Here is a 57,671-nt window from a genome sequence, read left to right as displayed (position 1 = left end):
CGTTCTAAATCCAGAGTGATAAACAAATAACATATTTCAAAAAAGCAGCATTATGATCAAAAGCATACTAGTCCCTACAGATTTTTCTAAACAAGCCGAAAATGCATTAAAAGTGGCGGCTCAAATAGCAAAAAAAAATAACGCTAAAATCTATCTGCTACATATTTTAGAGCTCCCCATGCATCTTACAGATCTAATGTCTTCTGGAGCACCAGGGCCTGCGCCCGAAGCCATTTTTTTCATGAAGCAGACCCATAAAAAGTTTGAAGAAGTATTAAACCAGGATTATTTAAAAGATATTGATGTCATTGAGACTGTAAATTTCGAAGATGTACTACATGGGATTATCAATTCGAGTACCAAAAATAATATAGATATTATTATCATGGGATCTCATGGTTCTTCTGGTTTTGAAGAATTATTTATAGGCTCTAATGCAGAAAAAGTGGTTAGAACATCAAAAAAACCGGTATTAGTAATTAAAGAAGATTGTGATATTTTTGGAATTAATGATTTTGTATATGCTACAAATTTTGATGATGAAGATAAACCATGCCTTTTAGCAGCGCACGATTTTTCTAAATCAATTCAAGCAAAGCTTCATTTAGTATGGGTAAACACAGCTAATGGATTTAAAACTACTTATGAAACCGAAGAGAAAATGAATAATATGGTCTCTAACCTGGCAATAGAGGGTTATAGTCTAAACATCTATAATGACAATACGGTAGAAAAAGGAATACTTAATTTTGCCGATTCTATCAATGCAGGTATGATTGGAATTAGCACTCATGGCAGAAAAGGAATATCACATTTTATTAACGGAAGCTTAGGTGAAGATGTTGTAAATCACGCAAAAAGACCAGTGTTGACTTTTAAAATTTAATGTCTTCACAACATAAAATAAAAAAGGAGCAAATAAATTTGCTCCTTTTTTGTTGGCCTACTAGGGCTCGAACCTAGACTCTTCTGGACCAAAACCAGACGTGTTGCCAGTTACACCATAGGCCAATATGTGTTTGCGGGTGCAAATTTAAAATTTTCTTTTGGCTCTGCAAACATTTTTTAAAATTTATTCTACTAAATCACTAATCTATCCATAAAACAGTTGTTATAAGTGTAAAATATAAACTTCTGTTAAGCGTTTCCTAAAAAAACTAAGGTTAAAGTATTTTTATTACTAAATTCGCCACACGTTATATAACTGAACAAATCTTATGAGTACATTCAACTTCACCAAGTGGAATAAAATATTAGGGTGGATCGTTTTTGTCATCGCTTTATGCGTTTATACAATGACGGTAGAACCTACTGCTAGTTTTTGGGATGCAGGAGAATACATTGCTACTTCCTCAAAATTACAAGTTGGTCATCCACCAGGAGCACCATTATTTCAAATGATTGGAGCATTCGCCTCTGCTTTTGCATCAGACCCTACACAAGTTGCATTAATGGTAAATATGACTTCTGCTTTTGCAAGTGCTCTTACTATTCTCTTTATGTTTTGGTCTATAACCATTCTTGTTAAAAAAGTGATTGTAAAAGATGAAGAATTAACAGATGGAAAAGCAATGGCTATTCTAGGAAGTGGTTTGGTTGGAGCCCTTGCATTTGCATTTACTGATAGTTTTTGGTTTAATGCTGTAGAAGCCGAAGTATATGCAATGGCAACCTGTATTTTATCTGTTCTTTTCTATCTCGGATTATTATGGGAACGAGATATGCACACCACTAGAGGTAATAAATGGCTAATCTTAATTTCTTTTATTGTTGGACTATCTTTCGGTGTTCATTTTATGGGGTTGCTCTCTATCCCAGCAATAGGATTATTATATTATTTCAAAAACTATAAAGAAATTACAATAAAAAATTTCATTATTGCCAATATCGTAGTTGTAGCAATACTACTGTTTATTTTTAAACTCCTATTACCTTCAACACTTAAATTCTTTGGTGCAGCTGAAGTATTTTTTGTTAATTCTATTGGTATGCCTTTTAATTCGGGGACTATTATTGCTGGATTAATAATCGCTGCAGCTTTCTATTTTGGAATAAAATACACTCGTAAAAAGAATTATGTACAATTAAACACATTATTACTATGTGTTATGTTTATTCTATTAGGATTTTCTAGCTGGGTTATGTTGCCTATAAGAGCAAACGCCGGAACTGTAATTAATGAAAACAATCCTAATAACGCAAGAGAACTTCTGGCGTATTATAACTTAGAACAATATCCAGAAACTCATCTTTTTTACGGACCTCAATTTACAGAAATCTATGCAGGCTTGGATGAGAACAACCCTTATGAAGATGGCAAACCGAAATATGAAAAAGATCTTAAAACCGGGAAATACATTATAGTTAACGATTGGAAAAATGCAAAACAGAATCTTGATGATGCTCATAAAGCTATTTTACCAAGAATGTGGAGTACAGAACATATCGCTAATTATATGGAATTTACCGGGCCAATTAAATTTACAATTAAACCCGAGTATCAAGGTGAAGAAGAATTACTTAATGCCGTTACTCAATTTAAAAGGGAATACGCCACCGGAAAATTAGATAATGATGATTATAATAAATTTCTACAATCGTTTGGCAACTATATCGATGTAGAGAAACCTTCTTTTTGGGATAATGTGGTATACCTATTTGATTACCAAATGGGATATATGTACTGGCGTTATTTTATGTGGAATTTTGTTGGACGACAAGATGACAATCAAGGTAAACTTACAGATCTAGAAGGCAACTGGCTTAGCGGTATCCAATTTATCGATGAAGCTCGCTTAGGGTCTCAAGACAACTTGCCTAGTGACGTTCTTAAAAACAAAGCTCGTAACACCTACTATTTCTTACCACTATTACTAGGACTAATTGGGTTTGTATTTATGTTACAAAGAGATAAGAAAAAATTCTGGGCTTTGCTCATTTTTTTCTTGTTTACAGGTTTAGCACTAAAAATTTATCTTAACGAAAGACCTTTTGAACCAAGAGAGCGTGATTATGCACTGGTAGGATCATTTTATGTATTTGCCATTTGGATAGGATTTGGTGTATATGCTTTGTTTGATTTACTTAAAAAATATCTACAACCCAAAATACTTGCTCCTATAGTTACCGTAGTTTGCTTATTGGCCGTACCTATACTATTAGCAGCACAAAACTGGGATGATCACGATCGTTCAAATCGATATACTGCACAATCCATGGCAAAAATGTACTTACAATCTTGCCAGAAAGATGCTATATTATTTACGATAGGAGATAATGATACATTTGCACTATGGTATGCACAAGAAATTGAAGGCTATCGTACAGATGTTAGAACAGTAAACACAAGCCTTTTTGCAACAGATTGGTATATAGATCAAATGAAAAAGGCTGCATATGAAGGAAAACCTATTCCTTCGCAATTAACTCATGAATTCTATCGATTCGGAAATAATGATGCTATTTATCACAAACCCGTAACTTCTGATACCATGCTTATCAAAAATTGGATGAGATGGATAGAAACGGATGACCCAAGAACTAAAGGGGATTTACAAAGTGGTAAAAAAGTAAATACATTTCCCACAAAGCATATACGAATTCCTGTAGACAAAGAAGCTGTGCTTAGAAATGGCATTGTAGCTCAAAAAGATGCGGATCTTATTGTGCCCTATATTGATATTCATCTTAATGGAGATTTATTATTTAAAAATCGTCTTTTAATGTTGGATATTATTGCCAACAATAACTGGGAAAGACCCATCTATTTTACTGGGGGAAGTTATGGTGATGATGATTTCTTATGGATGAAAGATTACCTGCAATTAGATGGAGTAACCTTCAAATTAGTTCCGATTCGAACTAAGGTAAACCCACGAAATCCTTTTGAAATGGGTAGAATAGATACAGACCTCATGTATAAAAATGTAACCAGCTGGGACTGGGGTAATAGTAATGATCCAAATATATATCATGATCCAGAAACCAGAAAAAATGCAATTACATATCGTAGTAATTTAGCAAGACTTGTAGAGGTTTTAATCCAAGAGGATAAAAAAGATAAAGCCAAAGAAATTCTAGATCTAGCAATGGACAAGATGCCGATTGAATATTACGAATATTACACTCTGGTAGAACCATACATCTCTGGTTATTATGAAGTAGGAGAAAAGCAAAAAGCGCGAGATCTTTGGACAAAACTAGCTAAAAAATACCAAGAGCAACTTACTTATTTTGGCAGCCTAGAGCTTAAAGACCAATACCGCCATGCAGAAGAGATTGTTACCAATGTAGAACGCTATCGTAGTGTAGTTGATCTATTGCTAATCAATCAGGATCGGGAAATGATAGAAGAAAAAGCAGATGAGTTTAACAGATATCTAAGATTGTTTACCAGACTCTACTCTGAAGATGAAGAATACAACGATGAAGAAGCCATAAGAAAACAAGAAGAAGATCTAATTAAAGAGTTTCAAAATCAGGAAAAACCTTTAGATTCTTTAGACAGCATACCAAACTAATTATTAAAAGTGAGTCTTTTTGAGGCTCACTTTTTTAGTATACTCATGGTGCAAATAATCCCAAATAAAACTCCTAAAGTTATCAAACAGCTTTTCTCAAATTATACTTGGGATCTTTATGCAAATAATGAAAAGAAGCTATATTTAACTTTTGATGATGGTCCTATACCAGGTGTTACAGAATTTGTTTTGACACAATTAAATCAATATAATGCCAAAGCAACTTTTTTTTGTATTGGTGATAATATTAGAAAACATCCCGAGGTTTTTCGACAGATTCTATCAGAAGGTCATACTATAGGCAATCACACTATGAATCACTTAAAGGCCTGGAAAACCAGCCTGGATATGTATATTGATAACACTATAGATTGCCAAAATCTAATCCAGAAATATTCCCCCAACAAAGACATACAACAGATATTTAGACCTCCATATGGGCAAATAAGCCATGCTAAATTTAAAGCACTAGAAGAGTTAGGATATAAAATTATACTTTGGGATGTATTATCAAAAGATTGGGAACAAACAATATCTCCAGAAGAATGTTTACAAAATGTGCTTCAAAATGCACAACAGGGAAGCATTATTGTTTTTCATGACAGTATAAAAGCTTCAAAAAACCTTACTGTAGCACTACCAGAAGTTTTAGACTATTTTACCAAAAGAGGATATGTTTTTGATACCATTAGGTTCTAAACATATTCTTTCATGAGACCTATTAGTGTATTAGCATCTTGCTCACCACTTTGTCTCCAAACCATCTCACCTTCTTTATAAATCATTAATGTAGGAAGCCCTTTAATACGCAAAGCTGTAGCCAACTCTTCATTCTTATCTACATCGATCTTTATAACTTTCCCTTTATCTCCAAGTGCTGCTGCTACATCCCTCAATACAGGATGCATTGCCAGAGAGGGCTCATTCCATTCGGTAAAAAAGTCTAATAAAACAGGAACTTCAATACCTATTATATCTCCAAACTTTGACATGTTCAAAAACTTTTATGTTTGGGCCTTTTATAATCGGCCATTAAACAGTTGTAAATATAACACTTTCTGTGAATTAAGCATCTTTAGATCCTTTTCTCAATTCAATAACTGTAATTTCAGGCCATATACCAACCCGTCCCGGGAAAGCATGAAACCCAAAACCTCGATTTACATTCAGGTATCTCCCCATTTCGTCATACATACCTGCCCATTGCTTATATACATACTGCACTGGACTCCATCGTACAAATCCGGGAATTTCAATCCCAAATTGAAATCCGTGTGTATGTCCACTTAGCGTAAGGTGGTAATGATCCGAATGCTTCTTTACTTCATATTCCCAATGTGAAGGGTCATGACTTAACAAAACTTTAAAATCTTCTTTGGTCACCTTTTCAGATGCTTTTGTTAAATCACCAGCTTTCTTAAAATTATGCCCCCAATTCTCCACTCCTATTACAGCAATACGTTCACCATCTTTTTCTACAAAAGTGCTATCATTAAGTAACAGATTAAAATCGATTTTAGTATGAACTTCCTTTATTGCTTCAAAATTTGCATCTTTTTCCTCCTGACTGTCCCAGGTAACATATTCTCCATAATCGTGATTTCCTAAAACAGAATATTTACCATACTTAGGTGTCTTAATACGCTTAAATGTATCTATCCAGTCATCCATTTCTTCTGCGACAGTATTTACAATATCCCCGGTAAACAATAATAAATCTGTTTCTTGTTCATTAATTAAATCCACTGCATATTCAATTTTAGTAGCATCATCAAAACTTCCAGAATGTATATCTGAAATTTGTGTAATCCTAAACCCATCAAATGCAGCAGGAAGATCTTCAAAATGCAATACATGACGTATTACTTTAAAATTATATTTCCCCCTAAAAATACCATGTAACAATCCGCCAAGAGGTATTGCAGCAACACCCAATGCCAATTGACTTATAAATTTTCTTCGGTCTGGAAAATATTGAGTGGCTGTGCCTTCAAAAAAAGTATTTGTAAGATAATTGTATCCCGCCACACAAACTCTAATGATATCTTCACCAAATAAAAACAAAACCATAATTAATTTAGGCACTAATGTGAGTAACAAAAGAGCACTAGCTCGTAATGTGTACTTAGTTGGACCAACACTACGGTCATAATTAGCAAAAACATAAATCACATAACTTAAAATAAGTAATGACAATGCCAAATATCCTATTTGCACCCATTGATTTTTGGTTATAGTTCGAATGGCTTGATATGCATAAGTTTCAATAAGTATGTATAGAATTATAGGAATTAACCAACGCATAATTTGTTTTACAGTTTTATTATTGAACAAAGCTATTCCTCCTTTTTAATTTGCAGCTATTTTTTAAGTAAAAATTAACGATAAATAAATTTTGTGACCAAAAAGCGTTAAAATCATGTCTTTATCCGGCATAAATCTTAACAATTTCTTTTAGAACTAAGATTTTTATTTGTAACTTCGTTTCATATTCCTTTTTAGGGCTTAATTACAATTTAAAAAAATCATATACTATATATAAAATTTACTATCGTATTTATAGCAGTTGATACATTGTTATCAATTTTATTTTGGGGCGAAATGCCGTCAGTTTTTGACGGCATTTCTTTTTATATTTATTATAGTTTTTGACACTAATTTGATTAATCTTCTTTTTATATTGCATTTCTAAAAATTTAACTTACATCATGTCACAAAAACGTCTTTTTCTTCTGGATGCTTTCGCTCTTATTTTTCGAGGGTACTATGCACTTATTAAAAACCCAAGAATTAACTCAAAGGGGCAGGATACATCTGCAGTTTTAGGTTTTGTAAATTCTTTATTTGATGTTATAAAAAGAGAAAAGCCTGATCATTTGGCTGTTGCATTTGACAAACAAGGAAGTAAAGATCGATTAGAAATTTTTCCTGAGTATAAAGCCAATCGTGATGAAACTCCTGAAGCCATTAAAATAGCTGTACCCATAATTCAGGAAATATTAAAAGCTATGCACATTCCAATTATAGAAAGGGCTGGTGTCGAAGCTGATGATTTAATTGGTACTATCGCCAAACAAGCTGAAAAAGAAGGATATCAAACCTATATGGTTACTCCTGATAAGGATTATGCACAATTAGTTTCTGAGAATATTTTTATGTATCGCCCTGCCAGAATGGGAAATGGAATCGAAATCTGGGGGATACCAGAGGTACAAAAGAGGTTTGAAATAGAACGACCAGAGCAAGTTATTGATTACCTCGGTATGATGGGGGATGCTGTTGATAATATCCCCGGACTACCAGGTGTTGGTGACAAGACTGCTAAAAAATTTCTTGCAGAATACGGTTCTATGGAAGGCTTATTAGCTAATACTGATAAGCTAAAAGGCAAAATGAAAGAAAAAGTAGAAGCAAATGCAGAATTAGGGCTTCTTTCTAAAAAACTTGCAACCATTATTTTAGATTGTGATGTAACCTTTAATGCCGATGATTATGAACTTACAAAACCTGATGCACAAAAAGTACATACGATTTTTGAAGAGTTAGAGTTTAGAAGACTTGCGGATCAATTTGTTAAGATTTTTTCGGGAGAAGCAACAACTACATCTGCCCAAACTGCAAGCAGTTCTGCTACAAAAAAGAAAACAACACAAGCTGGAGCAGGTCAATTTTCATTATTTGGCGAAGCCGAGGAATCTGGTGAAGCCGTTTCTTTCTCCAGTAGAAAAACAATTGCTAATACCGAGCATTTTTATCAAAGTATTGCTCCGGGAATGGCAATGAAATTATTCCTTCAAAATTTATTAAAACAAGAGAATGTTTGTTTTGATACTGAAACCACAGGTCTTAATCCATTAACCGCAGAATTGGTAGGGGTTGCTTTTTCCTGGGAAGCAGGAAAAGGTTTTTATATTCCTTTTCCCGAAGATCGTAACGAGGCACAAGAGCTGATCGAACAACTACGACCTTTTTTTGAAGCCGAACATATTACAAAAATTGGCCAGAATCTAAAATATGATATCAAGGTTCTAGCAAAATATAACATCGAAGTCAAAGGAACACTATTTGATACGATGCTGGCACATTATCTTATTAATCCTGATATGAGGCATAATATGGATGTGCTTGCCGAAACTTATCTTAATTACACCCCGGTTTCTATTACCGAATTAATCGGTAAAAAAGGTAAAAACCAGTTATCCTTCAGACAAGTACCAATTGACAAACAAACCGAATACGCCGTAGAAGATGCAGATATTACTTTTCAGCTAAAAGAACATTTTGCACCAGAACTTACCGAAGCTAAAACGGTTTCTTTGTTTAAGGATATTGAAATTCCGTTACTAAGAGTTCTAGCAGATATGGAAGTCGAAGGGATTAATCTGGATAAAGATTTTTTACAATCTCTTTCTGAAGAACTAGATAGCGATGTTAAAACTTTAGAGCAAAAGATTTATACAGCAGCTGGAGAAGAGTTTAATATTGCTTCACCAAAACAACTGGGTGTTATATTATTTGAAAAAATGAAATTGGTAGATAAACCCAAAAAGACAAAGACAGGGCAATATTCTACTGCAGAGGATGTATTATCTTACTTAGCAAAGGATCATGAGATTATTCAAGATATATTAGATTTTCGTGGTTTGTCTAAATTAAAAAGCACCTATGTTGATGCATTACCAGCACAGGTTGATGAAAATACCGGGCGTGTTCATACAGATTATATGCAGACAGTGGCTGCTACTGGACGTCTAAGTTCTAATAATCCTAATTTACAGAACATCCCTATTCGTACAGAAAGAGGAAGACAAGTAAGAAAAGCATTTGTTCCCAGAAATGAAGAACACACACTACTAGCGGCAGATTATTCTCAGATAGAATTAAGGATCATTGCTGCTTTAAGTAAAGAAGAGACCATGATTGAGGCTTTTAAAAATGGAGAAGATATCCACGCTTCGACAGCTGCAAAAGTGTTCAATGTTCCTATAGAAGATGTTAGCAGAGAGCAACGTGGTAATGCCAAAACGGTAAACTTTGGTATTATTTATGGTGTTTCGGCTTTTGGATTAAGTAATCAAACCAGTCTTTCGAGAAGTGAAGCCAAAGAATTAATCGATACGTATTACAAAACCTATCCAAAGCTACGTAACTATATGAGTGAGCAAGTAGATTTTGCTAGAGAAAATGGTTATGTACAAACAGTTTTAGGAAGACGCCGATATCTAAAAGACATTAACTCTGCTAATGCAATTGTTCGTGGTGCAGCAGAACGAAATGCAGTAAATGCTCCTATTCAAGGAAGTGCAGCTGATATTATCAAGATCGCAATGATCAATATTCATAAAAAACTGAAAGAAGGAAACTACAAGACCAAAATGTTACTTCAGGTTCATGATGAATTGGTATTTGATGTTTTTAAACCTGAATTAGAAACTATCAAAACCTTAATCAAAACCGAAATGGAAAATGCCTATACTTTAGAGGTGCCATTAGATGTGGATCTTGGATTAGGTAACAACTGGCTAGAAGCTCATTAAAAACAGTGTAGAAAATTCAAAATAAAACAAAGAATCCCTACAGGTATTGGCAACCTGTAGGGATTCTTTGTTTTACTTATTTTATTTTTCAAAAATCAATATTAGAGTAGCATCAACAAAAACCAAAGTATTACTATCATCTCTAGTCAATAAATCAATATCCATCTTTTTAGAAGTCATTTGATTATTTACCAATGTTAGCACTAAGGTTTTATCTACTTCGTCAAATGTATATGATAATGTTACAGTTTCATTTTCAAGCACAAAAGTTCCGGTTATACCTTCTGAAAAGCATTCTATATTTTGTGTTTCCATCCCATTGGTATCTGATTTCAACTCAAGAAAAGTAAGCTTTCCTTTAAATGTATTATCATCATTTAAAGTAAGAAAAGAGCTATCATGGCAATCGGTCTCTGATGTTTGATTCTCTGATGCTGTTCCGTCATTATTGATATCCGAAGCGGGATTAGTAGTATATGTAACTAATTTGTAAGTGCCAAATATCGGAAGCTTTACATCCCCAGAATCATCATTAGAAGAGCAGGATGCGAATAAAAGTCCAAATACAGCTAAAAAAAATAAAATTTTTAAGTTCATTTCAGCAAATATTAAAAGTTAAGCCGGTCAAAACTAAAGATCATTTCACCTATTGATTTTGACCTATTTCTTTATAAAAATCATAATAATTTAAAAAAGTAGGGATCACCGGTCCATTAAATGGATTGGGACCATTAAATAACACACAAACACCAATGTTATTATCTGGATCAATTAACAATTGTGTTTTATATTGATTTACATTGCCACCATGATACATTATTCTTCTGCCTCTATAATCCAAAACTCGCCAACCTTTTGCATAGTATGAATCTGTTACTCCATCCCACAGATTAACATAGGTATCTTCATCACTAGTACAAATAATAGGATTAAAAATATCACTCAAACTTTCTTTTGATATAACATCTGGACGATATCCCAACAATACCTTTAAATACTCTCCCATATCAGAGATTGACGCATTAATCCCTCCTGCAGCAGCTACATTATAATAATTTTTATGAATCTCTGTAACCCTGTATTTATTTGAATAATGATTATATTTATGTGGTAAAGCTACATTATCATTCTTTTTTATTGCCGAATATGTACTTGATGCAGTACGCATCCCTGCCGGGTCAAATATTCTCTCCTTAAGAAGAGTTTCAAACGATTTTTCGGTTTGGTTTTCCATTATTTTTTCAATAACCGAAAATATTGCATTTTGATATTCATAATCAACGCCTTCTTTAGATACAACTCCTTTTCTTTTAAAATTTTTGATAATTTGTTCTAAAGACCATCCTTTTTGTATAAGCTTGGTATATGTATAAGGGTAAAGTCCTGTTGTATGTGATAATAAATGATTTACTTTAAGTCGATCTGCCTGTTCACTATTTCTTAAACTAAATGTTTTTACTGATTCTCTAACTTTTTGATCCCATTGTAATTCATCACGATCTACTAAATTTCCTGCCAAAACTGCTGTCACGCCCTTGGATAAGCTTGCGATTCTAAAGACTGTATTTACATCTACAGAATCTTGTGTATGAATTTCTTTTACCCCAAAGCCCTTTTTATAAATAACAGCATCACCCTTAACCACCACAACTGCTGCTCCAGGACATTCTGAAACATTAAAATTAGTAGCAAAAAACTTTTCATAGTGCTCTAAAAAGAAAGATATAGAGTCCTTTTTTGACACTTCTGGTTTCTCATCAAATACAACAACTCTTTCTTTAGGTTTTGAGGTAGTACAAGCCACTAAAAAAACCAGAGTTAATACAACATAAAAATACTTCATATTACGACATTCTATATTGTCGCAAAATACGTTTAATATTATTTATTGTATAAAAACTTTTTCAGAAACTTTACAATACAAAGCGATATGTTGCTTTGATTAAAAATGTGTTCTCTGGCTGCTGATTCAGAATCTGATTATCTAAACTTTTAAATAGGTCATCAGAAGCATTTCCATCTCCGGTAACACCTTGTGACCAAACTAAAAATATTTCAGAACCAGGAATATATTCCCAACGCAACACTAGATTAGAACGAAACTGAACAAATGCAAAATCAGGATTATCAATAGTATAATCTACATTACCATCTCTATCTTCATCTACAGAATACTCATCATCTGCAAACGAAATCTGATCCTGATCATACCATGTTACACGTTGGTTAAGATCTTTTGCAATTGGATTATTAACACTATTGAAATCTGTATACCTTCCTCGAGATATAAACGGTTGCCCATAATATTGAATCGTAAGGTTCGGATTAATACTATAATTTAATCGTATACTCGCACTTAGAGTTTGTTGATCAATGTTAGCGGTTATATATCTCGGCGTATCATTAAAATCGACATCGGTAACATATTGTGTTTTACTACGGCGTCGTACAAATTCTGGATTTATAGACATACTAAACGAATTAAATGGCTGATACCTAAGTCTTAACACGTATCTTTTGAAAGAAAAATTATTCTGCTTCGTCCATGAATTTACATGACCGACGGTAAAATTAAATTTCTTTCTTTGATCTGACCCAAAAAACAACACTCCTATATTTTCTTCAGAGAATCTCCAACGAGGACCACCACGCAGAACTGTATTGGTAAAAATTCGAGGTTTATGAATCATTTCTACCTCGGTCCACCAATTATTTTTATAATCAATATTTCCTCCTAAAACGTATTCAATACGATTATAGTTACCTTCGAAATCAAATGCTGATGATTGGTTAAATCTAAGATTAGCTCTTCTATAAAATTTGGTAGGTTTCAAAAAGAGATAACGAAGGTTTGCAAATTGTCTAATATCATCTGCTTGTCGTAAAAAACCGATATCATTTAATTCTAATTCTGGAGAACGCCAATAAATTCCTCCCCCATATCTCCAATTTCCGCCTCCGGATTTCCCTCCTCTAAGTTTACCACCAGTTCCGGTAAGTGAAGTACGATTAGGGTCTAAGTTTACATGATCTGCATCAATACGTTGAAAAAGATGTGTGAGTGAATTCTGAGTATTTTCGATAGCTTCTTCAGAACCTTCTACATGACTAGCTACGATATTACCTTCTACAAAATACTTTCTATCTTTCCAGTTATGTCTAAAATCTAATCCTGCTGTGTATGCAGATTTCCGAAGAAGATTAAGATTATTTTCTCTTGTTCCTGCTACTTCTGATGTTTCATCTGTATTTGGATCATCCTCATCTATATCAAAAGTGTCTCCAAGATTTCGATTCGTAGCTGTTATAATTCCGCCAATAAATGAGTTACGCTGATTAAAGTCCTTTTGTACCCTACCTACCATATAATTAGTTAATGGCTCTACAATAGCTTCTCTTTTATTTCCATTCTCATCTTCAATTTTGGCAATTTCTCTAGAAGTTACACTCTCCAAAATACCGATAGACCATCCATCTTTGGTTTTTCCGCTAAACTTTGCAGCTCCAAGAATTGTAGTATTAGTGGGCTTATCTATAAACTCATTATCAATTCCTGAAATTGACCCTTGCGGGCTTCTTCCAATTCTACGAGAATAAAATAAATTATCCTGGTTATTGGCAAAACGGTAATCAAAAATATTTTTATTTTCTACAAAAAAAGGTCGTTGTTCTCTAAAGAAAATCTGAAATCCATCTAATGCTATAGCTGCAGGATCAGCTTCGACCTGGCCAAAATCAGGATTTACAGTTAGATCCAAAGTTAGATCATTTGTGATTCCGATTTTTGCATCTAACCCTCCATTCAATTTAAAATCTTCACCATCTCTAAACGGGTTTCCTTTTTCCTCGGGATACGTATCAAATTGTGTTACTGCAAATGGCTGGATTTCTAATTGTTTTTGTGCTTCGATATTAATCAAACCATGTAATTCTCCAAATTCACTTACAAATCCAGAGGCATCTCTAGGGATACGTTGCCATACAGATCGTTCATCTTTTCGAAAAAGTAGTCTGTTTACTTGCAATCCCCATACCTGTTCTTTGCTTTTACCAAATTTCACCTGGCTTAAAGGAATTTTTATTTCTGCTGTCCACCCTTCATCATCTATATTACTTGCAGCATACCATATTGGATTCCAGCTACTATCCCAGTTATCACCATTTCGCGAAACAAACTCATCCCCTTTCACTCCAGCAGCAGTTATAGTAAAAGAAAAAGCAGTTCTTTTATCGTGATACGTATCCAGGATAAGTGTAATACGATCTCCTGCAAAACCATCTCTTCTTGATAGTCGTTTTTCTATTTTATCTGGTTCGGTATCATAACATCGATATGCTACGTATAGATATTTCTGATCATATACAATTTTGAATTTAGTTTCTTGACTTGGAGGTGTATTTTCATCAGGTTGATTTTCAATAAAATCACTAGTCCATTCTACTACATCCCAACCAGGTTCATCAATCAGACCATTAATTGTTGGTGTTTCGCCATTATTAAGTGGTTTTGTAGTATAAATTCGTTTTTTAACAGTACTAGTAGAATCTTGCCCAATGGCAATAATAGGAAACAAAAAGAGTACCAATAAATAGGCATAACATTTCATGATGATTAGAAGTTTGATGATTGATATAACTAAGATGACAGAAATTATTTTAGTTTGTCACACTTTATGCTGTTTTTTAGTAAAAAATTAACAAGAGAAGGTGATTACAGAGCACAAAACAAACAAGACAACTCCTTATTACATTAATATAGCTGAAAACCAATGAATCATACTTTAAAAATAATATCTACTACCTGTTTGCTATATAAATATATAATTGTACATTTGCACCCCTATTTTATATAGGAAAAGGAATGTTTAATTAAGTAAAAATAATTAGTGTGGACACATTAAGTTACAAAACAGTATCTGCCAACAAAGCTACCGTTACAAAAGAATGGTTGCATGTAGATGCTGAAGGACAGACTTTAGGGCGTCTTTCTTCTGTAGTTGCATTACTACTAAGAGGAAAACACAAGCCTAACTTTACCCCACACGTTGATTGCGGTGATAATGTTATCATTACCAATGCCGAGAAAATCAACTTAACAGGAAAAAAGTGGACAGATAAATCGTATATCCGTCACACTGGATACCCTGGAGGGCAAAGAAGTCTTACTGCTCAGGAATTGTATGACAAAAATCCAGAGCGTTTAATTGAAAAAGCGGTAAAAGGAATGTTACCTAAGAACAAATTAGGTGCAGTTTTATTCCGTAATTTAAAGGTATATGCAGGAGCAGACCACAGTCAGGAAGCTCAGCAACCTAAAACTGTTAACTTAAACGAATTTAAGTAATGGAAGTTATTCACAAAATTGGTCGTAGAAAAACGGCTGTAGCCAGAGTATATCTTAAAGAAGGTTCTGGAAAGATCGTGGTAAACAAAAAAGATTTAAATGATTATTTCCCTACTGCTACATTGCAGTACAAAGTAAACCAACCATTGGTTTTAACAGGAAATGATGGAAAATTTGACATCTTAGTAAATGTTTACGGTGGCGGTATCACAGGACAAGCTGAAGCAATACGTTTAGCAATATCAAGAGCAATGTGTACTTTTGATACAGATGAAGCTGAAGAAACAGAAGACGGAAGAGCAACAGGAAACAGAGGTATTCTTAAGCCAGAAGGTTTATTGACCAGAGATCCAAGAATGGTAGAACGTAAGAAATTCGGTCAGAAGAAAGCTCGTAAGAAATTCCAGTTCTCTAAACGTTAATTTATTAAAACAGTATTTGTTGTTACCTCAATTCATGAGGGGTTAGTTTAGCATCTAAATGCACAAGGCCGTACAAAAAGTAGTCACTTGAGCATTGCTAATTCAACAGAACGTAAACTATTACAAAAATGGCAAACAATATCGAAGTAAAAGAATTACTTGATGCAGGTGTACACTTTGGTCACCTTACAAGAAGATGGGACCCAAATATGGCACCATATATTTATATGGAGCGTAATGGTATTCACATCATTAACTTATATAAAACTGCTGCAAAAATCGATGAAGCTGGTGAGGCTTTAAAAAAGATAGCAGCGTCCGGCAGAAAAATCCTTTTTGTTGCGACTAAAAAACAAGCTAAAGAAATCGTAGCCGAAAAAGCAAGTAAAGCTAATCAGCCATATATCACAGAAAGATGGCCTGGTGGTATGCTTACTAACTTCGTTACTATTCGTAAAGCAGTCAAAAAAATGGCTTCTATCGATAGAATGAAGAAAGACGGTACCTTTAACACACTATCTAAAAAAGAACGTTTACAAGTAGATCGTTTAAGAGCAAAATTAGAAAAGAACTTAGGTTCTATTTCTGATATGACTCGTCTACCTGGGGCATTATTTGTTGTAGATATTACTCGCGAACATATCGCAGTAAAAGAAGCTCAGAAATTAAACATTCCAATTTTCGCAATGGTTGATACCAACTCTGATCCACGTCAGGTACAGTATGTAATCCCTGCAAATGATGATGCTTCTAAATCTATAGACAAAGTTATGACTTATGTAAGTGATGCTGTTATAGAAGGCTTAAGCGAAAGAAAAGCAACAAAAGAAGCACCTAAAAAAGATGCTCCTAAAAAAGATGCAAAAGCTGAAGCTCCGGCAAAAGTCGAAACACCTGCAAAGGTTGAAGCTACAGTAGAAGCCCCAACAACTGAAGCTGCAAAGCAAGAAGAAGAATAAACAAATAGATATACAATCTATTAAAATTCGAAGTTAAACTTTTGTCTCTACGATAAAACTTAACTTTAATATAAAATTGATAAGTCGTTTGGTTCTTTACTTTTGCAGTACTAACTAAACGACTTGTTTTTTATACAAACAATACATTTTACACATTAAATATTTAAAGATATGGCAAATATTACAGCAGCCGAAGTAAGTAAATTGCGTAAAGCTACAGGTGCCGGAATGATGGACTGCAAAAAAGCCCTTGTTGAGGCCGAAGGAGATTTTGACAAAGCTATCAAGGTTCTTAGAGAAAAAGGACAAAAAATTGCTGATAAAAGAGCAGATAGAGAATCTGCCGAAGGTGCCGTTATTGCAAAAGTTAATGACGCAAAAAACAAAGGAGTAATCGTTTCTCTTAACTGCGAAACTGATTTCGTAGGAAAAAATGATTCTTTTGTTTCTTTAGCACGAGAATTAGCCGAACTAGCACTTAGTACTTCTTCTAAAGAAGAATTTTTAGCTGCAAATTTTAATGGTATGACTGTTCAGGAAAAACTTACTGAGCAAACTGGTGTTATTGGAGAAAAAATCGAAATAGGAGATTTTAAAGTATTAGAGGCTCCTTTTGTAGGATCTTATATCCACGGTAATAAAATTGGTGCTTTAACCGGTTTATCCACCGAAATAGATAGTGCAGAAACACTTGCAAAAGATATCTCTATGCAAGTAGCTTCTATGGGAGCAACTACATTATCTTACAAAGATTTTGATCCAGAATATGTTGCTTCAGAAACTCAAGCAAGAATTGCTGCAATCGAAAAAGAGAATATTGAACTTGGTCGATTAGGGAAAACGTTGAAAAATATCCCTCAATTTATTTCAAGATCTCAATTGACTGATGATGTAATTGCACAAGCAGAAGAAAAGTTGAAAGAAGAACTTAAAGCAGAAGGTAAACCTGAGCAAATCTGGGATAGAATTCTTCCTGGAAAATTAGAAAGATTTATTTCTGATAATACTACACTAGATCAAGAACAATGTCTTCTTGACCAAAATTTCATTAAAGATGAAAAGAAAAGTGTTGCTGATTATGTAAAAACACTTGGTGATGTATCTGTAGTAGCTTTCGAAAGAGTAGCTTTAGGTTAATCCAAAAATCACATAGTATTCAGACTTATCTGAAAAAATAAAAACCGCTTCTATTACAGAAGCGGTTTTTTATTCATCATTTTCAAAATATTTTCTTTCTGGTTCTTAACGTTTATAAGTTTTGAATTTCTTCAAAAACTTACCCCCAATACAGACTAACTCCCCAATCAGCCTATAATACACTAATACCTATATGGCATTAGTACACTAAAAAACGTTTTATCTCCTTTCTAAAAATATTTATCATCCCCCAACACCTTTTTTGTTTTCCTTGATGCAAACCTATAACATAATTCAACACCAATCAATACCTTGTACAGGGGAAAACCACCCTTTTTTAAATAGTTTTTAAACTCTAATGTTTAACAATTTAACTTAAAAATCCACCTTTATAATCCAAACTATTTTCTAAATTAAGAATATCGCTATATTTGCACCACAGTTAAATCTCATAATGGAATATAAAAGAATATTACTTAAATTATCTGGCGAAGCTTTAATGGGTGATCGTCAATATGGAATTGATCCTAAAAGATTGGCAGAATATGCCTATGAAATCAAACAAATCACAGAAAAAGGTGTACAAGTTGCTATTGTGATCGGAGGAGGTAATATTTTTAGAGGTGTCGCAGGTGCCAGTAAAGGAATGGATAGGGTTCAAGCGGACCACATGGGTATGCTTGCAACCGTTATTAATGGATTAGCCCTGCAGAGTGCTCTTGAAGATGCCGAAATACCTACTCGACTACAGTCTGCAGTAAAGATTAATGAAGTAGCAGAACCGTTTATACGCCGAAGAGCAATGCGTCATCTTGAAAAAGGAAGAGTTGTAATATTTGGTGGAGGAACAGGAAATCCTTATTTCACTACTGATTCTGCTGCAGTACTTAGAGCTATAGAAATTAATGCAGATGTTATTCTAAAGGGCACAAGAGTAGATGGAATATACACCTCTGATCCAGAAAAAAATGCTGATGCAACAAAATTTGATTTCATATCATTTGATGATGTTTTACGTAAAGGTCTGAAAGTTATGGATACAACAGCATTTACATTAAGTCAGGAAAATGAATTACCTATTATAGTCTTTGACATGAATAAAGCTGGAAATTTACTAAGAGTAGTTTCTGGCGAATCCATAGGTACTCAAGTAAACCTTTAATCATATTGGCTTATTTTTTGATTAGTCAGAAGAAAAGAACTAAAACATGAACGAAGAAATAGATTTTATTATAGATTCGACCAAAGAGTCAATGCAAGCAGCAATTACTCATTTAGAAAAAAAATTACTCAATATTAGAGCTGGTAAAGCATCTCCTGCCATGTTAGGTAGTGTTATGGTAGAATACTATGGCTCTCCTACCCCATTAAACCAAGTAGGAAATGTATCCACTCCTGATGCAAGAACTATTACAATTCAACCTTTTGATAAATCTGTAATCCCTGAGATTGAGAAAGGTATTCAGATAGCTAATTTAGGGTTTAATCCAATGAATAATGGCGAAAGCGTTATCATAAGCGTCCCTCCTCTTACAGAAGAACGTCGTAAAGATCTTGCAAAACAAGCAAAAGCTGAGGCAGAAGATTCTAAAGTTGGTATACGTAATGATCGTAAAAATGCCAATAATGAGATTAAAAAATTAGAAAAAGATGGATTGTCAGAAGACTTGGCAAAAAATACAGAAGTAGATATTCAAGCATTAACAGATACATATATTAAAAAGGTTGATGAGATGCTTAGTCATAAAGAAAAAGAAATTATGACAGTTTAACATTTCTAATGTATAGAAATTATAAATAAAGCGTTTTCTAATTAGAAACGCTTTTTTTGTATCTTCGTCATTTTTGAACCTATTTGGTATAATGCAGAACAAATTTTTTTGTTTATTATTTTTTGTACACTTTGTCTTAATTTCTCAAGTTAGTATTAACGGTATTGTCATTGATGAAAGTTCTAATCAACCCTTACCTTTTGCCACTATAAAAACCAGTAGTTCTTCATACGCTTTAACTTCTGTTAAGGGTGATTTTGTCATACGATGTAGTACTTACCCTGTTAGCCTTACTATAAGTTATCTAGGGTACCAAACAAAGACTGTTTTAATTACATCCAGTAATTCAGAAAAAATAGAAATACGACTTACTACTAAAGAAGAAAATCTTGAGACAGTAAAGCTCGATACTCCCGAGAACATTGCAACTCAACTTATTGTAGAGGCAATACGTAGGAAAAACAAAAATAACCCCAAGAAGTTATTACGTAGTTTTAGCTATAAAAGTTACAATAAATTAAAAATCACAGAAGATAATCAGGCTCAATTGAATACCCCAGACACTACTAGTGTCGATATGGAGCATCTATTTAACAAAGCTCATTCTTTCCTTTCAGAGAAGATAAGTTTACATCAATTTAGAAAAAATGCTGGCGAAAAAGAAACAGTTTTAGCGACTCGAATGAGTGGTTTTAAAGAACCTATCTATAATGTGTTAGGGATCAAAATACAATCCAACTCTCTTTACAATGAAGATTATACAATTTTCAACAACAAATACATAGGACCATTATCAAACAGAGCTCTTAGAAATTACTATTATAAAGTCCTGGATACTGTACAGGGCAAAAATCCAGCTTTTGTTATTCTTTTTCAACCTCGTAAGTCTAAAAATTATGCGAGTTTAGAAGGCGTACTATACATAGACACAAAAACATTTGCAATTCAAAAAGCTATTATAGAGCTGCGAGGTGAACTTAATGTGATGGCAACTCATAGTTTTAAATACTTCTCTGAACAAAAAAGCTGGTTTCCAACCAAACAAGACATCGCAATAAGACCAGGAAATGGAAGACAAAAAGTGAGTTTATTTGGAGGGCAAATCTCTGTAGGAAGATTAGGGAATGATAAAAAAAGTTTTTCTGGAAATAATGATTTTTTAGTTTCTACAACAGACTTATTTGATATCAAATTAGATACCACTCAAAACATTAAACAAAATCAAGCAGCGATAAGGATAGATCCCGAAGCCAATAACAGACCCGAGTCATATTGGAATCAATATCGCACCAGTGCAATTACAGAAAAAGACCTAAACTCGTTTCATGTTATAGATAGTATTGTAAAAGCACAAAACATTGAACGTAGAATTGATGTTATCCAAAGTTTTAATATTGGATATTACCCTGTAGGGTTTTTCAATTTTGATCTCACTTATCCTATAAAATATAATAATTATGAAGGATTACGATTAGGAGTTGGTGGCTTAACAAATACAAAATTCTCTAATCAATTTAGACTAGAAGGGTATTTTGTGTATGGTTTTAGAGATTCAAAATCTAAATATGGTATAGGGGGAGGTTTATTGGTCAATAAAAAATCAAACTCATGGTTTAATTTTAATTATACCGATGATATTAGAGAAGTAGGTAGTTTTCTCTATCTTACAGATAGAAGGGTATATTCTTTATTCGAGCCACGTTTAGTAAATATAGATTTCTATTACAAACACAGAACATGGAGTGCTAGTTTACAGCAACAGATATTTCCTAAACTGCTTTCAGAAACTCAATTTTCTATGAGCAATATAAATCAAACAGGAGGGTATCAATATCTAAATGACGGTAATCTATTTTCGGGATATAAAACAGCAGAAGCTACAATTGCATTGAGATGGAGTCCATTTAGTAAATTTCTAAAAACACCTAATAGGTATAAAGAAATTCATGATGGATATCCAAAAATCACAGCACAATATACGCAAGGTTTTAAGGGCGTATTTGATAGTAATTTCTCTTACAGTAAAATAGGACTAAAAGCAGAATATATTATTAGCCGTATTAATCAATCTAAAACGAGTATTTTATTTGAAGCAGATATTGCCACTGGAGATATCCCACTTACACATTTGTACCATGCTTATCCCAATGCGCCAACCAAAGAAACAGTACTTCAACGATTTTCTGTAGCTGGCAGAAGAACCTTTGAAACCATGTATTTTGGTGAGTTTTTTAATGATAGATTGACAACATTACAAATTAAACATAGAATTAAACCCGTAAAAGTGACGAATTGGTTTAAACCAGAACTCGTTTTTATAACTCGTTATGCAATCGGAGATGTAAGTAATCTTGAAAATCATCAAGGGGTAAATTTTTCATCTTTGCAACATGGCTATCAAGAATCCGGATTTGAAATCAACAAATTATTTGCTGGCTTTGGGCTTAGTTTTGCATATCGCTATGGAGCCTATCATCTTCCTCGTTTTGAGGATAATATTTCGGGCAAGTTTACTTTTTACCTAAAACTATAGTCATTATACAATAAATCATTTTCTTTTCAGAAATACATAAATAATAATTCCCCAATCCTTACATTTGCAGCAGGAAAATAAAGGATGGCAAAATTATTCAGTTTCGGGTTTTGGAATGCACTGGCTGGAATTATACTTCGTAATAGAGCGATAATATTTCTAGCAATAATAGGAATTACAATTTTTTTAGGTTTTCAGTGGAAAAACATGAAGTTTTCTCACTCAGAGGCGAATCTACTCCCCGATGATCATGAGGTAAATATATTATATCAAAAATTCCTTCAAAAATTTGGAGAAGAAGGCAATCTAATTGTAATGGCTGTCAAAGACAGTACACTTTTTACTTCTAAAAAACTGAAGGCTTGGAATGATTTTAATAATTCGTTCAAAAAATATGAAGAAATTGATCTGGTTGTTTCTATTGCCGATCTTAAAACTTTAAAAAAAGAAGATAACCCTGCACGATTTGAGTTAGTACCTTTTATTAAAGATTCTAGCTATACCGAAAAACAGGTATCTAAATACGAACACGAGTTATTTAATAAGTTACCATTTTATGAAGGTCTTGTATACAGCAAGAAATCAAAAACTATCCAAAGTGCACTATATCTAAAAAAGGATATTGTAAACACCAAAAAGCGAAAAAAGTTTATTGAAGAAGTGTTACTCCCTTCTGTTCTAGCTTTTGAGAAAGAGTATAACATGGATGTAAAAGTATCTGGTATGCCATATATCAGAACTTTGAATTCTCAAAACATAATGGATGAAATAGAAATCTTCATTCTTGCAGCTTTACTGGTTACTTCATTGATTTTCTTTTTCTTTTTTAGATCCTTAAGGGCCACTTTTATATCCATGACTGCTGTAATTATTGGAGTAATGTGGGCTTTTGGAATTTTAGGGCTTTTAGAATATGAAATAACTGTACTTACGGCCATTATTCCTCCATTAGTGATTGTAATTGGTATTCCTAATTGTATTTTCTTAATCAACAAATACCAACAAGAAATAAAAAAACATGGAAATAAAGCAAAATCCCTTCAACGGGTAATTACCAAAGTAGGTAATGCTACATTAATGACTAATGTAACTACCGCTTCGGGATTTGCAACCTTTGCCTTAACCGAAAGTAAATTACTTAAAGAGTTTGGTATTGTTGCCTCATTAAATATAATTGCTCTATTTATACTTTGTCTTCTGGTCATCACCATCATTTATAGCTATATGCCCCAACCAAAAGAAAGACACTTAAAACATCTGGGCAAAGGATGGATTGAGAAGTTAATGGATTGGATGGAAAAAATGGTAAAAACCAGAAGGGTAACAATTTATTTTTCTTCTGTCATTATTTTAATCGTTAGTATTATTGGTATTTACACCATAAAAGTTTCTGGAAGTCTATTAGAAGATATGCCAAAATCTGCTGGATTTTATAAGGATATTGAATTTTTTGAAGAAGAATTTGATGGTGTTATGCCTTTAGAGATATTAGTAGATACTAAGAGAAAACAAGGAGTATTAAAATTATCTACATTAAAACGGATGGAAAAACTTCAGGAACTTCTCGAAGAAACTCCTGAGTTATCAAAACCTATTTCTATTGTTAACCTTGTTAAATACTCTAAACAAGCTTTCTATAATGGAAATCCAAAATATTATCAAATACCGACAAGCCAGGAACGAAATTTTATTTTACCATACGCCAAAAGTTTTGAGTCTAAAGTTGGAATAATGAATAGCTATGTGGATTCTACCGGCCAATATGCAAGAATCACTACCTTCATGAAAGATGTAGGGACAGAAGAAATGGAGCGTATAGAAGCGACTCTAAAACCACAGTTAGAGAAAATTTTCCCTAAAGACAGATACGATGTTTCTTTTACCGGTAAGGCGCTTATTTTTCAGAAAGGAACCAAATACCTGGTATGGAACTTATCTTTTTCTCTGGGGCTTGCAGTAATCCTGATTGCCCTTTTTATGGCCTGGATGTTTCGATCCTGGAAAATGATTGTCATATCTCTGATTCCAAATTTATTACCATTACTTATGACTGCGGGTCTTATGGGATATCTTGGAGTACCAATAAAACCTTCTACAATATTAGTTTTTAGCATTGCATTTGGTATCTCTGTAGATGACACCATACATTTCCTTGCAAAATACCGACAAGAATTAAAATCAAATCATTGGAGAATTAGAAAATCTGTTCTTGCTTCATTGCGAGAAACAGGTGTGAGTATGTTTTATACCTCAACCGTTTTATTTTTTGGTTTTTCTGTATTCATGATATCTAGCTTTGGAGGAACCAAGGCACTTGGAGGTCTGGTATCAACAACCTTATTATTTGCCATGCTAGCAAATCTTTTATTACTTCCTTCTCTATTACTTTCGTTAGAACGAAGTATTGCAAATAAGAAAACTCTTAAAGAGCCTACCCTGAAAATCATTCCTAATGATGAAGAACTTGAAGAAACTCAAGACGAGGAAGAATAAAGGAAATAAAGCACAAAGAATACGTAATATCTTCATAAAAAAAGCCCCGCTAGAAACTAGCGGGACTTCTGTAAGATAGATTACCCCAAAACCTATCGAACTAAACTTAACGTAAACACAATCGTCATAATTGCATATGCAAGATACTGCCCCTTTTTATATTTTGAAATACCTAATAGGGGGGAAAAATCCCCTTTTTATACAAACAACATAAACTTTAACACTATTTAAACAAGTAAAATTTAACAAAACAGTATTTAAATTACTGATTTGCAGTATGTTAAATATTAATAAAAACTTCCTTCTTTTATGGTATTTTATCAAAAAAACTCTAAAAAACATCTGTTTTTCAATCGAAAACATACCTATTTACGGTTTTTACGTAGAATAATATTTCCGAAAAACGTCAGATTTTGGTATTTTGATTATACCAGGTTGCCGGTCCAAAAAAGAACATCAAAATATATTTTGATTACTATACCTTTTTTGGATTCATAAGATTATGCTTCAATCGGATTAAAAAATTATCTTTGCTACCTCAAAATTCAAACATCTTTGGTTTTACGCCTACCAATTCTATTAGTAGATATAAGATCAAAAACAAATAATATTTAAAAAACAGATGAAACATACTAAAATAATAGAGGTACTACAAAGTGATAAGCTATTACAGCCCGTACTTGTTAAAGGCTGGGTTCGTTCTTTTAGAAATGATCGTTTTATAGCGGTTAATGATGGATCAACTATTAATAATATTCAGTGTGTTTTAGAAGATAATACAATCGACGCTGCTGTCCAAAGCAGGATAAATGTTGGGGCAGCAATTGCGATAACCGGTACTCTTACAGAAAGTCAAGGAAAAGGACAGCGTGTAGAGATCCAGATATCTAATGTAGAAATCGAAGGAGATGCTGATCCGGAAGAATTAAAACTTACTATCTTATCTCCAAAACGACATACACTAGAAAAATTACGTGAGCAAGCTCACCTAAGAGTTCGTACCAATACCTTTGGAGCCATCATGAGAGTGCGCTCAAAATTATCTTTTGCAATACATGAATATTTTCAAAAGAATGATTTTTACTACGTACATACACCAGTAATTACAAAAAGTGATGCCGAGGGTGCTGGAGAAGCATTTAAGGTAACCAATATGGATCTTAATAAGATTCCGAAAAATGAGAATGGCGAGGTTGATTATAAAGAAGATTTTTTTGGTGGTGAAACAAACCTAACCGTTTCTGGCCAATTAGAAGCTGAGACTTATGCTATGGGATTAGGCCAGGTGTATACTTTTGGTCCTACTTTTAGAGCTGAAAACTCAAATACATCCCGGCATCTTGCAGAATTCTGGATGGTAGAACCAGAAGTTGCTTTCTGTGACCTGGATGGCAATATGGATTTGGCAGAAGATTTTATTAAATACGTAATCCAATTTGTTTTGGATAACTGCCAAGATGATCTTGAGTTTTTAGAAAATCGTCTGGTACAAGAAGATAAGCAAAAGCCTCAGGCAGAACGTGCCGAAATGTTATTACGAGATAAGTTAAAGTTTATATTAGAAAACAATTTTAAACGAGTAAGTTATACCGAAGCCATTGACATTCTTAAAAATTCTAAACCCAATAAAAAGAAGAAATTTAAATTTCCTATTGATGGATGGGGTGCTGATTTACAAAGTGAGCACGAAAGATTTCTTGTCGAAAAGCATTTTAAATGCCCTGTGATTTTATTTGATTATCCTGCAGATATTAAATCGTTCTATATGCGACTTAATGAAGATGAAAAAACGGTAAGAGCTATGGATATCTTATTTCCTGGTATTGGAGAAATTGTAGGTGGTTCTCAACGTGAAGAGCGTTTGGATGTTCTTAAAGAAAAAATGGCTGCTCTTAATATTCCTGAAGAAGAATTATGGTGGTACTTAGATACTCGTCGTTTTGGTACGTGTACACATAGTGGTTTTGGACTTGGGTTTGAGCGTCTTGTTCTTTTTGTAACAGGAATGGGTAATATTCGTGATGTAATCCCTTATCCAAGAACTCCTCTTAATGCAGAGTTTTAATCTTCCTGCTATTTATTAAAGATTAAAAATATCAGATTAATTCCTCAACAATGAATATAATTCATTGTTGAGGAATTTTTATATTATCATGTGTTTTAATTCCCTTCAAACCACTGTTTAAAATCTGTAACTTTTTCCCGACTTACAATAACCTCTTTATCTATGTTTTGGCTTAAAGTAAGCTTTAAACGTCTGTTAGAATAGACCAATACATCTTCAATAGCATTGATATTGACGATAAAAGTTCGGTTTACTCTAAAAAAACTTTTGGGTTCTAGTAATTCTTCAAGAGTTTCTAATTTATATTCTATCATGTATTTTTTTCGGTTCTCTGCAACAAGATATGCATCCCGTCCTTCTGCAAAGAAAAAGGAAATATCCTCACTCTTAACAGAATGAATATGATTTCCCAGGCGGACCAAAAATCTATTCTTATATACAGTACTAGTCATACTCTTAACCGCATGACTAACACTAATCCCTCCCAAAAACTGAGATCGTAGAGTTTCCAATTTTTTCAATGCTTTTGAAAGATCTGTAAACAATACTGGTTTTAGAAGATAGTCTATACTATTTACCTTAAAAGCATCAATTGCAAACTCATCAAAAGCTGTAGTAAAGATTACAGGTTTATTTACTTTAACTTTATTAAAAATCTCAAAGCTAAGTCCATCTATAAGCTGAACATCCATAAAAAAAAGATCTACTTCTTCCTGATGTGAATCTATCCAAAGTACAGCTTCTTCTATTGAGGCCAGTTTACCTATCACCTGGATATCAGAATCATACTTCAGCAAGTAACGTTCTAACTTTTCTGCCGCTAAAGGTTCGTCTTCAATTATCGCTACTTTCATCAATAGTAAGTTTTGGTATATAAATTATAATATAAATATCATCTTTGATAACAGTAATTGGTATATCTGTATAGAATCGATACATATCCAGAATATCTTTGATACTATTGCTGTCCATAGTATAACTAATCTTTTCCTGATGCGGGTATTTTAATAAAACATATTTTGAATCCTGAGTCATCGTCACAACAAGTTCTGTTTCTCTCGAAACAATTGTACTTCTTATAATCTGTTCTGCACAGGATAAAAGACTCCCGGGAACCACCAAAGTATGTATCGATTCTTCTTTAATAAATTTCGTTTTTCTGTACGGCAAGTATTCAAACAAAAGTAATAATTGATCCAAGACATCGAGTTCATCATTAATAGGCACTAACTCTTTGGTTGTTTTAGAAAGGATATATCGGTATACCGCCGAAAAATGATCTACTAAAAATTCTGCTTTATTAGTATCCTTTTTCATTACCAGTATCAATGATTCTAAAGTTTCAAACATTAATGTAGGGTTTATTCCTTTTTTAAATTGAATAAAGTCCTGTTCTATCCCCTCTTTCAGGGATAGTTCTTTTGTCATTATTTCAGTATTTATTTTATGTAAAAACTGATGACTTAGATATAATGAAAGATATATTATTGTAATAACCGAAAAGATACTATTGAAAATAACAAGCTCTGAACTGTTTGGTGTAAACCCTAATACCAAATCAAAATATAGAAACATCGATCCAGAAACTAAAAGTATAGAGGTAATTACCGAAATGACAATCTGCAACATAATCTTACCCATCAATGAATTTGGAAATTTTAGTCTTTCAAAAAAGAACAAAGAAATTCTAGAATATTCCTGAATAAGATATGCTAATCCAATACACACATATAACTCCTGTCCAAGAAATTCTTCTTGTAACTGGGTTACATTATTATTAACCAATAAAATAAGCAGATACACTAGAGCACCACTACATAGAGGGCCAATGATTCTAAATATTGGATGATGTATAAACAGCTTATTCACACGCTTTCAATTTATTAATATTTGTTTCATCCATTTTTTATCGTTTTAGAGTTAAGATCTGTATTAATACAAATCAGTATAGCATCGTATCGTAATCACTTTGGGTTGACACTAACATTATCAGGTATATTTTTCATAAAACAATAGGAAGTTTTACGGTAAACTGTTCATCATCTATTACCTCGATAGCCTTATTAAAAATTAGATCATACCTTAATTTAATATTACCTAATCCTATTTTAAAAGAATCCACTCCTTTAGGTTTTACTGTCTTATTATTTGACACACTAATATTATGAGTATCACAGGTAATAACTATTTTTAATACTTCAGAAGAAGTCATTTGATTATGTTTTACAGCATTCTCTATCAACATTTGAAGTGCTAATGGTGGGATTTTGCTTTTTAATACCCAATCTGGCAATCTAATTTCTAAATTAATACGATCATTAAATCGTGTACGCAATAAAAAGTGGTAAGAATTCACAAATCGTAACTCTTCTTCGACAGTTAACCATTTACTTTCGTATTTATTTAAAATATATTGATAGGATTTAGCAAGTTCTCGAATAAATAATTCTGCTTTTTTTACATCACTAAACAACAAAGAAGATATTGTGTTTACACTATTAAACAAAAAGTGAGGGCTTAATTGCGATTTTAGTGCTGTTAATTGTAATTCGGTTTGTTTTCGTTCTAATTGTAATGCTATTATTTGGCCTTTTGCATATTGATAATAAGAATGTATTGCAAAATAGATGATCGTATAGACCAGAGAAGCAAAAAATATTAGAATGACAAGTTTTAATAATATTTCGCTATAATCTTCAATAAAAGAAATTTGTGCATTTTTTATAAAAGTATACCCATATAAAACAACACTTATGAATAGAAAGGAAATGATCGTATTGGATAACACTCCTATTAAAAGGCGAAATCCTGTGTATTTTTTCCAGGAAATAAATTTGTTAAACACTTCATTGAAGACCGTATTGATATAGGCTATAATAATCCCCAAAAGTCCTGATAGCCATAATAGCCTCGTATTATCTTCTTCTTGGGTAAACCCCAAAAAACTATACGTAAGCATTCCTAGAATGAATCCTACTAAAATGATAGTGAAATACTTTTTCACGATTGATGATGGTTGGTATATATGATGATCTATACTATACTTCATCCTACCAAAATAGTCAATAATACAGATATATAAAAGACCATTGGCAGGATGAAATATGTATTGTTATTTTAATGCACGAAGAGCTCTTCCGAAATATGTTTCTGATGAAATATTTTTACAAGCGTTACGGTACGCTTCTTTTACATTATCTCCGGATTTATTAACCGATGGAGCAAAAGCCACTAGAGTTTCTGATAAATAATGATCCGAACTTATTTGACCTGTTGCATTTTGAAGTACATCTATAAGTTGCCCGCTACTAAGGTTTTTTCTTGCTAATTTAATTAAAGCCACAGAAGCATAATGATCAGAACTAACACTTGATAATGCTCGAATAAAGATATCCATATTCTCACCATCCAAACCTTGTCTATCTACAACCTTGGTCAGGACTTCTACCAAATAATGATCAGATCCAACAGAATTTCCTGCAAGTGAAAGTAATTCACCTAATTCATTACTATTTAATTTCTTATCCAATAGTTTAGAAAGAACTGTAGTAATATAATGATCCGATTGAATATCTTCTAATGTGGACAAAAAAGAATTGTAATTACCTTTAGAAAGACCTGGAAGCTCTAGTGCTCTATTTAATACTTGTGCTTTGTAATGATCTGACCCAATTTGCTTAGAGTTTTCAATTAAAAGATTAAGGTTTGTAGCATTTAGTTCTCGTTTCTTCATTACATTGATAAGCACCTGAGACATATAATGATCAGAATCAATTCCTGTTGTTATCTTAAATAGTTTACCTATTTGATCATCAGAGAGGTTACCATCTTCAATAGCAGTATTTAATACTACAGTAGCATAGTGATCTGACCCAATACTTTTTGTTGCTTCTATATAAGCAGATATCAGCGCATTAGAGGCAAAAAAGTTTTGTTGTTTATATCTTAATAGCTCAGCTAGGTAGTGATCTGATTTTATTTCTTTTCCTGCTAATCTTAATAATGATTCCATCTCTTGAGGAGATAGATTTTTTTCTAATATTAATTTCAAATAGGCCGATTTTACGTGGTCGCTTTCAAAAGACCTAATTTCATTAAATACCATATTGGCACCGCCCTGATTATAAAGTCGATCTATTCTACCTTTTGCTCCTAAAGTTGTTGTTTTTACAATTTCTGGCAAAATCTCACCAAGCCATTTCTTACCTTCAGAGTTGAAATCTTTTCTAGAAGAACCAACAAAATACTTTTTGTTAAGCTTTCCATTACCTTCGGATTCGATTACAATCCGGCGCTTACTTCCAAAAGCAGATTTTTTTATTTCGAGATAACCGCCATCAGAAATAGCAATTATATCTTTATCATCATTTGATAATGTGATCTCTCCTTCATAATTAATCGAGAAATTATCAAACATGCCATTTTGAACCTTAATAGTGGTTTTACCTTTATTATAATTTACGGCATAAGATTGGGCATTAATATTTGATATAAAGAGTAGAGAAGCAATTAACAGTATTACCTTAAACAGGTTTGCGACAATAATTCTTGATATTAGATTCATAACTGTTCGTTTTTTGATTAATTGATTGATTGATTTTATTAATGCAAAGGTGGAACACTATGTCGTATATAAAAAACTAAATGAATTGAACTGTACTGCTAATGTATTGAACTGTACATTAGTTTTTTTCTGTTTTTAAAATTCTGTTTTTTCTTAAATCAATTTTATTACCAGCACTTTACCACTATTAAAAAATGGTAGTTATTTTTTAAGGATGATTATCCTTTCTGCATGCGGTCGGGAAGTAGTTACTAAAAAAATTACAGGTTTATTTATGTATGGTCTAAGTATATGAATTTACTGTAGTATAGGGTATAAAGAAAATATTTTACTATATATAATTTGACATCGGTAGCATATTTTATATTTCATCATAATCAAATTATGAATTAGTTGAGCTTAATTTTTTAAGTTAATTTGATCAATTCGATTCTTTATTTTCTTTTCTTGATCTTCATTAAAATTATGTCTGGAATTCTTGTTTACAGTATTCATAATATTTTCTGATTCGTGACTATGAAATAAACCTAAAGCATGACCAATTTCATGTGGGGCAGTTGAAGTAAATAAGTTTTCATCTGTTATCAATACTCTTTGATCTCTCCCAATTCCAGCAATACCAAGGATATTACACCTTTTAACTATATATATGTTTACTTTGCTTTTATCATAAGATTCTTGAGATTGCATCAAAAATGTACTAGGTTCTGAACCTTCATTATCTCTAAGGTCATAAAGTTCTTCATTAATTAAACTTTTAGATTCACCTAACTCTAGTCCTATTCCAAATCTGTGAAAATATTCTCCATTCAAATAATTTATAAACTCTGTTTCGTCAAGACTATATGATGATTTATCTAAAGTTTCTGAAGATTCTACATAAATAATATTAACTTTTATAATCTTCTCTGGGGTTGCAAATTCTGGTTCTATAGCTACAGAATCAAGATCATCACCAGCACTACAAGATAATAAGAGTGGGATTGATACCATAAAAAAGAATCGTTGATATATTATTTTAAATGTATCCTTAGCACCATTTCCATTAACCGAAGTCTTAAGAAAGAAGTTATTGAAAAAATTCTTGATCTGAAGTATACTATCAAATATAGTACTGTCTAGTGTAGGTTTAGTAGTTTTCGTCATTGTTTTTAAGATTTGGGATACCTCCGGGGTAATAGAAGTATTGGCATTTTAAAAGAGGGATCTTTTCTTTGATCTTTAATCTTTTAAACCGTGTTAAACATTCTTCTGGGGCAATAGAAGATTATTTTACATTTTGACGAATTTATTTTTACTCTAGAACTGACATAGTTTTTCGTAATCAATTCATTATAAAGGTAGTATAGATTCTTAATATCCGAATACGGGAAAAACGTAATATGTTTACGTAATCACCAAAACACTATGTATTTCGGCGATAAATAGGTGTTTTCATTGAAATTTTAACATTTTTTCACTCAAAAATGAAGGTTAAATACTACAAGTGTTAACACAAAACAAGTGATTTTAGGGGGTTTTTCCCCCTGTTCACAACCTTGATATTTAAAACATTATCTCAATATTGTAGTTTTTTTCCTATAGTTAAACCTCAAAATCTGACATGCTACTATCAATTTAGCTATAGAAATAAGAAAATAAAAGATATATGCTTTTTATCAATTGTGTACATATTCATAATATTGAATAGCGTATTGATATGTAAAAAATGTACAATTAGGATAACTTAGACTCTAAAATAGGATTAATTAGAATGCTTTTTTAATAAAATTTCAGAAATTAAGTTTTCAATAATACTTTTATCAAGATCAGGTTTCTGAGCTTTGTTTTTTGCTTTTTTTATCTTTTCGTAATGTGGTATTTTACCTGTCTTCAAGAGCACTTTAAGCACTTCTTCAAAAAAACGATTTAAAATGGGAATCACAAATGTGCTCGATTTGTTTTTTTCTTTGAGATGAATAAACTTTTTGGCGTACGCCAAAAAGATTTGAGGATATTGAGAAAATGTAATTAATGCTTGGCAAAAACTTTGATATACTTCTTCTCTATTTTGATTATTTTTAAATTTAAGTTTTTTGTGATCTATTTGAGTAAGTGTATATAATAGGATACTTTCTCTAATAAATGTACTATAGTCATTATTAGAAAAATAATATACCTCCATTCCTATATTAGTATTTATCACTAATACCTCATTTCCGATACTTTCTTTTAAGAAAGATTCAAAAATAGCTACCATAGCAGAGGACATTAATAATTGCCTTTTAAAATCAATAGATCTAATATTTACTGATTTTATACTTTCTATATCGTCATTTTTGTTCACTGAGTAAGCTTAAATAATTCGGAAATCTCTAAACCCTGATTTTTTGCATGCATTTCTGCTGTAAATCCACGGTTATCTCTAGGAGAAATATCAGCTCCGTTTTCTACTAATAATTTAATAATTTCTTTTTGACCAAAAGTCGCTGCATAAATTAGTGCAGTAGCTTCATTACTATTTTTTTGATTTACATCTGCTCCAGATTCTATAAGTAATTTCGCAATATTGTAATGCCCTTTATAACAAACTCCCATTAATGCCGTATTTCCAGAGCCATCTTTTATATCGATATCCGGAGAGCATTTTAGAATTTCTTTAGTTATATCTTCAAGACCATAATAAGATGCTAATAGCAAGGGAGTAGAACCTCTGGAGTCTTTTGAGTTCACAACTTCAGGATTACTATTTAAAAGCGTTTTTACTCCTCCTAGTTCTTCAGATCGAATGAAATTAAAAATATCTTTCATGATGTATTATGTATCTATTACTTATGATTAAAATAACAGGTGGCCTAGTAACAAACCACCCGTTGCTTTAATCTCCTTATAATGTATTACTATTATTATGTTTAATCGAATCGATCAAGATCCATAACTTTACACCAAGCTGCAACAAAATGATCTACAAACTTCTTTTTAGAGTCTTCACAAGCATAAACCTCGGCAAGAGCACGTAGTTCTGAGTTAGAACCAAATATGAGATCTGCTCGAGTACCTGTCCATTTCACTTCTCCCGTAGTACGATCACATCCTTCAAATACTTCCTGAGCATCTGAAGTTGCTTTCCAAGTGGTTCCTAAATCAAGTAAGTTGATAAAGAAGTCATTCGTAAGCACCTCAGGACGCTGAGTAAAAACTCCATGTTGGGATTGATCAAAGTTCGTGTTCAATACTCTAAGACCTCCTATAAGTACAGTCATCTCAGGTACAGTTAATGTTAATAATTGAGCTCTGTCTACTAACATTTCTTCTGCAGATATAGAGGACTTTGTTTTCTTATAGTTACGAAATCCATCGGCAACAGGTTCCAGAACAGAGAAGGATTCTACGTCGGTTTGTTCTTGTAGCGCATCGGCTCTCCCAGGTGAAAAAGGTACAGTAACCTTATGTCCGGCATTGGTTGCTGCTTCTTCTACTCCAGCAGCTCCTCCCAAGACTATCAAATCTGCTAATGAAATTTTCTTGTCTCCAGATTTTGAGCTATTAAATTCTTGTCGAATACTTTCTAAGGTTTTTAATACATCGGCTAACTGAGCTGGATTATTTACTTCCCAATTCTTTTGTGGAGTAAGGCGGATACGTGCACCATTTGCACCGCCACGCTTATCAGAACCACGGAATGTGGATGCTGAGGCCCAGGCAGTGGATACTAATTGAGAAACTGATAGCCCCGAAGAAAGTATTTTGTTTTTTAGGCTGGCAATATCTTGATCATCTATTAATGTATCGGTAGTTTTTGGGATCGGATCTTGCCAAATTAACTCTTCCTTAGGCACTTCTGGGCCAAGATATCTTGCAATAGGCCCCATATCACGATGTGTTAACTTATACCATGCCCGAGCAAATGCATCTGCAAACTCATCAGGATTTTCATAAAAACGTCTAGAAATTTTCTCATAAGCAGGGTCCATTCGTAAAGCAAGGTCTGTTGTAAGCATAATTGGCGCATGACGTTTAGAAGAGTCGTGTGCATCTGGTACACTATCGCCCCCAGCTCCATGTTTTGGTATCCATTGATGTGCGCCTGCGGGACTCTTGGTCAACTCCCAATCGTAGCCAAATAGATTCCAGAAGAAGTTATTACTCCATTTTGTAGGAGTACTGGTCCATGCTCCTTCTAATCCACTGGATATTGTATCTCCTGCATTACCGCTTCCAAAGTTATTTTTCCATCCCAAATTTTGTTCCTCAATACCAGCAGCGGCTGGTTCTCTCTCTACATATTTATCTGGATCGGCAGCACCATGGGTTTTACCAAACGTATGTCCACCAGCAATAAGAGCAACTGTTTCTTCATCATTCATCGCCATCCGACCAAAAGTTTCACGAATGTCATGAGCCGAAGCAATTGGATCAGGATTTCCATTAGGCCCTTCGGGATTTACATAGATCAATCCCATCTGAACAGCACCCAGAGGATTCTCTAACTCTCGGTCACCTGTGTAACGTTTATCACCTAACCACTCGGTTTCGGCTCCCCAATAAATATCTTGTTCAGGTTCCCAAACATCCTCACGTCCTCCGCCAAAACCAAAAGTCTTAAAGCCCATAGATTCTAAAGCACAATTACCAGTAAGAATCATAAGATCTGCCCAGGAAATTTTCTTACCATATTTCTGTTTAATTGGCCACAATAACAAACGTGCTTTATCCAGATTAACATTATCTGGCCAACTGTTTAATGGTGCAAAACGCTGGGTTCCCGAACCGGCACCACCTCGACCATCAGAAATTCGATAAGTACCGGCACTATGCCATGCCATACGCACAAAAAGAGGGCCATAATGACCATAATCGGCAGGCCACCATTCCTGAGAATCAGTCATAAGTTCAAAAAGATCTTTCTTTATTGCTTTAAGATCAAGAGATTTGAACTCTTTACTATAACTAAATTCTTCCCCCATAGGGTTGGATGATAAAGAATGTTGACGAAGAATATTTAAGTTCAATTGATTCGGCCACCAATCACGATTAGAAGTTCCTGTGCCTGCACCTTGTTTTAGTGTACCATTCATAAAAGGACACCCGCTCTCACCATTATCATGATGATTTGAGTCGTGAGATTCTGCACTCTTGAGGTTTTTATTTTCCATTTGCTGTAGATTTTATTAGATGATTATTTGTTCTTATGCTCTTTCAAATTTATGATAATAAAATATTATTGTTTTTATATTTTTAATATATAAAATCTATTAAACTATTAAATCCTCTTATAAAAAAGCCAAATGGGTTTATTATACTCATTAAAAGAAATACAATACCTCTAACTAAATAAATCTATTTTAATTCTTGTTGCACCTGGCATGTAGTAGCTAACTCATCTTCAATTTTATGTTTGATTGAAAACTCATCTATACCTCCCGACCTCTACAACTATTTTAATAGTATACATAATTGGGGTAACAGTATTGGATTAATTAGATATAGAAAGTATTGTTCTTATCGATATAATGCAGAGCATAAATTAGCCAAAAACTCTAACATTGTTAACAATTTATTTTGGAATAGATATTTATGATAAGAGAGTTTTTAATCTATCATCATAAATAGGATAGATCAAGATACCAAATTTAAATATTAAATACAATACAGAAAATAATTGATACCTATGAATTAGAACATAAAGTATGAGTGTTCTCTAAAAAAGGTGAGGTATCCAAAAGCTCTTTGGATTGAGATAAATTACAAAACTATCTAAGTTTCTCTTTCATTCGTAATAGCTCCTGCTCTATCAACAACAATTTATCTTCAACTAGGTCACCAAATTCTGGTATACGTCTAAAAAATGCGTATCGCACTCTCCACAATTCTTTGATCTCGGATAAAGGGAATGATGAATCTTCAATATTTTTATGATCGGCCCTTAGTACTGCATTACCTTTTATAACATATAGCCTTCTAAAGATTAGTTTATTCTCGACAACTACAAAAACCAGCGTACCATTATTCAGTTTTTTAATCACTGTAGGAGGAACTTTTTCTCCTATTACAACATCCTTTGGATAAAAACCTTTATCATGTGATGTCATCTCGAGACTACTTACAGTATATCCTCTAAACTCTTTAGTTGGATTTACTGGTAATTGCATAGTTGGTAATTCTTTAATAAAACCTTCTGTATTATATAAAGTAATATAATCATTGGCTGTACTTTCTGTTATACATGGGACGATTGCAAACTTTTCTCGTTTCACATCTTCTGCATACGTAGTAAGATCTCCTTTAAACTTTAGAAGTTGATTTACGGTAAGTTCATTTGTTAATAAATCATCTATCGCAATGCTAAAATAGTTAGCAATTTTAATAATTGTTTCTATTTTTGGTTCACTTCTACCCTCCTCATATGCTCCCAATGTACCTCTCTTTAGCTCAAAAAGCTCAGCAAAGGCTTGTTGACTTAAACCTTTCACTCCACGTATTTTTTTTATATTTTTTCCGAAAAAAGACATTTTTGCTAATTTTATTTGCAATTATAAAAAATAGTTGTACATTTACACTAACAATATTAGCTAATATTCTATTAAAAAGCTAATTTTAGTAGAAATACTTCACTATTTCATTCTTTTCCTAAGAAACAATGAGGATTATACTAAAAATCTTAGCACAACATCTAATTATTAACTTAAATCATTCATACCCATGATCACTCTTATATTTTATCTAGTTAATTTAGCCAAAGATATTGCAGAAAAGTTGTGCGACTTTTTGTAATATTGATATACTAAAGAAAATCAGTCACACATAATTATTCATTTATCAAAAAATCATCTAATGCAAGATCATTATCAAGTAGTAAAAAAATATTTACTACAGCTTAAATATGATATTATCCATGAAAACAATAGGGAAGGTATTATTATGATCAGCAAAGAAACCGAAGGAATTAAAAATATGATTCTTGGAGTTGCACCACCCATTTTAATAATGGAACAACACATCTGCACTATCAAAAATAAAAATGAAGTCGTTTACCGTAGTTTATTACAAAAAAATAGAGATATCATACATGGAGCTTTTGTACTAGACGAAACCGGTGATAAAGTAATTTTTAGGGATACACTACAAATAGCAAACCTAGATCTTAATGAACTTGAAGGGTCATTAAATTCTATCGGACTTTTATTAGGTGAGTATTCTGAACAAATCATCAATTTCTCTAAGTATTGAAACCATACTACACCGTTTAGCTTTCCTCAAAGACAAATGTATACACACAGGGATTAAAGAAGTAATGTGGATTTCTTATATTGCTCCAAGTATGCAATAAACCCTAATGAAAATGAAAAAAAAGATAGATCCTAATTTAATTATAGCTATTGGAGTACTTATTGCAAGTTTTTCTGCTCTTTTTGTGTATATGAAGCAAGCTAGTATTATGAGCGATCAAACAGAAATTCTACTAGAGCAAACCAAAGCTAATGCATGGCCAAGACTATCAATCGAGACGGATCTCAATTGGATCGATAAAAAATTAGAATCTTTAAAGATTAAAATACATAATAAAGGTACTGGTCCCGCTCTTGTTGAAGGAGTTCGAGTTACTTATGATAGTGTCTACATCCGTAGTTGGGCAGATTTATTTGATAAAATAAATGTTCCGGATTCTATTAGCACATCTATTTCTAATAAAACCATTTACAATACTGTTTTATCTGCAAATGAAAATTATTATTGGTTACGACTTATACATGATCCAAACTTGGCACGTTGGCTGTATAATCATCGAGAAAAGATAACAATTGAGATTTGTTATAGATCTGTTTTTAAAGATTATTGGTTATTAACTGTAGATAAAAATGGATATAATACTACTAAAAAATTAGACACCCCCGAATCTCCATTACCATCTGATGAAATGTTTAAAAGTTAAAGTAACTAAATATTCTGTCATTTAAAAATATCCAACTCGAATTCAGAAGGTATAGAAGTAAATTCTCATGAATTTTGTTACTCTTATTTTTTGTTAGAATGTATTTTTGGGTTATAAAATTTTCCTTTAATGAAAATTGATTACCACAAACTAATCACAAATAAAGACATTGAATATTACCATAATCCTTTTGGAGGAATTACTAATGATGAAATTCTGATGGTTTTAGAACCAAAACATTCAATTCAAGAATGGATAGAACTTCTTCAAAACGAAAAACCAATTATTATTCAATTTGTAGGAAAAAAAGGAAGAGGAAAGACGACGCACCTCTCCGCATTACACCAGCAATTTAACAGCTCAGATATATATTATTTGGATAGAATTCATAAAAATGTTAGAGATTTTCAGACCAAAATTGTTTTCATAGATAGTATTCATCGAATCCCATTGTTTAAAAGACTGTCCTTATGGAAGCAAAAGAAGACTTCCTATGTAATAACAGGTCATAGAAATAAAAATATAGAATTTTCAGCCACAGGTAGAATTTATAAAACATACTATTTTAAAGGAATTATATTAGAAGAATTAAAATCTATTATCGTAAATAGAATATGTATTTCATCCAATGCATTTCCTGAAGATATAATTATAAATGAGGATATCCTTCAACAACTAATTCATAAATTTAAAGACGATTTCAGAGGTATTTTAAATTTCTTATATGATCAATTTAAAACAATAAAAAATGGCTATCACTGAAAGTATCCAAGTATCTTATCAATTTCTGGAAGGAAATAGGATATTGCAGACAAATGAGTCAATTAAAACAAAAATTTATATTAGTACTCTTCAGACTATAGGTTTTTATTCTGCTTACTTTCGGCTACAATATGATATAAAAGGCAAATTAAATGTAGGATCAGAATTCCCTAAATCTATTCAACTTGAAGGCCAGAGAACATGGTCTAAAGACAGAGTTTACGAATATGAAATTGAATTTAACATACCTAACTCTCCAATTTCATTTTCTGGAGAAAATCTTGAAATTGTTTGGTATTTGATATTAGAACTCAAACTTGATGACAATACAAAATCTGAATTAAGAACTCAATTATTAAAAAACACAGAGTTACTAAGGTTAATAAAAAGTTATGATGGAAAAATCATAGAGAAACAAAGAGTACTCATTTCTAATTACAATTCAAACTATGAAATATCTGATTTTAAAGAAATAAGTCATCATACAGCTTATATCCCTATCCTTTTTGGTATTTTTATTATTGGAGGAACTGCTTTATTTTATCTATCTGGAGCATACGGCTTCTTCTCTTTTATTGTTGGTGGAATAGGAATTAGCGCATTAGGTTACGGTCTATACAAATATATAAGCATAGGCATACTCGGAAAGGTTCAAATAAAAGGAGAACCTATAAACAGAGAACATTTTAGAGTTTTTATATTACCAGAAAAAAACCATCGCAAAATTATTGGAATAGCCATATTTTACACAATTAATGAAGAAGTAATTGATAATAGAGGAACTTCATCCACAACATACAGGAAACAAATTTTTCAATCAAAAAGGTTTATCATAAACCCTCCCTTTCAGAATCACATACTCAAAGAAATCACATATCCTAAAAAAGGATTACCTACCTTTTTTAAATATAATTCTACTCGAATTTTTTGGCAATTGCATATAGAATTTAAATTTAGAAATGGCACGTCATATACATTAAAACAAGAATTTAAAGTTTTTTAATAAGTATGCAGAAAAATAAGCTTTTAGAGGTTTCGCCACTCTACTATTTCAATAATTCAAAAACATTTCATACATTTGCATAAGTACTTATATAAATGCTTATGCAAGATAAATTACAAGAATACGCAGAACTAGGTTTAGGATCCAGGTTAAAACGCCTAAGTGAATTTGTGATGAAAGAAATTCAAATTGTATATACTTCTTGTAATATTGACTTTGACCCATATTTATTTCCAATTTTTAAAATCATAATAGATCAAGGTCATACTACGACAACTGATATACAGGAAAAACTACATTACACTCAACCTGCAATCACTCAAGCATTAAAAAAACTAATGGAAAAAGGCTTAGTCGAGTATAAAATCGATGCATCTGATAAAAGAAAAAAGTTATTTCAATTAACAAAAATAGGTAACGAAACACATCAAATTATGATTCCGCTATGGAGAGTAATTGACCAGCAAGTAACAGCACTAACAACCTTCTCATCTACAAATCTTGCAGATCATGTTACTCATTTCGAAAGCAAACTAAGAGAAAAACCATTGCATCAACAAATACTAGAAAAGTACACCCCATAATGCATATAGTAAGAGCAGTACAGATATCAGATATTCAAAATATTTATCAGCTTTATAAAAAGATTGGTGAACAACCTGGTGGGATTATACGAGTATCAAACGAAATCACTATAGACTACATACAAGACTTTGTACATAAAAGTATATCTGATGGTTTGATATTAGCAATTCCTCATCCAAAACATGAACATCAGATCATCGCAGAAATCCATGCATATCGCATACCTATTTCTGCATTCAGGCATATATTAACAGATCTTACCATTGTTGTTAACCCAGAATTTCAGGGACAAGGTCTCGGAAAATTGCTTTTCACCAGTTTTTTAACCAAAATCAAAACATCATATCCTCATATCCTTCGCGTTGAATTATTCGTTCGAGAGAACAATACAAATACCGTTCAATTTTATGAAAAACTAGGATTTATAAATGAAGGAAAACACAATCAAAAAATTAAGAATCTTGATCATAGTATAGAGACTCCTATTCATATGGCCTGGTTTAATCCAAAATACAATAATGATCTTACACATTGATTGATATTCAAATCGTAAGGCTAATCACAAATTTTAAAGTTTTAATATCGCTATGAACACTTCTATCATTCCTTTTGACCCAAAATATGCAAAAGACTTCGCAGCTCTTAATATAGAATGGCTAGAAAAATATTTTGTAGTAGAACCGCATGATGCTGATCTATTAGAACAATGTGAGCACACTATTATCAACCAAGGTGGCTTCATTTTTTTTGCAAAAACAGACAATACCATAGCCGGTACTTTTTCATTAATCCAAGTCGAAGAAGGTATTTATGAATTAGGAAAAATGGCTGTTTCTCCAAAATTTCAAGGTCAAAAAATCGGACAGCAATTACTAGAATTTTGTATTGAATTTTCTACAACTCAAGGTTGGGAAAAATTACTTTTATACTCTAATAGAATTTTAGAAAATGCAATCTACATTTATAGTAAATATGGTTTTCAAGAAATTCCTCTAGAGGATCAACCTCCCTATCAGCGAAGTAATATCAAAATGGAGCTTGTGTTGTAAGAATAAAGCCAAAATAAGGTGTTTTTCTCTCCTCGATAAACGGAGTAACTTATTTTTCTACACATTACAAGAAATAATCTCATACTCAGATCATAATAAGTTGTATTTTTGAAAATCTATTTTAGATACACCTCTATATATCAACACATTATCCAAAATAGACTTTCAATATCATGAGTATTCTTAAAACCTAACACGAAGACTCTTACATTGGAAAATAATAATATGTTAACCAAAAGTAATCGTCATGAAAAATCCAATGTACAGCAGTAAATGGTATGCCCTATTCCTAACATTAACTACTAGCTTATTCTTTTTACATTCCTGCCAACAGGACTCAACTATAGAAGTTCTTGAGGAAGAAGAATATATAAGAAAAATCGAAACCTTAGAAACGAAAATTAAAGATTTAGAAGGAAAACTAGGTCAAGAAAAATCTCATCAACGTAGGCCAAAAAATATTATCAGCTTTGCACAAGCACAAAGAATATATAAGGCCTATGATGATAGAGCCGATTTAATTAGCGAAGTTGTTAATTCCAATTCAAACGACGGTTCTTTTAAACCCACAAGATCCATGTTTTATGAAATTTCTGAATTACGCAGTTATTTATCATATGTCGATGAGTTATCACAAAGAGCAGGCGTAACAACAACTGGACTACGTTTCTACTTCGCATTATATCCCAATACATATGTTTCCTCTACCGGAAGTGACATAAACGCAAGGCATCAAACTATCTTCATTGCTCCTACTCTAGAAAAAAAATATCACAATCGTATTTTACAAATAGGATATACACTTAACAATGAAGGTAAAGTAAAATTGTTAGATAAAAATAACGGATTTAGTCATTTAAGACGAAGTCGTGGTAAGACAGATGATGTATCCTTTTTAGGGAAAATAAATAACGATGATAAATTTAGTCTTATTGCCAACGAGCTAGGAGCAACCCCTCCAGAATATGGACAATAAAATAGAGCTTCTAATAGTATTGAGAAAAGTTGCTTTTGGTAGCGAGTGTATTGCTGCACTTATTGGGCTATTTTTTTTGTTTAGCTATAAGGCAAAAGGTCTGTTAAAATGGTTTTCTATTTTTCTTATTTATATCTTTATCAATGATATTATTGGTTATAATACAAGACATTGGTTTCCTAATTCTAACAACCTAATACTGTATAACATATCTACCTCTATTACTTTCTTATTTCTATTTTTTATATACCACCAGTATACCAAAGAAAAAACGAGTAAACGCTTTATCATGTATTTTACGATACTTTATATAATCACTCTTTTTATAAGTGGGTCCTATGAAAATTATCTAAATCAATTACAAAGTATACCGTTTCTCCTAGGCGCATTTCTATTAATGACTTCTATTATTTTTTATTTTGCAGAGTTACTAAAATCAGAACAAATCCAGAAAAGCACTAAAGATCTCTTGTTTTGGATTAGTGTTGGGTTATTAATTTATTATATAGGAAAAATGCCTTTTCGTATTGTAAGAGATTATTATGCAAACCATAATGATTTCTCAACGCTGTTTATCCTAAATAGTATTTTTACTATTATTATGAATAGCTGTTTTATCACCGGGTTTCTAATTCATAGAAAAACAGTCTCCTGATAGTTATTATGGGCAAAAACAATGCTCTAAAAACGGACTACAATTAATAAAGTATCTGCTGCAAATAAATCATTTTAATATTCTTTCTATAAAATCCATGTTCGTTTCTTACAGAGAGCACACTCACTCTCTTTATACATGGGTAACAAGAATTTTTAACACTACAAAAGAGTCGAATCCCTTTTTTAGAAAGGGGTAAAACCCCCTTTTTTCAAAACTCACATATACTCCAAAACCTCAACAACAACCCCAAAAACACTTATTACCAAGAGTTTGACTCCTTTTTATTTCAACAAAACGCGCCATTACTTTTTTAAAACTACAGAATAATAGTATTTTTAATTCTGGGAAACACATTAATGCAAATCAAAAGATTTAACTAATCTATTTTCGGCAGGGGGTCGAAACAATAACAAACATCTTAATAAACCTAAAAAAATGGACAAAAAAACTAACTTTATCGGATACCCCATTGTTATTATTATTACTGCAATACTTACTTTTTTGATCAGCACATGTGAAAGATCAAAAAATCAAGAAGAGCCTTATCCTCCTAATGGATCCCCAATGGATATGCTTGAGACTAAAGAAATGGGAGAACTATATTATAATTATGATGAGCGTGCCCATCATATTGAAGATTCAATCAAAAAAATAATTCCAGGTTTTGAAGCAGTTAGATCGATAACATTCAACTATCAGGATTTAAAAAACTATTTCCATTTTATAGAAAAAAACTCCGTAGATGCCGATATCAGAATCTCTGGACTACGATTCTATTATGGAAAATACAAGAATGATAAACCTGGTAAAAATAAAGGAAAACAAATGTTGTTTTTTAACCCTACTATAGATACTATAATCGGAGGGGAAAAAATTGCCCTTGCATACGCACTCGAAAGAGATGGAAACAATGTGACTCCTGTATTTTTAAAAGATATTATCGGAATAGAAAAAAGAAAAGCTCAAAAAAGTGAGGCTTCTATGCTTTCATTTTTAAGCCTTTTTGCAGATCATCATTACGAAAGTCAAGGAAAAAATGGAGGCGGCCAACAAAGTCCTCCACCATATGACATTCATTAGAACTAAAGCTAAATAACATAATGAGTATAGATTTTTTTACATTTCTTAGAGATTTCTCGACACTATTTATGGGGCTTCTATGTTCTATAATTGGCACTATATATTTTTATAAATATAAAGATTCTGTATTAAGAAATTTCTTAATCTATTTATGGATAACCGTTATACTTGATTACTCTGCCTATATATTAAGGGAGTTTTTTGAAATAGTAACTAATAATGCTATTTTATTTAATACTTACTTTTTTTTAAGTTTTATATATTTATCATCTTTATATTTTAAAATACTAAGAGATCCTAAAAAGAAAAAAGCAATTTATGTATTTATCGTTATTTACATGTTAGCCTTTATAATTGGAGGATTTTATGAAAATTACACAACTGATTTTCAATCTATTCCATTTATTACAGCTTCACTTTTATTTATTTTACAAACTACTTTATATTTTATCGAAATATTAAATAGTAAACGTATTTTGTATATTAAAAAAAATCTTTTTTTTTGGATTAGTATAGGCCTCCTCATTTTTTATGTAGGAAATATTCCTTTTAGAATAGCAATCAAATATTATGTTGAAAAAGAATCTATAACCATTTTATTTTCCCTTTTTTATGTGTTAATAGTACTAAATTATATCTGTTATATTATAGGTTTTATATGGAGCGACAAGAAACAGCTATATTAATAGCAAGTATTATACTTGTAGTTATTATTGTAATTATGATTTCTCTCTTTTTAATCTTTCAAAAAAGAAAGAACAGTCTCTTGTTACAACAAAAGGAAGCAGAGAAAAAGTTTGAAAGAGCTATTGCAGAGACCCAGATCGAGATCAGAGAAGAGACATTGCGCAACATTAGTTGGGAGTTACATGATAATATTGGCCAGCTACTTACGCTGGCCAAAATACAAGTAAATATAGCGCAAGATGATCCTAAGAAATTAGAAGAGGTTACCGAGACCATAACCAAAAGTCTTACAGAACTGAGATCATTATCAAAATTGATAAACCCAGATACTATAAAAAGCTTAAGCCTCACAGAAGCCATAACATTAGAAATAGAGCGATTTAACCGCATGCAGTTTATTAAAGCTGCAATCACCAGTAATGAAGAGATAGAAGTACTTGATGATAAGGCCGAGATCATCATCTTTAGAATATTGCAAGAATTCTTTACGAATACTATCAAACATTCTAAAGCTACAAATCTGGATGTAGATGTACATTATGATGCCGATAAGTTAGTAATCCATGCAAAAGATAACGGTGTTGGTTTTGATCAGATAGACTGCCCAACCAAAAGAGGGATAGGATTAAGTAATATGCAAAATAGAGGGAGATTAATCGATGCCACTGTACAAATAACATCGCAAAAAGGAAAAGGAACAGCAATAACACTAACCTATCCATATAAAAAAGAAAGTTCGATGGCTTTAGACAATGAAGTTAACTAACTTTGTAAAGAAAACTATTCACACAAATAATAAGTATTGTCAATCATGAAATACTCAGTAGTAATTGTAGAAGATCATATTTTACTATCCCAGGCATTATCTGGGTTAGTTAATGGATTCGCTAAATTTAAAATTCTATATATCTGTAAAAACGGTAAAGAATTACTTACCCGATTTAAAGATCCTAAAAACATCCCTGATATTGTACTTATGGATATCAACATGCCTATTATGAATGGGATTGAAACTACAGCAGCATTAAAAGAACAATACCCACAAGTTAAGGTATTAGCACTCTCTGTAGAAGAAGATGAAAGTACGATTCTTAAAATGCTTAGAGCAGGCGCAAAAGGATATCTCTTAAAAGACACTGAAAAAAGCATCCTGGAAAATGCGCTTATCCAGGTACAGGAAACGGGTTTCTACCACACAAAAGATGTAACTAATTTACTACTAGGCTCCCTAAATCCTAAAGAAGAAAATAATGTAGTACTCAAAGATCGAGAAGTAGAATTTATTAAACACGCCTGTACCGAGAAAACCTATAAAGAAATTGCAAACGACATGTGTTTAAGCCCAAAAACAATTGAAGGATATCGAGATTCTATTTTTGAAAAACTAAGCCTTAAAAACAGAACAGGTTTGGTTATTTATGCTATTAAAAGTAAATTATTTGTTCCTTAGTGTTTTCTTTTTTCTCCATGTATAATATCCTTTGTCTCGGATTTCTGCATACACATGTATAAAAAAACATCAAAAAGAGGGATACACATTTTGTTTTGTACCTTAATTCTATTAAAGGTTCGAAAATTATTATTTTCATAATCCTGCTGAGTTTGTCTAAATACAATCTCCTACCCGCTACTCTACAGAGTGTGATCTGGGAATCTAATCTCTAATTAAACCTGCCGATCATAGATCTGAAAACACTTCGACAATCGTAGTATGGCTGGGAATTTCAAATCTTTTCCATAATCAAACAACATTGACCGGTTTATATCCTAAAAAATATCGTTTATTACATATTATAATTACTTTTGGCCCGTTTATTGATTACATCGAAAAATAAAATCATCCCAATTATGGTTTTATAGCATTTTTTAAATAAACTAACCATCTTATACTTCTTTAAAAACAGTGTTTTTTGTTTATTTTTGTAAGTAGAAGAACATTGACAATTTTTTATGCTAAAACAACAATTAAATTTTAAGCTTTCTCAAAAACTTTCTCCACAGCAGATTCAACTCATGAAGTTGATTCAACTTCCTACGCAAGCATTCGAACAACGTTTGAAACAGGAGATGGAAGAAAACCCTGCTCTTGATAGTGGAAAAGATAAAGCGGATGAATTTGAAGATGCGTTTAGTAATGAAAACTCTGCAGAAGAAGACTATGGAACCGAAAAAATAGAGGCAGATATCAATGTTGATGAATATCTTAGTGATGATGAGATTCCTAGTTACAGGCTTAGTTCTAACAATTACAGTGCTGATGATGAGGAAAAAAGTGTTCCCTATGCCTCCGGGACATCATTCCATCAACACTTGGTTAATCAATTAAACACCTATCGATTTAATGATGAAGAAAGAGAAATAGCTGAATTTCTTGTTGGCAGTGTTGATGAAAGCGGTTATATAAGAAGGTCTTTATCTGATATTTTAGATGATTTAGCTTTTACTCAAAACGTATATACTACCGAAGAAAAAATAGAAAATATCTTACAAATTGTTCATCAACTGGATCCCGCAGGTGTTGGCGCTCGTAATTTACAAGAATGTCTTTGGATTCAGCTGGATAGAAAAGAAACTACCATCCCAATAAAATTAGCTTCAGGAATCCTAAAAAAAGCATTTGATCATTTTAGCAAAAAGCATTATGATAAACTTTTAGTGAAATTTGACATTACTGAAGAACAGCTAAAAGAAGCAATTGATGAAATTGAACATCTTAATCCTAAACCGGGAGGAGCCTATGCAGGAAACAATCGCTTGATTGAACATGTAGTTCCCGACTTTACAATCAGAATCGCAGATGGAGAACTTGAGCTGACTTTAAACGGTCGTAATGCTCCAGAACTTCATGTATCCAGAGAATACAACAACATGCTTCAGGGGTATAAAGCCAGTAAAGAAAAGTCGAAATCACAAAAGGATGCTGTTATGTTTATCAAACAAAAATTAGATGCTGCAAAATGGTTTATCGAAGCTGTAAAACAAAGACAGCAGACACTTTTTATTACTATGAGTGCAATAATGCACTATCAAAAAAGTTATTTCCTTAGTGGAGACGAAAGAAATCTTAAACCAATGATTTTAAAAGACATTGCCGATGAGATCTCTATGGATGTAAGCACCGTTTCAAGAGTAGCAAATAGTAAATATGTTGATACTCCTTATGGAACAAAACTTATCAAAGAGTTCTTTTCTGAATCAATGACCAATGATCAAGGTGAAGAAGTTTCTACTAGAGAAATTAAAAAAATACTGGAAATAACTATAGGTGAAGAAGACAAGAAAAAGCCCCTTACGGATGAAAAGCTTGCCAAAATCCTTAAAGAGAAAGGATATCCTATAGCCAGAAGAACTGTAGCCAAATACAGGGAACAATTAGATATTCCTGTTGCCAGACTACGAAAGAAAATTTAATGAATTTTTTTCTTAGAAGTGTTTCTTATATTTTACATCCATTATTGATGCCCCTTTTGGGCGCTATAATTTATTTTAGTACCGCTCCAAGATTTATTCCTATCGAGATTATTAGAGCCAAAGTCTTTGGATTAATTATTCTTACTATTCTAATACCCATTGTATTATTCTTTTTATTAAAAAGTACAGGAACCATCACCTCAATACATCTCGAAAACGTAAAACAGCGTAAAATTCCACTATTACTACAATCCATTTTACTTATAGTGGTTATCAAAATGGTCATTGATGTATATCATTATCCCGAGTTATATTTTTTCTTTTTAGGAATTCTGTTTTCGTCATTAAGTGCAATTTTCATGGTATTGTTTAATATAAAAGCAAGTTTACATATGATTGGTATTAGTGGAATTACCATGTTTACCGTTGCACTAAGTATTCATTTTGGGCTTAATTTAACTATTCTAATAGCCATGTTGATGATTTTTAATGGACTGGTAGCCACATCCAGATTACACTGCAAAGCACATAGTAATCTAGAATTAATCCTTGGGTTTCTAATAGGAATAATTCCACAACTTACTTTAGCAAATTTCTGGCTATAAAATATAAAACATCAATCCTATTTTTGCAGTATTCAATCCTACAGGTTCTCCCTGAATTACAGCATCACTATTGAATAAGGTATTTAAACTATAGTAGAAATGAAAATTAAAGGTATTCCATCCAAAAGTGAACGTTGCTCCCACTCTCCATCGATTTAATTCATCCAATTTTGTTTGCCTTACCCTATTTCCTGGTTGTTTAAAATTAGATTTAAAAGAATACAGGTATCCCACTCTAACGCCCGTATAAATCCTATAAAATTTATGGGTTTGAGGAGTAGATGTACGCCATCTAAACTCAAAAGGAGCCTCTACCAAATGCGTGGTAAATCTATTAGTACTGTAATCGATACCTTCTAAACTACTAAATATACTCTGTTCTGTATTTTCTTGTTCTCCTATAAATAAATTCTGATTATACACATTTAATGAATAGCCAACTCCCAGACCTATAGCAACATTACGTCTTTTATTGATTGGCATATCCCGTATAAACCCCAAATGTAGCCCTCCCGAAAAACCAGATTGACTTACACCTTTTGGTTTATTAAGTAACAGGTTAAATGTTACTCCTACGTAAAACTGATCTTCTCGATATAAAGAATCTATTTCTATTTCTTGAGTAGAATCCTGCTGCGTCTCCTGTCCCGAAGAAAGAAACACAAACAAATAACATACAATGAATGCAAACAATTTTTTCATATAGGTCACTAAAATAAATCTATTTCTTTAGAAATAAGAGAAAGTTTATAAAAACAAAACGAAATCACACAAAATCCTGCCCAAAGGCAGGATTCTTATTATTAATTAAACAGGTATGCTAAAAATTATCATTTGCTTCTCCGATTTTGGTGGCATAATTAATTTTAAGTGCATGAACTTTCCTTAGCTCATTCTTAATATCACCGACCAGTCCCATTTTGGTATTCTTATCTATCTTTAAAGAAGTTATTAAAAAAGGAAGCAGTGCATCTGTTTTAGAAGCTCTTTCTGCCAAAACAAACGCTTTTATATCCCTTATATCAGCAAACTTATCATTAAGTTGAATTCTAGCTTCAGAACCTATATTCTTGTACCTAGAGCTTGGTTTTCCCGCATATACATTCATAATTAAATTCTTATTGTCTAATTTTTCTATTTGATCTGCGACAGGTAATTTGTTCTCTATCATTAATGTATTGTTCCGTATTACCGTAGCAACCATAAAGAAAAATAATAGCATAAATACAATATCGGGTAGTGATGCCGTAGAAATCTCAGGCAACTGAGTGTTTTTCTTGTTTTTAAATTTAGACATAATTACAAAAATTAAGTTAGTATTGATTTCTAGGTTCTGCTTCAGAAAGTTTTTCTGGGAATAGGGATTGAATTTTCTTAATTCGTTCCCTTAACACCTCTTTATCATTAAGATTACGAGCGCCTTTTAAGATTTTCTTCATTTCTGTAAATGAGATACCATATAGTCTTTTTGCCTCTCGATTACGCAACTCGGTATATGCAGCTACTAATTCATTTTGCACGGCTACATAAGTTGCATAATTTGTCTCACGACTATTAATAAGAGATATAATCGCCTTACTTGGATGATCAGAAGATGTAACATCACCTTCTCCTTTGCAATAATCACAAGCTAAACCATCTGACTTTCCTCCATTATCCAGAAATGCAATAGTGGCGTCTTTAAGGGCCGAAATTTCTATTATAGTGCCTTCTACCAACAACTCATTAAGTTGATTTAGTTCTACCTTAAAGAGATTTTTTTCCTTAATAATTGTTTCTGTAGGGTCATCATCTGCGGGAGGTGGTAATTTTCTAGTGATCCCATAATCTGTTTCCATCTTAGTAGAGACTAAAAAAAAGATGAGTAATAAAAATGCGATATCGGCCATAGATCCCGCATTAACACTTGGTGCTAATCTTCTTGTCATAATAAACATATTTAGTTAATAATTACTTACAGAATCAAAAAACTATGATCATAAGTGACAAGAAATATGCAGAAGAAAAACATGCTGAAACTATATCCGAAAAACCTTTATAACCCACATATATTATCTCTTAACAGAAACAAAAAGTAAGCTATATATTTTTAGAGGGTTTGAGAATTCATTTCGTATTATAACCATTTTATCTATATATTCAATATCACTTTGGAAGGTTAGATATTGATGCTATAAAATGATAGATCACAGCTACTATAAAATTAGCAACAATTGTTATGCCATTTTTGGGAAATGGCGGAAGGAGTAGTACTAAAAAATCCTGCCTATTGGGCAGGATTTTTTAATATCATTTAGACATTTATGCTACGATAATAATAGTATACTATTTAAAATTATCTGAAGCTTTACCAGATTTGGTTGTATAATTAATCTTTAATGCCTGAACTTCTCTTAATTCTTTTTTGATATCACCTACAAGACCCATATTGGTCTTTCCATCTATCTTAAGAGCTGTAATTAGAAACGGAACTTCTTCCTCTCTTTTTGCTGCTCTCTCTGCCAACACAAACGCTTTTACTTCGCTTACATCAGCAAATTTATCATTAAGCTGGATTCTAGCTTGACTACCTGCACTTGCACGATATCTTGAACTAGGTTTTCCTGCATAGATATACATTACTAGATTTTTTTTGTCTAGTTTTTCTATTTGATCTGCAAAAGGCAATTTATTATCTATCATCAGCGTATTTTTACGCATCACCGTTGCAACCATAAAGAAAAACAATAACATAAATACAATATCCGGTAATGATGCCGTAGAAACGGGAGGTAATTCACCACTCTTTTTCTTTTTAAACTTAGACATAAGAATTCTGTTTTATGTTATTTCTATTTTTTAGGCTCAGCTTCTGAAAGTTTTTCAGGAAACAAAAATTGTATCTTTTTGATATCTTCTTTAAGTTTAGTCTTACTTCCAGAATAATTTACATCTTTAAAATCGGCTTCCATTTGTACAAATGTTTTACCATAAAGACGCTGTGCTTCTCTATTACGCAATGTAGTATACGCTGCCACCAATTCATTTTGAACTGCTATATATGCACCGTAATTTGTCTCTCTATTATTATTTAAAGATATAACCGCTTTAGTAGGATTATCCGAAGAAGAAGGATCTCTATCTCCTTGACAGTAATCACAAGCTTCTTCTCCTCTTCCACCACCATTATCTAAGAACTTAATAGCAGCTTCCCGAAGATCTTTCAATTCCATAGGAGCTTCTTCTACCAATAAATCGTTGTTCTTATTCAATTCTACAACAAAAATATTTTTTTGTTTAAGAACTGGCGGCTCTATTTCTTCCTCTTGAGGAGGAGGGAGCTTACGGCTAATACCAGTATCGGTTTCGATAGTAGTAGTAACCAAGAAAAATATAAGAAGTAAGAATGCAATATCTGCCATAGATCCTGCATTAACTTCTGGTGCTGCTCTTCTTGCCATAATTGTTTACTTAATTAGTTTCTTAATACCAGAAAAGAACATCAACCCAACTGCAATAGCAGCCAAAAAGTAAAATGTATACAATCCTGTTCCTACCCATTTAGAGCCACTTTCTGAAAGCATTCCTCCATCATTTAAAGGAGCTTCTACTCCTTCTGCCACAACAAAACCAATGCCCACAACAATAAGGAAAGCAACAATACCAATTGCAGTATTTTTAAGACCTCCTGGGTTTTTAGCTAAAGAAGAGAAAACGGCTATCAAAGTAACTACTATTACACCTATAAAGACAACAACTGTAAGAGTATATAACGGGTTCACCAATGATGTTGCTTCTTTTAAAACATCTATCGATCCTCCTTCTCTAACAAAATCTTTGGTTTCTGTAATACCATATTTCTCCATAAGACCATCAAAGTTATTGCTCATTAAGAACAATAAAAGTGCGCCTATAGCACCTATAGCCATTACGATATATGATAATATTTTTGAAATTTTCATGTTACTAATTTTTTGTTTGGATTACTCACAGGCAACCCTTAATTAAATAAAAGTGTAAATTAAAAATCTTCTAAATCAGATTTTTATTAGAAACATCAATTATTTCTTTTTCTTGTAATCTACCAAAATATCGATCAAAGTAATCGAAGCATCTTCCATATCATTTACAATTCTATCAATTTTTGCAACGATATAGTTATAGAATATTTGAAGAATAATTGCAACAATAAGTCCAAATACAGTAGTAAGAAGTGCTACTTTAATACCACCTGCTACAAGAGAAGGTTGCATATCATCTGCAGCCGCAATTTTATCAAATGCCGTAATCATACCAATTACCGTTCCCATAAATCCAAGCATTGGAGCAAGAGCGATAAATAATGATATCCAAGATACATTTTTCTCTAATTGTCCCATTTGAACACCTCCGTACGCTACAACTGATTTCTCTGCTGCGTCTATACTTTCGTCTGCTCTGTCAAGACCTTGATAATAAATCGATGCAACAGGTCCTTTTGTATTTCTACATACCTCTTTTGCAGCTTCAATACCACCACTGTTTAATGCATCTTCTACATTTTGTTGTAATTTCTTAGTATTTGTTGTAGAAAGATTTAAAAAGATAATTCTTTCAATTGCTATCGCAAGACCTAAGATCAAACATAAAAGTACGATACCCATGAATTGAGGACCTCCTTCAATAAAACGTCTTTTAAGGTTTTGATGAAAAGATAGTTCATCTGTAGTAGCCTCGGATACCGCTTCTTCTTGAATTGTTGTCGTATTAGTTATAGGAGCAATTAGTAATTGCACATTTGCCGTTAATAACTGGGCAGGTGCAGTAGATGCTTGTAAGTTTCCAAAAGTCATTACTGCTGCGATTGCCAGAATAGAAAATAATCTTTTCATTGCGCTGATTCTTAATTTTAATTAGTTAAAGGGTTAAAGATATAAAAATAATATAAAATTTATTAAAAAATTGATAATAATGCAGAGAGGAAGGGATTCGAACCCTCGATACGCTTTTGACGTATACACACTTTCCAGGCGTGCGCCTTCGACCACTCGGCCACCTCTCTAGGTTTTCTCCTAAAAAAATAAGGATGGGCAAATAACAAAAAAAATGTTAACTATTGAAATTTGAGGCGTTAATTTTCTGACATTTCACCACGTAGAGAGGTTTCATAAATGGTTTTGAGGGCTTTAAGTGGTAATTTTTCCCCCAATAAATACATCAATTTTGCTACTGCTGCCTCTGTAGTAATGTCTTTTCCTGAAATAACACCTGCTTTTTTTAGTGCAATACTAGTATCATACTTACCCATTTCTACACTTCCACCTATACATTGTGTAACATTAACTACTGGTATTCCTTTTTGTATAAGATCAAAAATTATAGTGGTAAACCATTTTTTTGTCGTTGTATTACCTGCTCCATATGTTTCTAAAACAACTCCTTTTATAGCTTCTAAAGAGAAAATACTTTTTAAAATGCTCTCATTAATTCCCGGAAACATCTTAACAATAACAACATTATTATCAAAATGTGTATGGTATACCATCTTCTTTCGTCGGTTACACGTTAGTAAAAAAGGTCTATTAACCTTAAGATGCACTCCAGATTCTACCAAAGATGGATAATTAAGTGATTGAAATGCTTCAAAATGCTCTGCATTAATCTTAGTAGTTCTATTGGCTCTAAGTAATTTATATTCAAAATAGAGTCCTACCTCTGTAATTACAGGCTTTCCTTTTTCTTGTAATGCCGAAATCTGAACTGCTGTGATCAGATTCTCTTTTGCATCTGTTCGCAAATCTCCTATTGGTAATTGAGAGCCTGTAAAAATAATAGGCTTAGCCAGGTTTTCAAACATAAAACTAATCGCAGATGCTGTATAAGACATGGTATCACTTCCATGTAAAACAACAAACCCGTCATATTTTTTATAATTGACGTTGATAATTTCTCCTAATTCTTTCCATCGATCAACATTCATATCAGAAGAATCAATAGGTTTATCAAAACTAATGGTATTAATATTACAATCTAATTGTTTGAGTTCTGGAATGTTTAACAATAACTCATCAAAATCAAAAGCTACCAGAGCACCAGTCTTGAAATCTTTGACCATTCCAATGGTTCCTCCAGTATAAATAAGTAATATGTTTGGTGAAGTAATCATATGGCAAATGAACGAAAATTAAATCATATTTTATTGGTCTAAATACCAAATATATCACTAGAGTTTTTGGTAGTGATTGCGGCTATTTCTTCAATAGGTTTTTGATATATCTCTGACAGTTTTTCTAGGATATTAAGCAAATAAGAACTTTCATTACGTTTACCTCGATACGGAGTTGGAGCCAAATATGGAGCATCTGTCTCCAGAACAATATGATCTAATGAAATCTGATTTAAAAATGTATCTATTTTACCATTCTTAAAAGTAACAACTCCTCCTATTCCTAATTTCATATTATACCCTATAGCTCGATTGGCGTCATCTATGGTTCCTGTAAAACAATGAAAAATCCCAAATAGGTCATCACTTTTTTCTGATTCTAATACTTCAAAAACTTCTTCAAAAGCTTCACGACAATGTATTACAATAGGTAACTTGTGTTTTTTTGCCAACTGGATTTGATACCTAAAAGCTTCTTGCTGAGCTGCCAAAAAAGTTTTATCCCAATATAAATCTATGCCTATCTCCCCTATTGCATAAAAACCCTTACCCGTCTCTTTATTAGAACGTTTTTTGAGTTCATCCTCTACAAATACAAGTTCCTCTTTGTAATTCTCTTTTACATGTGTAGGGTGCAGTCCCATCATCAAAAAAACATGTTCTGGGTACTTGGTTTCTATTGCATACATAGCTTTGGTATATGTAGAATCAATAGCAGGAACAAAAAAGCGTGTCACACCATTTTTTATAGCACGTTGCATCATTTCATCCTGATCTTCATCAAAGGCTTCGCTGTAAATATGGGTATGAGTATCGGTTAGTATCATGCCGCAAAAGTATTAAATTAGAGTTAATACCAATCAGCAATGTATTGCTTTTGTTATTGAACTTATTTAAGATTCGCCTTACAAGAGGCAAATTAATAGATCATAACACATTACATCTTTTTCAACAATTCTTGGGCCCGAACGTAATCTTCGGCATCTTCAGGTATATTCTTTAACAATGCAGCGCATTGATCATATTTTTTTTGTTTTAGCTGGTTTAATGATTCAAACCATAATGCTTTATATTTATACCCCGAGTTTCCTTTATATAATTTTTCTAAAACCCGAGTAGTTGCTACATATTTATCCTGTTCTAATAATGATAATCCATAATAGAATTGATATTCTGCATTATTTTCATCTTTTGATAGTAATATCAATAGGTGTTTTTCGGCTTCAGCATAATCTTTGGAGTTAAAAGCATGTTCAGCATTCTTACTATTCTTTTCTGTATCTCCTCTTTCTGTAATTGATAATTCAGGAATATTTGCAAAATCATTATATGCAGGACTGCTTTGACCAAAAAAGTATACTCCAAAAATTATAGCTACACTCGCAGCCGCGGCATATGCCCAAGCAGGCATTCTTATCACTTTGGTTTCTTTTGTAGTTACTTTCCTGTTAAAGTGTGAATCTCCAATTGTTT

The 57,671-nt window shown here is 32.5% G+C and carries 51 protein-coding genes and 2 tRNA genes (1 of these 53 running past the window's edge); 27 read left to right on the top strand and 26 right to left on the bottom strand.

Going from position 1 to position 57,671, the window contains the following annotated elements; translation table 11 throughout:
- Positions 1-52: 52 nt before the first annotated feature.
- Positions 53-886, top strand: a complete 834-nt coding sequence (locus tag AAFU52_RS12210) for a universal stress protein (protein WP_316929936.1) — start codon at positions 53-55, stop codon at positions 884-886.
- Between the two features lie 52 nt (positions 887-938).
- Here the strand turns inward: AAFU52_RS12210 and AAFU52_RS12205 are convergent.
- Positions 939-1,011, bottom strand: a tRNA-Gln gene (locus tag AAFU52_RS12205).
- Between the two features lie 206 nt (positions 1,012-1,217).
- Between AAFU52_RS12205 and AAFU52_RS12200 the strand changes: the two genes are divergently transcribed.
- Together AAFU52_RS12200 and AAFU52_RS12195 are read left to right on the top strand one after the other, a co-directional pair.
- Entirely contained in the window at positions 1,218-4,520 is a 3,303-nt protein-coding gene (locus tag AAFU52_RS12200; protein ID WP_438426556.1) for a glycosyltransferase family 117 protein, read from the top strand.
- A 45-nt stretch (positions 4,521-4,565) separates the two neighbouring features.
- Positions 4,566-5,219 (top strand): polysaccharide deacetylase family protein, encoded by a 654-nt coding sequence (locus AAFU52_RS12195; protein ID WP_035093139.1) that lies wholly within the window; start codon positions 4,566-4,568, stop codon positions 5,217-5,219.
- On the opposite strand, the gene AAFU52_RS12190 is transcribed toward AAFU52_RS12195, so the two are convergent.
- Both AAFU52_RS12190 and AAFU52_RS12185 read right to left on the bottom strand, forming a co-directional pair.
- Positions 5,216-5,512, bottom strand: a complete 297-nt coding sequence (locus tag AAFU52_RS12190) for a thioredoxin family protein (protein WP_024772315.1) — start codon at positions 5,510-5,512, stop codon at positions 5,216-5,218. The genes AAFU52_RS12195 and AAFU52_RS12190 overlap by 4 nt on opposite strands.
- 73 nt (positions 5,513-5,585) lie before the next feature.
- Positions 5,586-6,824 carry a metallophosphoesterase gene (locus AAFU52_RS12185; RefSeq protein WP_035093137.1) on the bottom strand — a complete coding sequence of 413 codons (1,239 nt, stop codon included), beginning with the start codon at positions 6,822-6,824 and terminating at the stop codon, positions 5,586-5,588.
- A 404-nt stretch (positions 6,825-7,228) separates the two neighbouring features.
- Between AAFU52_RS12185 and polA the strand changes: the two genes are divergently transcribed.
- Positions 7,229-10,057, top strand: coding sequence for a DNA polymerase I (gene polA, locus AAFU52_RS12180; RefSeq protein WP_035093134.1), 2,829 nt, complete (start codon positions 7,229-7,231; stop codon positions 10,055-10,057).
- Between the two features lie 81 nt (positions 10,058-10,138).
- Here the strand turns inward: polA and AAFU52_RS12175 are convergent, their stop codons facing one another.
- The 3 genes from AAFU52_RS12175 to AAFU52_RS12165 all read right to left on the bottom strand — a co-directional run bounded on the left by AAFU52_RS12175 (position 10,139) and on the right by AAFU52_RS12165 (position 14,664).
- The gene (locus AAFU52_RS12175; protein WP_438426555.1) at positions 10,139-10,654 is read right to left on the bottom strand and encodes a hypothetical protein; all 516 of its coding nucleotides are present in this window, start codon (positions 10,652-10,654) and stop codon (positions 10,139-10,141) included.
- 49 nt (positions 10,655-10,703) lie between these two features.
- A complete protein-coding gene (locus AAFU52_RS12170; RefSeq protein ID WP_024772311.1) occupies positions 10,704-11,900 on the bottom strand; it encodes a serine hydrolase domain-containing protein in 1,197 nt (398 codons plus the stop codon).
- Between the two features lie 70 nt (positions 11,901-11,970).
- Positions 11,971-14,664 carry a DUF5916 domain-containing protein gene (locus tag AAFU52_RS12165; RefSeq protein WP_438426554.1) on the bottom strand — a complete coding sequence of 898 codons (2,694 nt, stop codon included), beginning with the start codon at positions 14,662-14,664 and terminating at the stop codon, positions 11,971-11,973.
- Positions 14,665-14,945: 281 nt separating this feature from the next.
- On the opposite strand from AAFU52_RS12165, the gene rplM reads away from it, so the two are divergent.
- From rplM to asnS, 9 genes are all read left to right on the top strand, one after another.
- Positions 14,946-15,401, top strand: coding sequence for a 50S ribosomal protein L13 (gene rplM / locus AAFU52_RS12160; RefSeq protein ID WP_024772309.1), 456 nt, complete (start codon positions 14,946-14,948; stop codon positions 15,399-15,401).
- On the top strand, positions 15,401-15,823 hold the full coding sequence (gene rpsI / locus AAFU52_RS12155; protein WP_024772308.1) for a 30S ribosomal protein S9: 423 nt from the start codon (positions 15,401-15,403) through the stop codon (positions 15,821-15,823). The genes rplM and rpsI overlap by 1 nt, the downstream gene beginning before the upstream one ends.
- Positions 15,824-15,951: 128 nt before the next feature.
- Positions 15,952-16,782, top strand: coding sequence for a 30S ribosomal protein S2 (rpsB, locus tag AAFU52_RS12150; RefSeq protein ID WP_438426553.1), 831 nt, complete (start codon positions 15,952-15,954; stop codon positions 16,780-16,782).
- Between the two features lie 171 nt (positions 16,783-16,953).
- Positions 16,954-17,919, top strand: coding sequence for a translation elongation factor Ts (gene tsf / locus AAFU52_RS12145; RefSeq protein WP_024772306.1), 966 nt, complete (start codon positions 16,954-16,956; stop codon positions 17,917-17,919).
- Between the two features lie 454 nt (positions 17,920-18,373).
- The gene (gene pyrH, locus AAFU52_RS12140) at positions 18,374-19,081 is read left to right on the top strand and encodes a UMP kinase (RefSeq protein WP_024772305.1); all 708 of its coding nucleotides are present in this window, start codon (positions 18,374-18,376) and stop codon (positions 19,079-19,081) included.
- A gap of 46 nt (positions 19,082-19,127) precedes the next feature.
- Complete coding sequence (gene frr / locus AAFU52_RS12135; RefSeq protein WP_024772304.1) at positions 19,128-19,691, top strand: ribosome recycling factor; 564 nt, start codon at positions 19,128-19,130, stop codon at positions 19,689-19,691.
- A 91-nt stretch (positions 19,692-19,782) separates the two neighbouring features.
- Positions 19,783-22,224 (top strand): DUF5686 family protein, encoded by a 2,442-nt coding sequence (locus tag AAFU52_RS12130; protein WP_438426552.1) that lies wholly within the window; start codon positions 19,783-19,785, stop codon positions 22,222-22,224.
- A gap of 84 nt (positions 22,225-22,308) precedes the next feature.
- Positions 22,309-24,717 (top strand): efflux RND transporter permease subunit, encoded by a 2,409-nt coding sequence (locus AAFU52_RS12125; RefSeq protein WP_438426551.1) that lies wholly within the window; start codon positions 22,309-22,311, stop codon positions 24,715-24,717.
- Positions 24,718-25,339: 622 nt separating this feature from the next.
- Positions 25,340-26,782: an asparagine--tRNA ligase gene (gene asnS, locus AAFU52_RS12120; protein WP_438426550.1), complete on the top strand. Its 1,443-nt coding sequence runs from the start codon at positions 25,340-25,342 to the stop codon at positions 26,780-26,782.
- A 95-nt stretch (positions 26,783-26,877) separates the two neighbouring features.
- Here the strand turns inward: asnS and AAFU52_RS12115 are convergent, their stop codons facing one another.
- The 9 genes from AAFU52_RS12115 to AAFU52_RS12075 form a co-directional block, all read right to left on the bottom strand.
- Positions 26,878-27,636: a LytR/AlgR family response regulator transcription factor gene (locus AAFU52_RS12115; protein WP_024772300.1), complete on the bottom strand. Its 759-nt coding sequence runs from the start codon at positions 27,634-27,636 to the stop codon at positions 26,878-26,880.
- Positions 27,617-28,651, bottom strand: coding sequence for a histidine kinase (locus AAFU52_RS12110; protein ID WP_438426549.1), 1,035 nt, complete (start codon positions 28,649-28,651; stop codon positions 27,617-27,619). The genes AAFU52_RS12115 and AAFU52_RS12110 overlap by 20 nt, the downstream gene beginning before the upstream one ends.
- A 133-nt stretch (positions 28,652-28,784) precedes the next feature.
- On the bottom strand, positions 28,785-29,786 hold the full coding sequence (locus AAFU52_RS12105; RefSeq protein WP_438426548.1) for a sensor histidine kinase: 1,002 nt from the start codon (positions 29,784-29,786) through the stop codon (positions 28,785-28,787).
- A gap of 108 nt (positions 29,787-29,894) precedes the next feature.
- The gene (locus AAFU52_RS12100) at positions 29,895-31,346 is read right to left on the bottom strand and encodes a hypothetical protein (RefSeq protein ID WP_024772297.1); all 1,452 of its coding nucleotides are present in this window, start codon (positions 31,344-31,346) and stop codon (positions 29,895-29,897) included.
- A 399-nt stretch (positions 31,347-31,745) separates the two neighbouring features.
- Complete coding sequence (locus AAFU52_RS12095) at positions 31,746-32,492, bottom strand: matrixin family metalloprotease (protein WP_024772296.1); 747 nt, start codon at positions 32,490-32,492, stop codon at positions 31,746-31,748.
- Between the two features lie 598 nt (positions 32,493-33,090).
- Complete coding sequence (locus AAFU52_RS12090) at positions 33,091-33,672, bottom strand: hypothetical protein (protein WP_438426547.1); 582 nt, start codon at positions 33,670-33,672, stop codon at positions 33,091-33,093.
- A complete protein-coding gene (locus tag AAFU52_RS12085) occupies positions 33,669-34,136 on the bottom strand; it encodes an ankyrin repeat domain-containing protein (protein ID WP_438426546.1) in 468 nt (155 codons plus the stop codon). The genes AAFU52_RS12090 and AAFU52_RS12085 overlap by 4 nt, the downstream gene beginning before the upstream one ends.
- Before the next feature lie 101 nt (positions 34,137-34,237).
- Complete coding sequence (gene katG / locus AAFU52_RS12080; protein ID WP_438426545.1) at positions 34,238-36,481, bottom strand: catalase/peroxidase HPI; 2,244 nt, start codon at positions 36,479-36,481, stop codon at positions 34,238-34,240.
- A 597-nt stretch (positions 36,482-37,078) separates the two neighbouring features.
- The gene (locus tag AAFU52_RS12075; RefSeq protein WP_438426544.1) at positions 37,079-37,837 is read right to left on the bottom strand and encodes a helix-turn-helix domain-containing protein; all 759 of its coding nucleotides are present in this window, start codon (positions 37,835-37,837) and stop codon (positions 37,079-37,081) included.
- Between the two features lie 322 nt (positions 37,838-38,159).
- Here AAFU52_RS12075 and AAFU52_RS12070 point away from each other — a divergent pair, with 322 nt between their 5' ends.
- The 14 genes from AAFU52_RS12070 (at position 38,160) to AAFU52_RS12005 (ending at position 50,074) form a co-directional block, all read left to right on the top strand.
- Entirely contained in the window at positions 38,160-38,555 is a 396-nt protein-coding gene (locus tag AAFU52_RS12070) for a hypothetical protein (RefSeq protein WP_024772291.1), read from the top strand.
- A gap of 112 nt (positions 38,556-38,667) precedes the next feature.
- On the top strand, positions 38,668-39,258 hold the full coding sequence (locus AAFU52_RS12065) for a hypothetical protein (RefSeq protein WP_438426543.1): 591 nt from the start codon (positions 38,668-38,670) through the stop codon (positions 39,256-39,258).
- 129 nt (positions 39,259-39,387) lie between these two features.
- A complete protein-coding gene (locus tag AAFU52_RS12060) occupies positions 39,388-40,020 on the top strand; it encodes a hypothetical protein (protein ID WP_438426542.1) in 633 nt (210 codons plus the stop codon).
- Entirely contained in the window at positions 40,007-41,023 is a 1,017-nt protein-coding gene (locus AAFU52_RS12055) for a hypothetical protein (RefSeq protein WP_438426541.1), read from the top strand. The genes AAFU52_RS12060 and AAFU52_RS12055 overlap by 14 nt, the downstream gene beginning before the upstream one ends.
- Before the next feature lie 101 nt (positions 41,024-41,124).
- The gene (locus AAFU52_RS12050) at positions 41,125-41,607 is read left to right on the top strand and encodes a MarR family winged helix-turn-helix transcriptional regulator (RefSeq protein WP_024772289.1); all 483 of its coding nucleotides are present in this window, start codon (positions 41,125-41,127) and stop codon (positions 41,605-41,607) included.
- Positions 41,607-42,143: a GNAT family N-acetyltransferase gene (locus AAFU52_RS12045; RefSeq protein ID WP_438426540.1), complete on the top strand. Its 537-nt coding sequence runs from the start codon at positions 41,607-41,609 to the stop codon at positions 42,141-42,143. The genes AAFU52_RS12050 and AAFU52_RS12045 overlap by 1 nt, the downstream gene beginning before the upstream one ends.
- A 52-nt stretch (positions 42,144-42,195) precedes the next feature.
- Positions 42,196-42,657: a GNAT family N-acetyltransferase gene (locus tag AAFU52_RS12040; protein ID WP_024772287.1), complete on the top strand. Its 462-nt coding sequence runs from the start codon at positions 42,196-42,198 to the stop codon at positions 42,655-42,657.
- A 259-nt stretch (positions 42,658-42,916) separates the two neighbouring features.
- Positions 42,917-43,633 (top strand): hypothetical protein, encoded by a 717-nt coding sequence (locus tag AAFU52_RS12035; RefSeq protein WP_152538646.1) that lies wholly within the window; start codon positions 42,917-42,919, stop codon positions 43,631-43,633.
- A complete protein-coding gene (locus AAFU52_RS12030; RefSeq protein ID WP_438426539.1) occupies positions 43,623-44,288 on the top strand; it encodes a hypothetical protein in 666 nt (221 codons plus the stop codon). The genes AAFU52_RS12035 and AAFU52_RS12030 overlap by 11 nt, the downstream gene beginning before the upstream one ends.
- A gap of 438 nt (positions 44,289-44,726) precedes the next feature.
- The gene (locus AAFU52_RS12025) at positions 44,727-45,371 is read left to right on the top strand and encodes a hypothetical protein (RefSeq protein WP_438426538.1); all 645 of its coding nucleotides are present in this window, start codon (positions 44,727-44,729) and stop codon (positions 45,369-45,371) included.
- Positions 45,372-46,029: 658 nt separating this feature from the next.
- A complete protein-coding gene (locus AAFU52_RS12020) occupies positions 46,030-46,824 on the top strand; it encodes a sensor histidine kinase (protein ID WP_438426537.1) in 795 nt (264 codons plus the stop codon).
- Between the two features lie 42 nt (positions 46,825-46,866).
- On the top strand, positions 46,867-47,508 hold the full coding sequence (locus AAFU52_RS12015; protein ID WP_024772280.1) for a response regulator transcription factor: 642 nt from the start codon (positions 46,867-46,869) through the stop codon (positions 47,506-47,508).
- 500 nt (positions 47,509-48,008) lie between these two features.
- On the top strand, positions 48,009-49,469 hold the full coding sequence (gene rpoN / locus AAFU52_RS12010) for an RNA polymerase factor sigma-54 (protein ID WP_024772279.1): 1,461 nt from the start codon (positions 48,009-48,011) through the stop codon (positions 49,467-49,469).
- Complete coding sequence (locus tag AAFU52_RS12005; protein WP_024772278.1) at positions 49,469-50,074, top strand: hypothetical protein; 606 nt, start codon at positions 49,469-49,471, stop codon at positions 50,072-50,074. Before rpoN ends, AAFU52_RS12005 begins: the two co-directional genes overlap by 1 nt.
- Here AAFU52_RS12005 and AAFU52_RS12000 read toward each other — a convergent pair.
- The 11 genes from AAFU52_RS12000 to AAFU52_RS11950 form a co-directional block, all read right to left on the bottom strand.
- Positions 50,069-50,776, bottom strand: coding sequence for a porin family protein (locus AAFU52_RS12000; RefSeq protein ID WP_438426536.1), 708 nt, complete (start codon positions 50,774-50,776; stop codon positions 50,069-50,071). The two genes, AAFU52_RS12005 and AAFU52_RS12000, sit on opposite strands and share 6 nt — an antisense overlap.
- A gap of 118 nt (positions 50,777-50,894) precedes the next feature.
- Positions 50,895-51,371, bottom strand: coding sequence for an ExbD/TolR family protein (locus tag AAFU52_RS11995; protein ID WP_024772276.1), 477 nt, complete (start codon positions 51,369-51,371; stop codon positions 50,895-50,897).
- A 16-nt stretch (positions 51,372-51,387) separates the two neighbouring features.
- Positions 51,388-52,002, bottom strand: coding sequence for an ExbD/TolR family protein (locus AAFU52_RS11990; protein WP_438426535.1), 615 nt, complete (start codon positions 52,000-52,002; stop codon positions 51,388-51,390).
- Positions 52,003-52,399: 397 nt separating this feature from the next.
- The gene (locus AAFU52_RS11985) at positions 52,400-52,882 is read right to left on the bottom strand and encodes an ExbD/TolR family protein (protein ID WP_024772275.1); all 483 of its coding nucleotides are present in this window, start codon (positions 52,880-52,882) and stop codon (positions 52,400-52,402) included.
- A 23-nt stretch (positions 52,883-52,905) separates the two neighbouring features.
- Positions 52,906-53,514: an ExbD/TolR family protein gene (locus AAFU52_RS11980; protein ID WP_024772274.1), complete on the bottom strand. Its 609-nt coding sequence runs from the start codon at positions 53,512-53,514 to the stop codon at positions 52,906-52,908.
- A 6-nt stretch (positions 53,515-53,520) separates the two neighbouring features.
- Entirely contained in the window at positions 53,521-54,015 is a 495-nt protein-coding gene (locus tag AAFU52_RS11975; RefSeq protein WP_438426534.1) for a hypothetical protein, read from the bottom strand.
- A gap of 99 nt (positions 54,016-54,114) precedes the next feature.
- Positions 54,115-54,924 carry a MotA/TolQ/ExbB proton channel family protein gene (locus AAFU52_RS11970; RefSeq protein ID WP_024772272.1) on the bottom strand — a complete coding sequence of 270 codons (810 nt, stop codon included), beginning with the start codon at positions 54,922-54,924 and terminating at the stop codon, positions 54,115-54,117.
- 82 nt (positions 54,925-55,006) lie between these two features.
- Positions 55,007-55,094, bottom strand: a tRNA-Ser gene (locus AAFU52_RS11965).
- Positions 55,095-55,163: 69 nt separating this feature from the next.
- Complete coding sequence (locus tag AAFU52_RS11960) at positions 55,164-56,198, bottom strand: asparaginase (RefSeq protein WP_024772271.1); 1,035 nt, start codon at positions 56,196-56,198, stop codon at positions 55,164-55,166.
- Between the two features lie 38 nt (positions 56,199-56,236).
- The gene (locus tag AAFU52_RS11955; RefSeq protein WP_438426533.1) at positions 56,237-57,025 is read right to left on the bottom strand and encodes a TatD family hydrolase; all 789 of its coding nucleotides are present in this window, start codon (positions 57,023-57,025) and stop codon (positions 56,237-56,239) included.
- Between the two features lie 110 nt (positions 57,026-57,135).
- Positions 57,136-57,671, bottom strand: partial view of a tetratricopeptide repeat protein gene (locus AAFU52_RS11950; protein WP_438426532.1) — the 3' portion only. The gene runs 202 nt beyond the window's last position; 536 of the gene's 738 nt are visible here — the last part of the coding sequence; its start codon lies off the right edge, out of view; the stop codon is at positions 57,136-57,138.

The sequence above is a fragment of the Aquimarina macrocephali genome, from assembly GCF_051627225.1.
Lineage (GTDB): Bacteria > Bacteroidota > Bacteroidia > Flavobacteriales > Flavobacteriaceae > Aquimarina > Aquimarina macrocephali.
The sequence above is the reverse complement of the archived record's forward strand: the minus strand, read 5'-3'. Positions and strand labels throughout refer to the sequence as shown.

Excerpts from the sequence above, each read along its gene's own strand:
- AAFU52_RS12025 (WP_438426538.1), top strand. The coding sequence starts at position 44,727 with ATGGACAAAAAAACTAACTTTATCGGATACCCCATTGTTATTATTATT.
- AAFU52_RS12055 (WP_438426541.1), top strand. The coding sequence starts at position 40,007 with ATGGCTATCACTGAAAGTATCCAAGTATCTTATCAATTTCTGGAAGGA.
- AAFU52_RS12075 (WP_438426544.1), bottom strand. The coding sequence starts at position 37,837 with ATGTCTTTTTTCGGAAAAAATATAAAAAAAATACGTGGAGTGAAAGGT.
- AAFU52_RS12060 (WP_438426542.1), top strand. The coding sequence starts at position 39,388 with ATGAAAATTGATTACCACAAACTAATCACAAATAAAGACATTGAATAT.
- AAFU52_RS12170 (WP_024772311.1), bottom strand. The coding sequence starts at position 11,900 with ATGAAGTATTTTTATGTTGTATTAACTCTGGTTTTTTTAGTGGCTTGT.
- AAFU52_RS12100 (WP_024772297.1), bottom strand. The coding sequence starts at position 31,346 with ATGAATCTAATATCAAGAATTATTGTCGCAAACCTGTTTAAGGTAATA.
- AAFU52_RS12005 (WP_024772278.1), top strand. The coding sequence starts at position 49,469 with ATGAATTTTTTTCTTAGAAGTGTTTCTTATATTTTACATCCATTATTG.
- tsf (WP_024772306.1), top strand. The coding sequence starts at position 16,954 with ATGGCAAATATTACAGCAGCCGAAGTAAGTAAATTGCGTAAAGCTACA.
- AAFU52_RS12195 (WP_035093139.1), top strand. The coding sequence starts at position 4,566 with ATGGTGCAAATAATCCCAAATAAAACTCCTAAAGTTATCAAACAGCTT.
- AAFU52_RS12210 (WP_316929936.1), top strand. The coding sequence starts at position 53 with ATGATCAAAAGCATACTAGTCCCTACAGATTTTTCTAAACAAGCCGAA.
- AAFU52_RS12030 (WP_438426539.1), top strand. The coding sequence starts at position 43,623 with ATGGACAATAAAATAGAGCTTCTAATAGTATTGAGAAAAGTTGCTTTT.
- AAFU52_RS12125 (WP_438426551.1), top strand. The coding sequence starts at position 22,309 with ATGGCAAAATTATTCAGTTTCGGGTTTTGGAATGCACTGGCTGGAATT.
- AAFU52_RS12045 (WP_438426540.1), top strand. The coding sequence starts at position 41,607 with ATGCATATAGTAAGAGCAGTACAGATATCAGATATTCAAAATATTTAT.
- AAFU52_RS12070 (WP_024772291.1), top strand. The coding sequence starts at position 38,160 with ATGCAAGATCATTATCAAGTAGTAAAAAAATATTTACTACAGCTTAAA.
- AAFU52_RS11955 (WP_438426533.1), bottom strand. The coding sequence starts at position 57,025 with ATGATACTAACCGATACTCATACCCATATTTACAGCGAAGCCTTTGAT.
- AAFU52_RS12020 (WP_438426537.1), top strand. The coding sequence starts at position 46,030 with ATGGAGCGACAAGAAACAGCTATATTAATAGCAAGTATTATACTTGTA.
- AAFU52_RS12050 (WP_024772289.1), top strand. The coding sequence starts at position 41,125 with ATGCAAGATAAATTACAAGAATACGCAGAACTAGGTTTAGGATCCAGG.
- rpoN (WP_024772279.1), top strand. The coding sequence starts at position 48,009 with ATGCTAAAACAACAATTAAATTTTAAGCTTTCTCAAAAACTTTCTCCA.
- AAFU52_RS12000 (WP_438426536.1), bottom strand. The coding sequence starts at position 50,776 with ATGAAAAAATTGTTTGCATTCATTGTATGTTATTTGTTTGTGTTTCTT.
- AAFU52_RS12040 (WP_024772287.1), top strand. The coding sequence starts at position 42,196 with ATGAACACTTCTATCATTCCTTTTGACCCAAAATATGCAAAAGACTTC.
- AAFU52_RS12200 (WP_438426556.1), top strand. The coding sequence starts at position 1,218 with ATGAGTACATTCAACTTCACCAAGTGGAATAAAATATTAGGGTGGATC.
- pyrH (WP_024772305.1), top strand. The coding sequence starts at position 18,374 with ATGGAATATAAAAGAATATTACTTAAATTATCTGGCGAAGCTTTAATG.
- polA (WP_035093134.1), top strand. The coding sequence starts at position 7,229 with ATGTCACAAAAACGTCTTTTTCTTCTGGATGCTTTCGCTCTTATTTTT.
- AAFU52_RS12035 (WP_152538646.1), top strand. The coding sequence starts at position 42,917 with ATGTACAGCAGTAAATGGTATGCCCTATTCCTAACATTAACTACTAGC.
- AAFU52_RS11975 (WP_438426534.1), bottom strand. The coding sequence starts at position 54,015 with ATGAAAATTTCAAAAATATTATCATATATCGTAATGGCTATAGGTGCT.
- katG (WP_438426545.1), bottom strand. The coding sequence starts at position 36,481 with ATGGAAAATAAAAACCTCAAGAGTGCAGAATCTCACGACTCAAATCAT.
- AAFU52_RS11995 (WP_024772276.1), bottom strand. The coding sequence starts at position 51,371 with ATGTCTAAATTTAAAAACAAGAAAAACACTCAGTTGCCTGAGATTTCT.
- AAFU52_RS12095 (WP_024772296.1), bottom strand. The coding sequence starts at position 32,492 with ATGACGAAAACTACTAAACCTACACTAGACAGTACTATATTTGATAGT.
- asnS (WP_438426550.1), top strand. The coding sequence starts at position 25,340 with ATGAAACATACTAAAATAATAGAGGTACTACAAAGTGATAAGCTATTA.
- AAFU52_RS11970 (WP_024772272.1), bottom strand. The coding sequence starts at position 54,924 with ATGAAAAGATTATTTTCTATTCTGGCAATCGCAGCAGTAATGACTTTT.
- AAFU52_RS12165 (WP_438426554.1), bottom strand. The coding sequence starts at position 14,664 with ATGAAATGTTATGCCTATTTATTGGTACTCTTTTTGTTTCCTATTATT.
- AAFU52_RS11985 (WP_024772275.1), bottom strand. The coding sequence starts at position 52,882 with ATGTCTAAGTTTAAAAAGAAAAAGAGTGGTGAATTACCTCCCGTTTCT.
- AAFU52_RS12115 (WP_024772300.1), bottom strand. The coding sequence starts at position 27,636 with ATGAAAGTAGCGATAATTGAAGACGAACCTTTAGCGGCAGAAAAGTTA.
- AAFU52_RS11990 (WP_438426535.1), bottom strand. The coding sequence starts at position 52,002 with ATGACAAGAAGATTAGCACCAAGTGTTAATGCGGGATCTATGGCCGAT.
- AAFU52_RS12185 (WP_035093137.1), bottom strand. The coding sequence starts at position 6,824 with ATGCGTTGGTTAATTCCTATAATTCTATACATACTTATTGAAACTTAT.
- rpsI (WP_024772308.1), top strand. The coding sequence starts at position 15,401 with ATGGAAGTTATTCACAAAATTGGTCGTAGAAAAACGGCTGTAGCCAGA.
- AAFU52_RS11960 (WP_024772271.1), bottom strand. The coding sequence starts at position 56,198 with ATGATTACTTCACCAAACATATTACTTATTTATACTGGAGGAACCATT.
- AAFU52_RS11980 (WP_024772274.1), bottom strand. The coding sequence starts at position 53,514 with ATGGCAAGAAGAGCAGCACCAGAAGTTAATGCAGGATCTATGGCAGAT.
- AAFU52_RS12175 (WP_438426555.1), bottom strand. The coding sequence starts at position 10,654 with ATGAACTTAAAAATTTTATTTTTTTTAGCTGTATTTGGACTTTTATTC.
- rpsB (WP_438426553.1), top strand. The coding sequence starts at position 15,952 with ATGGCAAACAATATCGAAGTAAAAGAATTACTTGATGCAGGTGTACAC.
- AAFU52_RS12065 (WP_438426543.1), top strand. The coding sequence starts at position 38,668 with ATGAAAAAAAAGATAGATCCTAATTTAATTATAGCTATTGGAGTACTT.
- AAFU52_RS12130 (WP_438426552.1), top strand. The coding sequence starts at position 19,783 with ATGCAGAACAAATTTTTTTGTTTATTATTTTTTGTACACTTTGTCTTA.
- AAFU52_RS12085 (WP_438426546.1), bottom strand. The coding sequence starts at position 34,136 with ATGAAAGATATTTTTAATTTCATTCGATCTGAAGAACTAGGAGGAGTA.
- frr (WP_024772304.1), top strand. The coding sequence starts at position 19,128 with ATGAACGAAGAAATAGATTTTATTATAGATTCGACCAAAGAGTCAATG.
- AAFU52_RS12190 (WP_024772315.1), bottom strand. The coding sequence starts at position 5,512 with ATGTCAAAGTTTGGAGATATAATAGGTATTGAAGTTCCTGTTTTATTA.